This is a genomic window from Streptomyces sp. SX-6 (assembly GCF_059089585.1).
Genome location: NZ_JBTHHU010000029.1, coordinates 57,672 through 101,584 on the forward strand (window position 1 = coordinate 57,672; position 43,913 = coordinate 101,584).

The following is a 43,913-nucleotide window of genomic DNA, read 5'->3' on the forward strand; positions in this document are numbered from 1 at the left end:
TCGAGCCGGTGCCCGGGAGGTTCTTGTCGATGAAGGTGCCGATCGTGTACTGGACCTTGAACTTGCCGTCCTTGACGTCCTTCTCGATCGTCCCGCCGACGTTCTGCTCGAAGACGGAGCAGATCGGGCAGCGCATGTCCTGGTAGACGGTCAGCGTGTGCTTGGCGTCCTTGTTGCCGATGACGACGTCGGTGCCCTTGTCGCCCGTGGCGTTGGCGGGCTTGACGAGGGTCTTTTTCGCCGCGGCCTCCCAGGCGGAGTTGCCGCTGCTGCCGCCCATCTGCGAGACGGCCACGCCGATGCCCGCCGCGATGGCGAGGACGCCGACGACTCCGCCGCCGACCAGCAGCTGGCGCCGGGTCTTGTCCTTCTTCGCCTGGCGCTCGCGCTCCTCGCGGAGGCGATCGCGGGCCGACTGCTTGTTCTCCCAGTTGTTGCGCTTGCTCATGGTGATGCCTGTCTCTCCGTGGTCCGGTGGTTTTCTGCTCAGCCGAAGGCGGAGAGAACCGGTGGTCCGCGTCGTACGACGGAGTGGAGGAGCAGGGGGTGCCGCGGGGCCGTGCGCGTACGGCGCGCGGGGCGTACCCGCGCGCTCCGGTCCCGGCCGGCCGGGGACAGGGCCGCGACGGCGAGGAGCAGCGGGCGGAAGGCGGCCGCGGCGGCCGCGCGCAGCAGGCGGCCGAGGGCGGCCTCGCCGCCGCTCAGCCACGCGGCGGCGAGCAGGCCGGTGGCGATGTGCCCGGCGAGCAGCAGCCAGGGGTGCGGGGCGAGGATGTGCGCGAGGGGGGATCCCACGCTGCCGCCGCCGCAGATCAGGGTGAGGGCGCCCGGGATGGGGCGTCCGGTGCCGTCGTAGCAGGTGTCCTGGCCGGTGGTGAGGGCCGCGCTCACGGCCAGCTCGAGCGGGACCAGGAGGGCGGCGATGGAGCGGTACGAGCGCTCCTCGCGGCCCGCCAGCGCGTAGGCGAGGGCGAAGACCGCGGCGGTGGTGGCGACGACGGTCGGCAGCGGCAGGGCCCTGCCGGACAGCAGCACGTGGGAGGCCGTGGACAGCAGCACGCACAGCGCCGTGAACAGCGCCGCGCGCAGTGCCCGCAACCGTGCCGCTGGTATGTCCATAGGTGTCGAGTCTGGCATGTGCCGGCATAAGGCGCGACTAAAGTGGGGGACCGTATCGAACGTACGTTCGTCACCGTCGCCCCACGGGGCCCGGGCGCGGCCGGTAATCTTCAATGTCCGCCCCGCCCCGCCAGCCGTCCGCCCGGAGGTCTTCCACCGTGAGCAAGCCGCCCTTCACGCACCTGCACGTCCACACGCAGTACTCGCTGCTGGACGGTGCTGCGCGGCTCAAGGACATGTTCAGCGCCTGCAAGGACATGGGCATGACGCACATCGCCATGTCCGACCACGGCAACCTGCACGGCGCCTACGACTTCTTCCACCAGGCCAAGAAGGCGGAGATCACGCCGATCATCGGCATCGAGGCGTATGTGGCGCCCGAGTCGCGGCGCAACAAGCGGCGCATCCAGTGGGGCCAGCCGCACCAGAAGCGCGATGACGTCTCCGGTTCCGGCGGTTACACCCACAAGACGATCTGGGCGGCGAACAGCACCGGTCTGCACAACCTCTTCCGGCTGTCCTCGGACGCGTACGCCGAGGGCTGGCTGACCAAGTGGCCGCGGATGGACAAGGAGACCATCGCCAAGTGGTCCGAGGGCCTGATCGCCTCCACCGGCTGCCCGTCCGGCGAGGTGCAGACCCGGCTGCGGCTCGGCCAGTTCGACGAGGCCGTGCAGGCGGCCAGCGACTACAAGGACATCTTCGGTGAGGGGCGCTACTTCCTGGAGCTGATGGACCACGGCATCGAGATCGAGCGCCGGGTCCGCGAAGGCCTGCTCGAGATCGGCAAGAAGCTCGGCATCCCGCCGCTGGTCACCAACGACTCCCACTACACGTACGCGCACGAGGCCTCCGCCCACGACGCGCTGCTGTGCATCCAGACCGGCAAGAACCTCTCGGACCCCGACCGCTTCAAGTTCGACGGCACCGGCTACTACCTGAAGTCCACGGACGAGATGTACGCCATCGACTCCTCGGACGCCTGGCAGGAGGGCTGCCGCAACACGCTCCTCGTCGCCCAGCAGGTCGACACGGCCGGCATGTTCGAGGCGAAGAACCTGATGCCGAGGTTCGACATCCCCGACGGCTACACCGAGGTCACCTGGTTCCAGGAGGAGGTCCGCCTCGGCATGGCCCGCCGCTTCCCCGGCGGCGTCCCGGACGACCGGCAGAAGCAGGCCGAGTACGAGATGGACGTCATCATCCAGATGGGGTTCCCGGGCTACTTCCTCGTCGTCGCCGACTTCATCATGTGGGCGAAGAACAACGGCATCGCGGTCGGCCCCGGCCGAGGCTCCGCGGCCGGCTCGATCGTCGCGTACGCGATGGGCATCACCGACCTCGACCCCATCCCGCACGGCCTGATCTTCGAGCGCTTCCTCAACCCCGAGCGCGTCTCCATGCCCGATGTCGACATCGACTTCGACGAGCGCAGGCGCGCCGAGGTGATCCGGTACGTCACCGAGAAGTACGGCGCCGACAAGGTCGCCATGATCGGCACGTACGGCACCATCAAGGCCAAGAACGCGATCAAGGACTCGGCCCGTGTGCTGGGTTACCCGTACGCCATGGGCGACCGCATCACCAAGGCCATGCCCGCCGACGTCCTCGGCAAGGGCATCCCGCTGTCCGGCATCACCGACTCCGCCCACCCGCGCTACAGCGAGGCGGGCGAGGTGCGCGGGATGTACGAGAACGAGCCCGACGTGAAGAAGGTCATCGACACCGCGCGCGGCGTCGAGGGCCTGGTGCGGCAGATGGGCGTGCACGCGGCCGGCGTGATCATGTCCAGCGAGACGATCACCGACCATGTCCCGGTCTGGGTCCGCGCCTCCGACGGCGTCACCATCACACAGTGGGACTACCCGAGTTGTGAGTCGCTCGGCCTGCTGAAGATGGACTTCCTCGGCCTGCGCAACCTCACGATCATGGACGACGCCGTCAAGATGGTGAAGGCCAACAAGGGGATCGACATCGATCTGCTGGCCCTCCCGCTCGACGACCCCACGACCTTCGATCTGCTCCAGCGCGGTGACACGCTGGGTGTGTTCCAGTTCGACGGCGGACCCATGCGCTCGCTGCTGCGCCTGATGAAGCCCGACAACTTCGAAGACATTTCCGCTGTTTCGGCCCTGTACCGGCCGGGACCGATGGGCATGAACTCGCACACCAACTACGCGCTGCGCAAGAACAAGCAGCAGGAGATCACCCCGATCCACCCGGATCTGGAGAAGCCGCTCGAGGAGGTCCTGGCCGTCACCTACGGCCTGATCGTCTACCAGGAGCAGGTGCAGAAGGCCGCCCAGATCATCGCCGGCTACTCGCTCGGCGAGGCCGACATCCTCCGCCGTGTGATGGGCAAGAAGAAGCCCGACGAACTGGCGAAGAACTTCACCATCTTCCAGTCGGGCGCCCGGAAGAACGGCTACAACGACCAGGCCATCCAGGCGCTGTGGGACGTGCTGGTGCCCTTCGCCGGCTACGCCTTCAACAAGGCCCACTCGGCCGCGTACGGACTGGTCTCGTACTGGACCGCCTACCTCAAGGCCAACCACCCGGCCGAGTACATGGCCGCCCTGCTGACGTCGGTCAAGGACGACAAGGACAAGTCGGCGACCTACCTCAACGAGTGCCGCCGCATGGGCATCAAGGTGCTCCCGCCGAACGTCAACGAGTCCGTGTCCAACTTCGCCGCGCAGGGCGACGACGTGATCCTCTTCGGCCTCACGGCCGTGCGCAACGTCGGCCAGAACGTCGTCGACTCGATCATCAAGTGCCGCAAGAGCAAGGGGAAGTACACCTCCTTCCCCGACTTCCTCGACAAGGTCGAGGCGGTGGTCTGCAACAAGCGGACCGTCGAATCGCTCATCAAGGCCGGTGCGTTCGACGAGATGGGGCATACGCGCAAGGGCCTCACCGCGCACTACGAGCCGATGATCGACAACGTGGTGGCCGTCAAGCGCAAGGAGGCCGAGGGGCAGTTCGACCTCTTCGGCGGGATGGGCGAGGAGGACAGCGACGAGCCCGGCTTCGGGCTGGACGTGGAGTTCTCCGACGTCGAGTGGGAGAAGTCCTATCTGCTCGCGCAGGAGCGCGAGATGCTCGGCCTCTATGTCTCCGACCACCCGCTCTTCGGCATCGAGCACGTCCTCAACGACAAGGCCGACGCCGGGATCAACCAGCTCACCGGCGGTGAGCACTCCGACGGCGCGATCGTCACCATCGGCGGCATCATCTCGGGCCTCCAGCGCAAGATGACCAAGCAGGGCAACGCCTGGGCCATCGCCACCGTCGAGGACCTGGCCGGCTCCATCGACTGCATGTTCTTCCCGGCCACTTATCAGCTGGTCTCCACCCAGCTCGTCGAGGACGCCGTCGTCTTCGTCAAGGGGCGGCTCGACAAGCGCGAGGACATCCCGCGCCTGGTCGCGATGGAGCTGATGGTCCCCGACCTCTCCAACGCGGGCACCAACGCGCCCGTCATCATCACCATCCCGACGGTCAAGGTCACCCCGCCGATGGTGGAGCGGCTCGGCCAGGTGCTCACGCACCACAAGGGATCGAGCGAGGTGCGGATCAGGCTCCAGGGTCCGCGCAAGACGACCGTGCTCCGGCTCGACCGGCACCGCGTGACGCCCGACCCGGCGCTCTTCGGTGACCTGAAACAGCTCCTCGGTCCGTCCTGCCTGGCGGGCTGAGGCCCGGTACGCACATGAGGGGCGCGTCCGCATCGAGCGGACGCGCCCCTCATGTGCGTCGAAGCGCCGGTCAGTTGTGACCGAAGCGCTTCTGCTTGCTCTTGTGTGCGATGTCCCCCGGGGTGACCCGTTGCTGCACGTTCTCGGACTGTGCCTCCGTGGCGGACTTCTGCGCCTGCTGCTGGCCGCGCTCTGCCTGGCTCGCCTTGGGCTGCTTGCGGCTCTTGTTCTTGGCCATGCTGTGTTGCCTCCAGCTCGGGGTGACCCCCCGCGAGCAACACCCTTGCACGAGGCGACCAATCGCGCATTTCGGGCAATCGATCAGTGTGACAGGGATACTTCTCGGCCACAGGCCGTATCCGCCACGCCGATGATCCAGTTCGGACTGATAACCCCCGCGCGGTCGGGCAGACTCCAGGGAAAGCCACCACACGACCGGGGGCACTGACGTGCCGGGGGCGACCGCACACTTCAAGGACATGCTCGACATACGGAGAGAAGGTGCACCGTGGACCGCTGCGTCGTCCTGGTGGACGCCGGCTATCTGCTGGGCGCCGCCGCGAGCCTGCTGGCCGGGGATTCCGCCCGCTCCCGCATCACCGTCGACCACACCATCCTCATCCAGGGGCTCCGCGAGCGCGCCGAGAACGAGACACGGCAGCCGCTGCTGCGGATCTACTGGTTCGACGGCGCTCCCGACCGCGTCCCCCAGCCCGAGCACCGCAGGCTGCGCGTCATGCCCCGGGTCACCGTCCGGCTCGGCGCGCTGACCCGCAGCACCGACGGCCGCTGGGGGCAGAAGGGTGTCGACGCCGCCATGCACGCCGAGCTCACCGAGCTCGCCCGCAACCGCGCCTGTTCCGACATCGTCCTCGTCACCGGCGACGGCGACCTGCTGCCCGGTCTGATGTCCGCCAAGGAACACGGCGTCGCCGTCCACCTGTGGGCCGTCCAGGCCGCCGACGGCGACTACAACCAGTCCGAGGACCTCGTCGCCGAGGCCGACGAGCGGCGCGTCCTCGACCGGGCGTGGATCACCCGGGCCGTACGGGCCAAGGAACTCACCGCCGCCTGCTCCTCGCCGCCCGCGCCGGGCCCCGAGATCACCGCGATCCTCTCCGCCCCGCTGCCCGAGACGGCGACCGCCGCCGCCTCCGTGCCGGCCGCGGCACCGGCGGCCGAGAACGGCACGGCCTCGCGCAACGGAGTACGCCCCGCCGGCTCCGGCGCGTCCCTCACCGCCGAGCGCGGCGACACACCGGCCGGCAAGGCGGTGCCGACGCCGAAGGACCTCGCCGGCCTCGGCCGTCCCGGCGCCCAGCAGGGCCAGCCGCCCGCCGCGTCCCCCGGCACGGCGGCCGCCACGAACGCCACCCTGCGCTGGTCCTCCGACAAGGGCTGGGTCGACAGAGGAACCGGCAACGGCCTCGGCGAATCGCCCGAGATCGCCTCCCTCCCGATGCTCGCCCAGCTCACGAACGCCGAGCAGCGCTGGGCGGACCGCGAGGAGGACATCACCACGGTCGGAGGCGACCCCTTCGAGGTCGGGCAGGTCTTCGCCCGCCGCTGGACGGAGCGGATCAGCGACTCCGTCAACCTCCAGCACCTGTCCACCGAGTACCCGCGCATCCCGCACCGGATCGACGGCGAGCTGCTGCGGTACGCCGCCCGCTTCGGGCTGCTGGCGCACAAGGACGACCAGATCGACGAGCACGACCGGTACGCGATCCGCGCCGGGTTCTGGCGGGAGATCGACACGCGGACGGCGGCCGAGCACGCGCCGGCGGGGGACTGAGGGGAGAGGTACCCCCATGGCGGGCTGAATGGTGTGCCCCCGAGGCGAGTCGCGTGGGGCCGGGCGCGTACTCTCGTAGCTCGTGAGAACGAGCGCGGAACAAGCGGAAACGGCGGCAAGCCCCACCGTGTGCACCGTGCGTGGCCTCGTCAAGGCCTACCCCGCGACCCGCGGGCGCCGCGGCGCGCCCGCCGCCCCGGCCGTACGCGCCACCGACGGCATCGACCTCGACATCCGGCGCGGCGAGATCTTCGGGCTCCTCGGCCCCAACGGCGCGGGCAAGACCACGCTCGTCCGCCAGCTCACCGGCCTGCTGCGGCCCGACGAGGGCAGTGTCGCACTGCTCGGCCACGACCTGGTGCGCCACCCCGAGCGCGCCGCCCGCCTCGTCGGCTACCTCGGCCAGGAGTCCTCCGCCCTCGACGAACTGACCGTGGCCCTCGCCGCCGAGACCACCGGCCGGCTGCGCGGCCTCACCGCACGCGACGCGCGGGCCGCGCGCGACGCCGTCCTGGACGAGCTGGGGCTCGGCCCGATCGCCGGACGGCCGCTGAAGAAACTTTCCGGCGGGCAGCGCCGCCTCGCCTGCTTCGCCGCCGCGCTGGTCGGGGAGCGCCCCCTGCTCGTGCTGGACGAGCCGACCACCGGCATGGACCCCGTGGCCCGCCGCGCCGTCTGGGCCGCCGTCGACCGCCGGCGCGCCGAGCGCGGCACGACGGTGCTGCTCGTCACCCACAACGTCATCGAGGCCGAGACCGTCCTCGACCGGGTCGCGGTGCTGGAGCGCGGCCGGATCATCGCCTGCGACACCCCGGCCGGGCTCAAGGAACTCGTCGGCGACGAGGTGCGGGTCCAGCTCGTGTGGCGCGACGCGCCGCCGCTGGACGTGCCCGAGGTCGCGGCCCTGCGCGCGAGCGCGGACGAGACCGGCCGGCGCTGGTCGCTGCGGCTCGCCCCCGCCGAGGCGCGTGCCGCCGTCGCCGCCGTCACCGGCGGGCCCGCCTTCGCGGCGCTCGACGACTTCACCCTGGCCAAGCCGAGCCTGGAGGACGTCTACCTGGCGCTCGGCGGGCAGGCGAAGGGCCTGGTGAAGGGGTGACGGTGACCGTACGGAACAGGAGCTGTGCCGCGTGAGTGCCGTATCCGCAGAGGCGGTGGCCGAGCCCGCCGCGTCCGCCGCCACGAGCCGGGCCGCCGGGCCGGCGCCCGCCCCCCTGCCACCCGGGGCACGGCTGCTGCCCGCGCTGGCCGCCGTCTACCGGGCGCAGCTGTCGCGCGCCCGGGTCGCGCGGATCCCGCTGCTGTTCGTGGCGACCTTCCAGTCCGTCGGGATCATGATCCTGATGCGCGGGGTCGTGGACGGCGGGGACGACGCGCGTGCCGTCGTGTCCGGTTCCAGCGTGCTGGTGGTGGCGTTCGTCGCGCTGAACCTGCTCGCCCAGTACTTCGGCCAGCTGCGCGCGAGCGGCGGCCTCGACCACTACGCGACCCTGCCGGTGCCGCCCGCGGCCGTGGTGCTGGGCGCGGCGGGGGCGTACGCGTCCTTCACCGTGCCCGGCACGGTCGTCACGGCGGTCGTGGGCAGCGTGCTGTTCAAGCTGCCGCTGGCGCATCTGTGGGTGCTGGCCGCGGTGATCCCGCTGGCCGGTGCGGCCCTCTCCGGGCTCGGCGCGGCGCTGGGACTGCTCGCACCGCGGCCGGAACTGGCCACGCTGTGCGGCCAGTTGGGCATGTCGGCGGCGCTGCTGCTCGGGGTGCTGCCGGCCGCGCACATGCCGGCGGTCATCGTCTGGGCCCGTGATCTGCTGCCGTCCACGTACGGGGTGGAGGCGCTGGCCCGCAGCTTCGACGCGCGGCCCGACTGGCCGCTGGTCGCCGCGGACCTGGGGGTGTGCGCGGCGGTGGGCGTGGTCTCGCTGGCCGTGGCGGCCTGGGCCTACCGGCGGGCGGCCGTGCGATGACGGACCGCGGGCGCCGTGCCGGTGCCGGGGGTACGGATGCCACCTGGCACGATGGCGGGGTGACCGCACCACTGACTCCGTCCTCGCCCCTGCCCTCGGATGGGCCCTCGGATGAGACCTCGGATTCGTCCGGGCCCGGCCGGCTCGCCGAGGCGCGCCCGGCGATCGTCGTCGCGATGGCGGTCACGGTGTCCGGGGTGCTGCTGGGGCTGCTGTGGGTGTGGCTGGCACCGCGGGTGCCGTTGATCTCCGACGCCAAGGCGGTCTACCTCAAGAGCGGCGAGGGCGAGCAGGCGATCGGCGCGGACGGGACGTTCGCCTTCCTGGCGCTGGGCCTCGGCGTGCTGAGCGCGGCGCTCGTCTTCTGGTTCCGGCGCACCGGCGGCATCGCCGTGGTCGTCGGCCTCGCGGTGGGGGCCGTACTGGCCTCGGTGGTCGGCTGGCGGCTGGGCATGTGGCTCGGCCCGACGTCGGACGTGGCCGCGCACGCGCGTGCCGTGGGCAAGGGCGTCGTCTTCGACGCCCCGCTGAAGCTGGGGGCGAAGGGCATGCTGCTGGCCTGGCCGGTGGCGGCGATGCTGGTGCACTTGGTGCTGACCGCGTTGTTCGGGCCGCGCGACCCCGAGCCGGTGTCGTCTCCGCTGCCGTCGCTGGAGCCGCGCGGCTGATCTCTACGCGGGCTCTACGCGGGCCTGCGGCCGTGGTTGGCCCGGTTCTTACGGAGCCGCCACCGGCGCTTGCGGGTGCGCTTGGACATGCGATCCCTCCCCTGGGGCGTGGCGCGGGGTCGCGCCTCTACGGTCGTAGCGGAGGGGTGCGGGTACGTCCAGGGCGCGCGTGCGTTTCCGGCTGACCGCCGGTGGGTGGGCACGCCCCTGCGGGGCGTATTGCTCCCCGCCCACGCGCCACCCGTTACTCGGAACCGGGTCGGCTCGCTTTCCTGTGGGGGTTGCCCGCCGGCGGTCAGCCGACGCGCGCGACCCCCGCCACCACCGCACCCGTGAGCTCCGCGAGGTCGCCCGGGGCGAGCTCGACCTCCAGCCCCCGGCGCCCCGCCGAAACGCACACCGTCGCGAACCCCAGGGCGGAGCGGTCCAGCACCGTGGCGAGGCGGCGGCGCTGGCCGAGTGGTGAGATTCCGCCCCGTACGTAGCCCGTGGCGCGCTCCGCGGCCGCCGGGTCGGCCATCGATGCCCGCTTGCCGCCGACGGCCGTGGCCAGGGCCTTGAGATCGAGGGAGCCGGAGACGGGGACGACCGCCACGGTCAGGGTGCCGTCGACGTCGGTGACGAGGGTCTTGAAGACGCGGTCCGGCGCGACGCCCAGTGCCTGCGCGGCCTCCTCCCCGAAGGAGGCGGAGGCCGGATCGTGGTCGTAGGAGCGGACGGAGAAGGCGGTGCCCGCCTTCTCCAGGGCGACGATCGCCGGGGTCGCTCCGGACTTTTCGGACTTCCCGGACTTCTTCGCCAAGGTTCCGCTCCTCCGCGTCAGTTGGGGCTGGTCGGCCGCCGGGTCAGCTCCGAGGCCGGCAGCGACGGGAGCTTACCGATCAACGCCGTCTCGGTGCGCAGCAATTTCAGCTCGTCCGCCAGCCGGGACGCCGTGTCGGGTGCCTGGAGCAGCCGCTGCTTGGCGGGCACGTCGAGCATCATCGCCGCGGCGACCAGGTACGAGAGCACGGACGGCTCGTGCGGCAGGTCCGCCTCCCCGGCGATCGACCGCTCGCTCGCCCCGGCCAGCCGCTTCTGGTACGCGCGGAACGCCCGCAGCACGCCCGAGGCGAGCGCGCCCGCCTCGTCGCCCTGCTGCTCCTCGATGTCCTCGACCTCGCCGGTCAGGAAGGGGCCGGTCGTGTCGACGGACAGCAGCCTGAAGCGCGTGGTGCCGGTGGCCAGCACCTCGTAGGTGCCGTCCGTCCGCTCGCGGATCGTGGCGGCGTCGGCCACGCAGCCGACCGTGTGGAAGGCCTTGACCGGGTCGGGGCCGAAGCCGGTGGCCGGACCCGGTTCGGGGCGGGCCCCCTCCGGCAGGCCGGGGGCGCTGTGCGCCACCTCCAGGCCGTCGCGGATCGCGACGACGCCGAAGCGGCGCGGCTCGTCGTCGGGGAACTCCGACAGATGGCGCATGAGCGCGCGGTACCGCTGCTCGAAGACGTTCAGCGGGAGAACGAGGCCCGGGAACAGCACCGAGTTCAGTGGGAAAATCGGAAGACGCGCGGTGGACACAGCCCGTAAGCCTAATGGCCCCGCCGGGCCGTATGCCCGGGGACCACGGTCACTGGCGGCGCAACAGCCGCGAGACGCCCGCCGTGACGGTGGTGGCCAGGACCCAGCCGACCAGTACCAGGCCCGTGGCCAGCCACTGTCCGAGCCCGCTGGTCTTCCAGGCGTCCCGCTGGCCGAGATTGACCACCGGGAGGATCAGATCCAGGGTGTAGAGCTCGGGGTTCCAGGTCGGCGCCCCCTCGTCCGGCCGGACGGGCGGCATGGGGTGGCGGTCGTAGTAGACCGTGCCGAGTGCCCACAGCACGGCCATCCACAGGGCGGCGCGGCCGGGCCGGTAGCCGTAGGCGACCGTCCAGTCCTGGAGCAGGCCCCACGTCTTGGCGGCGAGCGGCAGCGTCTCGCGTCTGCGGCGCTGCTTGGCGAGCAGCACCGCGCGCGCGTCGGCGTCCTCGCCGCTCTCCCGCAGGGCGGTGGCGAGCTGCTCGTACGGCTCCGGGGCGTACTCCGGGGTGGCGGCGGCCACCCACTCGAGCCGCTGGGCGAGCGGGAAGTGGCCGAGGGGGATCAGGTGGTCGTAGGAGAACCCGGCCATCGACAGGCTGCCCGGCCCGGGCCAGCTGTCCCGCTTGTCGACCAGGTTGCCGACCCTGGCACCCGACAGCACGACCCGCCCGGCGGGCGGGCACTCGCCGAGGAAGCGCAGCTCGGGCGTCTGCACCCGGCGGAGCGACAGCTCCTGGTCGGGGCCCACCGCGAGCCGGGCCATGGTGAAGTCCACGGCGTCCCCGAACCGCCCGTCGTCCAGCCGGAGCCCGCCCTCGCAGGTGAAGCGCTGCATGCGCATGCCGCGCTCCGGCTGGGACGTGGGGATGCCGTACGGGGGAGTGGCGCCGCCGGAGAGGGAGGGGCCGACGGAGGCCGGGGTCAGGTAGAGGGTGCGCTCCACCGTGAGCTGCGGGGCGTTGAGCGCACGGAGCCCGTACGGATTGCTCAGCGTCGTGCCGCGCAGGCTCAGCGAGACCCCTATCTTCGCGCCCCGCATGCTCAACTCACCGTAGGATCTCGCCAGTTCGGCCTGGAGGTCCTGGCCGACGGTCAGGCCGTCGGCGCTGACGGACTGGCCGCGCCGGTCCCTGCGCACCACCAGCTGGTTGAGCAGCAGGTCGGTGCCGATGTGCGCGTCGGTCAGCCGGATGCCGCGCCGCACCGCGCAGCGGGTCAGGTGCAGATCGCCCTCGGTGCGCAGCCGGGCGGCCTCGATGCGGGGGATCGCGCAGCCGACCAGGCGCAGGGTGGCGAAGTGGCTCTCGGCCAGCAGCAGTTGCTGCTCGAAGCGGCAGCCGCGCAGCTCGACGTACGGCACGACCGTCCCGCCGGCCAGGTCGAGCGTGCCGGTGATCTGGGCGCCGGTGAGCTTGAGGGCGCTGACCCGCCCGGGCAGGGCGGGCGGCCCGTCCAGCAGCAGCAGGGCGACGACCCGGGCCCGCACGCTGCGCTCGGGGCCCCACGTGTGCGCGGCGCTCGGGTCGTTCTGCTCCGGGTAGGGGGTGCGCAGATCGTGGGTGGTGCCGGTGCGGAACGCCTGCCACATGCTCCGCTCGGACGCGGTGAGGTCGAGCCCGGCAGGGGGCTCGCCGTCGGGTGACCCGGACACGATTCCCTCCCCTCACTCGTACGTTCGTGCGTACGATTCCCTCTCGGTGACCGCTTGAACACGATGAGTGGGGGGCAGTTTCGCTCCCCGTACCACTGGGTGGTACAGGGAGCCGTGTGCCAGGGCGGGTCTGAGACAATTGGCCATGTGATCCACCGAATCGATCTGCGTGGTGCCGCTCTGTCGGAGCACGGCATCGACCGCGACCTGCTGCCCCGAGCCGAACTCGACGTCGAGGCCGCCCTGGAGAAGGTGCGGCCCATCTGCGAGGACGTGCATCATCGCGGCACGGCGGCATTGATCGACTACGCGGAACGCTTCGACGGCGTGAAGATCGACCGCGTGCGGGTCGCCCCCGAGGCGATCGACCAGGCCCTCGCCGATCTCGACCCGGCCGTGCGCGCGGCCCTCGAGGAGTCCATCCGGCGGGCCCGCAAGGTCCACGCCGAGCAGCGCCGCAGCGACAAGACCGTCATCGTCGTGCCCGGCGGCACGGTGACCGAGCGCTGGGTGCCCGTCGAGCGCGTCGGCCTCTATGTCCCGGGCGGCCGCTCGGTCTACCCCTCGTCCGTGATCATGAACGTGGTGCCGGCCCAGGAGGCGGGCGTCGGTTCCATGGCCGTCTCCTCCCCGCCCCAGAAGGACTTCGGCGGCCTGCCCCACCCCACGATCCTGGCCGCCTGCGCGCTGCTGGGCATCGACGAGGTGTACGCCGCAGGCGGCGCCCAGGCCGTCGCCATGTTCGCCTACGGCACCGACGAGTGCCGCCCCGTCAACATGGTCACCGGCCCCGGCAACATCTGGGTCGCCGCCGCCAAGCGGCTGCTCAAGGGCCGTATCGGCATCGACGCCGAGGCCGGCCCGACCGAGATCGCGATCCTCGCCGACAGCACCGCCGACCCGGTGCACATCGCCGCCGACCTGATCAGCCAGGCCGAGCACGACCCGCTGGCCGCCGCCGTCCTCGTCACCGACTCCGAGGAACTGGCCGAGGCCGTCGAGAGGGAACTCGAGACCCAGGTCGCCGCGAGCAAACACGTCGAGGACCGGATCGCCCCCGCGCTCTCCGGCCGCCAGTCCGGCATCGTGCTGGTCGAGGACATGGAGCAGGGCCTCGCCGTCGTCGACGCCTACGGCGCCGAGCACTTGGAGGTCCAGACCGCCGGGGCGGCGGCCCTCGCCGCCCGGGTGCGCAACGCCGGGGCGATCTTCGTCGGCCCGTACGCCCCCGTCTCGCTCGGCGATTACTGCGCCGGCTCCAACCACGTGCTGCCGACCGGCGGCTGCGCCTGCCACTCCTCCGGGCTGTCCGTGCAGAGCTTCCTGCGCGGCATCCACGTCGTGGACTACAGCCGCGAGGCCCTCGCCGACGTCGCCCACCACGTGGTGACGCTCGCCGAGGCCGAGGACCTGCCCGCGCACGGCGCGGCGGTCAAGGCACGGTTCGAGTGGAAGGTGCCGAAGGGCAAGTGATGACCGGCATTGACGATCTCCCCATCCGGGACGAGCTGCGCGGCAAGTCCCCCTACGGCGCCCCCCAGCTCGACGTGCCCGTACGCCTGAACACCAACGAGAACCCCTACCCGTTGCCCGAGCCCCTCGTCGCCCGTATCGCCGAGCGCGTCGCCGAGGCCGCCCGGCACCTCAACCGCTACCCCGACCGCGACGCGGTCGAGCTGCGCACCGAACTGGCGAAGTACCTCACCCGCACCGCCGGGCACCCGGTCGCCCGCGAGAACGTGTGGGCGGCCAACGGCTCCAACGAGGTCCTCCAGCAGCTCCTGCAGACCTTCGGCGGCCCCGGCCGCACGGCCCTCGGCTTCGAGCCCTCGTACTCGATGCACGCGCTGATCTCGCGCGGCACCGGCACCGGCTGGATCTCCGGGCCGCGCCGCGACGACTTCACCATCGACGTCGACGCGGCCGTGCGCACCATCGCCGAGCACAAGCCCGACGTGGTCTTCATCTGCTCGCCCAACAACCCCACCGGCACGGCCGTCGAGGCCGACACGGTGCTGCGGCTGTACGAGGCCGCGCAGGCGGCCAAACCGTCGATGGTCGTCGTCGACGAGGCGTACGGCGAGTTCAGCCACCGGCCCTCGCTGCTGCCGCTGCTCGAGGGCCGCCCGCACCTCGTCGTCTCCCGCACCATGTCCAAGGCGTTCGGCGCGGCCGGGCTGCGCCTCGGCTACCTCGCCGCGCACGCCGCGGTCGTCGACGCCGTCCAGCTGGTCCGGCTGCCGTACCACCTGTCGTCCGTCACCCAGGCCACGGCGCTCGCCGCGCTGGAGCACACCGACACCCTGCTCGGCTACGTCGAACAGCTCAAGACCGAACGCGACCGCCTCGTCACCGAACTGCGCGCGATGGGCTGTGAAGTGACCGAGTCCGACGCCAACTTCGTCCAGTTCGGACGCTTCCGCGACAGCCACACCGCCTGGCAGGCGATCCTCGACCGGGGTGTCCTGGTACGGGACAACGGCGTGCCGGGGTGGCTGCGGGTCACCGCCGGGACCCCGCAGGAGAACGACGCGTTCCTGGACGCGGTCCGTGCAGTACTGAAGGAGAACCCATGAACCGCGTGGGCCGCGTAGAGCGCACCACCAAGGAAACCTCCGTGCTCGTCGAGATAGACCTCGACGGCACCGGACAGGTCGACGTCTCCACCGGCGTCGGCTTCTACGACCACATGCTCGACCAGCTCGGCCGCCACGGTCTCTTCGACCTCACCGTCAAGACCGACGGCGACCTGCACATCGACACCCACCACACCATCGAGGACACCGCCCTCGCGCTCGGCGCCGCCTTCCGGCAGGCGCTCGGCGACAAGGTGGGCATCTACCGCTTCGGCAACTGCACGGTGCCGCTGGACGAGTCGCTCGCCCAGGTGACCGTGGACCTCTCCGGCCGCCCCTACCTGGTGCACACCGAGCCCGAGAACATGGCGCCGATGATCGGCACGTACGACACGACGATGACCCGGCACATCCTCGAGTCCTTCGTCGCACAGGCGCAGATCGCCCTGCACGTCCACGTCCCGTACGGGCGCAACGCCCACCACATCGTGGAGTGCCAGTTCAAGGCCCTCGCCCGCGCCCTGCGCTACGCCTGCGAGCGCGACTCGCGGGCCGCCGGGATCATTCCGTCCACGAAGGGTGCACTGTGAACGGGCTGTCCACCGCGCTGATCCTGGTCGGCCTGTTCCTCGTCGGCGGCATCATCTCCTTCGTCAAGCAGGGCATGCCCAAGGGCGTGATCGTGCTGCTCGGCTTCGGTGCCGCGATGGCCCTGGCCGCCGGCCTGCTGCGTATCGATGGGCTGTGGTCATGAACCGTAAGAAAGTGGTCGTCTTCGACTACGGCTTCGGCAACGTCCGTTCCGCCGAGCGCGCCCTCGCGCACGTCGGCGCGGACGTCGAGATCACCGGCGACTACGACCGGGCGATGAACGCCGACGGGCTCCTCGTCCCCGGCGTCGGCGCGTTCGCGGCCTGCATGCAGGGGCTGCGCGCCGCGCGCGGCGACTGGATCGTCGGCCGGCGGCTGTCCGGCGGCCGTCCGGTGATGGGCATCTGCGTCGGCATGCAGATCCTCTTCGAGCGCGGCATCGAGCACGGCATCGAGACCGAGGGCCTCGACGAGTGGCCCGGCACCGTCGAGCCGCTCAAGGCGCCCGTCATCCCGCACATGGGCTGGAACACCGTCACGCCCGCCGAGGACTCGCAGCTGTTCGCCGGTCTGGACGCGGACACCCGCTACTACTTCGTGCACTCCTACGCCGTGCGCGAGTGGAGCCTCCAGGTCGGCAACGACGCCATCCGCCCGCCCAAGGTCACCTGGGCCACGCATGGCGAGCCGTTCGTCGCCGCCGTCGAGAACGGTCCTCTGTGGGCCACGCAGTTCCACCCCGAGAAGTCCGGCGACGCCGGAGCGACCCTGCTCCGCAACTGGCTGGACACGCTGTGACCGGCACCCGTCCCCTGCTCTCCGGCCCGGCACGGCGCCCGGCCGGTCTGCTCCCCACCGTAAGGTCGCTCGTATGACTCACCGCCTTGAACTCCTTCCCGCCGTCGACGTCCGTGACGGACAGGCGGTGCGCCTGGTCCATGGTGAGTCCGGCTCCGAGACGTCGTACGGCGACCCGCTCTCCGCCGCGCAGGCCTGGCAGCGCGCCGGCGCCGAGTGGCTGCACCTGGTCGACCTCGACGCCGCCTTCGGCACGGGGGACAACCGGGCGCAGATCGCCGAGGTCGTCCGCGCCATGGACATCAAGGTCGAGCTGTCCGGCGGCATCCGCGACGACGCCTCGCTCGCCGCCGCCCTCGCCACCGGATGCACCCGCGTCAACCTCGGCACCGCCGCCCTGGAGACCCCTGAGTGGGTGGCCAGGGTCATCGCCGAGCACGGCGACCGCATCGCGGTCGGCCTGGACGTCCGCGGCACCACCCTGCGCGGCCGCGGCTGGACCCGCGACGGCGGCGACCTCTACGAGACGCTCGCCCGCCTGGACTCCGAGGGCTGCGCCCGCTACGTCGTCACCGACATCGCCAAGGACGGCACGCTCCAGGGCCCCAACCTGGAGCTGCTGAAGAACGTCTGCGCGGCCACCGACAAGCCGGTCGTCGCCTCCGGCGGGGTTTCCTCTCTTGACGATCTGCGAGCAATCGCGACCCTGGTATCCGAGGGGGTCGAAGGCGCTATCGTCGGCAAGGCCCTCTACGCCAAGGCGTTCACCTTGGAAGAGGCTCTGGAGGCAGTGTCCGTATGAGCGAATTCCCCGCCCCGCGACGAGTGCAGACGGATAGCTCCTGGGAGGAGTCGATCGGATTCGCACGAGCCGTGGCGGCCGGGGACCGGGTCCTCGTCGCCGGGACGATGCCCCTGGTGCACGGCGTCCTGCACGGCGAGGGCGACCCGTACGAGCAGGCGCGGGTCGCCTTCGGCAACGCGCTCGACGCGCTCAAGCGCTTCGGGCTGGGGCCCGAGTCGGTCGTCCGCACCCGCATGTACCTCACGCACGCGCGCGACGTGGACGCCGTCGGCCGTGCCCACAAGGAGCTGTTCGACACGGTGCGGCCCGCCGCGACCCTGGTCGTCGTCTCCGGTTTCGTCGACTCGCGCGTGCTGGTCGAAGTAGAAGTAGAAGCTTTCGGAGGAGAATCCGCGTGACCCTCGCGGTGCGAGTCATCCCCTGCCTGGACGTGGACAACGGCCGGGTCGTCAAGGGCGTCAATTTCCAGAACCTGCGCGACGCGGGCGACCCCGTCGAGATGGCCCGGGTCTACGGGCAGGAGGGCGCCGACGAGCTGACCTTCCTCGACATCACCGCCTCGTCCGGCAACCGCGAGACCACGTACGACGTCGTGCGCCGCACGGCGGAGCAGGTCTTCATCCCGCTGACCGTGGGCGGCGGCGTCCGCACCGCGGAGGACGTCGACAAGCTGCTGCGCGCGGGCGCGGACAAGGTCGGCGTCAACACCGCGGCGATCGCACGGCCCGAGCTGATCCGCGAGATCGCGGAGCGGTTCGGCAGCCAGGTGCTGGTGCTCTCGGTCGACGCCCGGCGTACGCCCGCCGGCACCTTCGAGGTCACCACGCACGGCGGCCGCCGGGGCACGGGCATGGACGCCGTCGAGTGGGCGCACCGTGCCGCGGAGCTGGGCGCGGGGGAGATCCTGCTCAACTCCATGGACGCGGACGGTACGAAGGACGGCTACGACACCGAGATGATCCGGGCCGTGCGGAAGCATGTCTCCGTCCCGGTGATCGCCAGTGGCGGCGCTGGCCGCGTCGAGGACTTCGCCCCCGCGGTGGAGGCCGGCGCGGACGCGGTCCTGGCCGCGTCGGTGTTCCACTTCGGCGATCTGCGGATCGCGGACGTCAAGTCCGCGCTGAAGGCGGCGGGGCACCCGGTGCGGTGACCCTGCCGGGGGTACCCCGCTTGTCGCGGCTTCGCCGCTCGTCCTCAATCGCCGGACGGGCTGGAGAGTGCCGGGCCGGGCTTGATGGTGCCGGGCCAGGCTGGATGGTGCCGGGCCAGGCTGGATTTTCAGCGCGGGCGCGAAAATCCAGCCCGGCCGGCGTTTGAGGCCGAGCGGCGAAGCCGCGATAGGGGGCCCAGGGGGCGAAGCCCCCGGACTACCGCGCGGAGCGCGGTTGCGGGGTCCGGGGCACAGCCCCGGGAAACGGCGAAAGGGCGGGTCCGGGGCACAACTCACCCCCTACCCCCGGAAGAGCAGCACCACCGCCGCCGCGACCGCCGCCAGAATGATCGCGGCCACCCCATACGCCGGCCGGTGATCCCGCAGCACCGGCAGAACGCGGTCAGCCGCGAACCGCCCGGGCCCGGCCACCGCGAGCGCCGCCGCCGCGACGGCGACCAGCAGCGAGAACTCCACCCCGTTCGGGAGGAAGAACCCCCCGGCCCAGGTGACATCCAGCGCATTGATCATCGTGCCGAGCACGGCCGCCGCGGCGAGCGGCGTGAGCAGCCCCAGGAACAGGCCCACCCCGCCCAGCCCTTCGCTGAGACCCGCCACGACGGCCATGGCCCTGGGCGCCGGATAGCCGTATTCGGCGAAGAACTTCGCCGTCCCGTCGATCCCGCCCCCGCCGAACCAGCCGAACAGCTTCTGCGCCCCGTGCGCGGCCATGATCAGGCCGAGCATCAGACGCAGCAGCAGAAGTCCGGCGGAGGCGGCATCGGCGGCGGGATCGGGGGCGGTGAGCGAGGAACTGCGGTGGAAAACCATGGGGAGCCCTCCTCGGGTCAGGTTCCGGTCGTCCGGTCGGCCCCCCTGCAAAGATCAGTACGCAAAGACAAAGATCAGATACCCAGCTTCGCCGCACGCAGCTTCGCGATCGCCTCCTCATCGCCCTCCAGCTCCACCCGGGCGGCCTCCTGACGGCCGAAGGCGAACAGGAGCAGCTCGGCCGGCTCGCCGGTGACCGTGACCACCGGTGCGCCGCCCCGCGCCACCGCCGTACGCCCGTCGGGCCGCCGCAGCACCAGCCCGACCGGCGACTTGCGCCCGGCCAGCCGCGCGGCCTTCTCCAGCCGGCTCCACAGCAGATCGGCGAAGACCGGGTCGAGCTCGCGCGGCGTCCACTCCGCCTGGGCACGCCGCACGTCCTCGGTGTGCACATAGAACTCGACCGTGTTGGCCGCCTCGTCCACCTGCTTGAGGGCGAACGGCGAGGTCCGCGGCGGGCCCGTACGGATGAGCTGGAGGAGCTCCTCGTACGGCTTCGCCGCGTACTCGGCCTGGACGCGGTCCAGCCGGGAGGCCAGCGGCTTGATCAGTACTCCGGCCGCCGCGTCGGGACGGCGCTCGCGCACCACGACGTGTGCGGCCAGGTCACGGGTGGTCCAGCCCTCGCAGAGCGTCGGGGCATGCGGGCCCGCCGTTTCCAACAGGTCGGCCAGGAGCAGGCGTTCACGCTGTGCATGAGTTGACATGCCGTCAACCCTACGGCCGTCCTCCCGCCCCTGCCATGCTGCCGCGCCCGGCCCTGATGCCCCGCTAGCTGCCCGCCAGCGGCTCGGTCAGCTTGTCGCCGCCCGGCTTGTCGCTGCGGGTGAGCGAGCAGGCGACCGTGCGCTCGCCGCGCAGGAGGTAGGCCATCTTGGTGGGGTACAGCGCGTAGTAGTAGTACCTCTTGCCGTCGCCTATGGCCTTGAGCCGCTTCTCGGCATCCGTCTTGCACAGGTCCAGGGCCTTGCCGCGGATGTCGGAGTCGGTACCCATCGTGCCGGTGAGGGTCTCGTTGGATATCACCTCGCCGTCGTGCGTGCCGGTGCAGGACCTCTTCTCCACCTTGGTCACCGAGGGGGTCATCGACGGGGAGTCGAAGCACTCGCCGGGCTTCAGGCTGATCAGCGGCACGGTGGGATCCGCCGACGGCTCCGCGCTCGTGTCGTGGCTCGGCACGCCACCGCCGCCCGGGGCGCCGATGGACGGCGAGTACTGCGGCGACGGCGAGATCCCGCTGGGCGAGGCGGAAGCCTCGGACGACGCGGACGGCTGTGCCACCACGGGCTTGTCGTTCTTCTTGCTGCCCGTGAAGAAGATGACGCCGCCCACGGCCAGCCCCACCACCAGCACCGCCGCGACGACGATCGCGGCGACCTTCGCCCCGCGATTGCCCGACGGCGCGGGCGGCATGGGCGGCGCGGGCTGCTGCCCGTACGGCCCGTACTGCCCGTACGCTCCGAAGCCCTGGCCCTGTCCCTGGCCCTGGTTGTACGGCGGCATCGGCCCGCCGTAACCGCCCTGCGGCGGGCCCTGCGGCGGAGGCTGCCGGCCGTACGGCGGCTGCTGCTCCGGGGGAGGCCCGAAGCCCTGCGGCGGACCGAACCCGCCACCGCCGCCCGGCGGTTGCGGCGGGTTCGACGGGGGCGGAGGAGGCGGAGTCGTCATGACGGAAGCATGCCGCATCCCTCTGACAATTGTGCGAGTGGGATACCGCGGGATGCCTCCGGCATCATGAACACATGAACGGCCGCATTCCCACGGGCTCCTCCGCCCTCGACCCCGCCGTCGCCGCCCGCCTCAAGCGCAGCGCCGACGGCCTGGTGCCCGCCATCGCCCAGCAGTACGACACCGGCGAGGTGCTGATGCTCGGATGGATGGACGACGAGGCACTGCACCGCACCCTCACCACGGGCCGCTGCACCTACTGGAGCCGCAGCCGGCAGGAGTACTGGGTCAAGGGCGACACCTCCGGGCACGTCCAGCACGTCAAGTCCGTGGCCCTGGACTGCGACGGGGACACCCTGCTGGTGAAGGTCGACCAGACCGGCCCTGCCTGCCACACCGGTGACCGCACCTGTTTCGACTCCGGTGACCTGCCCCTGGGCGAGTAGGGGCAAGTAGGCTCCGCTGCCATGGCTGCCACGACCGCGTCCGCAACCCACGGGGGCACAAGCCCCGACGCCGACACCTTCCGCAAGCTCGCCAAGGACCGCCGGGTCATTCCCGTCACCCGGCGCCTCCTCGCCGACGGCGACACCCCCGTCGCCCTCTACCGCAAGCTCGCCGCCGAACGGCCCGGCACGTTCCTCCTGGAATCGGCGGAGAACGGGCGCACGTGGTCCCGCTACTCCTTCGTCGGCGTGCGCAGCGCCGCCACCCTGACCGTCCGCGACGGCGAGGCCCACTGGCTGGGCACTCCGCCCGTCGGCGTGCCCACCGACGGCGATCCGCTGCAGGCCCTGCGCGCCACGGTTGAGGCCCTGCACACCCCCCGCGACCTCATCGAGGGCGCGGGGCTGCCGCCCTTCACCGGCGGCATGGTGGGCTACCTCGGCTACGACGTCGTCCGCCGCCTGGAGAAGATCGGCACCCACCCCGGCGAGCAGGACACCCTCGGCCTGCCCGAGCTGACCATGCTGCTCACCTCGGACCTCGCCGTCCTCGACCACCGCGACGGCACCGTCCTGCTGATCGCCAACGCGATCAACCACAACGACCTCGAGACCGGCGTCGACGAGGCGTACGACGACGCCGTCGCCCGTCTGGACGCGATGACCGCCGACCTGTGCAGGCCCGTGCCCGCCCACCCGGCCGTCCTGCCCTCGGCCGAGCTGCCCGAGTTCACCGCGCGCTGGGGTGGGGCCGACTTCCGGGACGCCGTCGACGACATCAAGGAGCGCATCCGCGCGGGCGAGGCCTTCCAGGTCGTGCCCTCCCAGCGGTTCGAGACGCCCTGCACGGCCTCCGCCCTCGACGTCTACCGGGTGCTGCGGGCCACCAACCCGAGCCCGTACATGTACCTGCTCCGGTTCGACGGGTTCGACGTCGTCGGCTCCAGCCCCGAGGCTCTCGTCAAGGTCGAGGACGGGCGTGCCCTGCTCCACCCCATCGCCGGCACCCGCCCGCGCGGCGCCACCCCGCAGGCCGACGCCGCGCTCGCCGACGAGCTGCTCGCCGACCCCAAGGAGCGCGCCGAGCACCTGATGCTCGTCGACCTCGGCCGCAACGACCTCGGACGGGTCTGCCGGCCCGGCAGCGTCGAGGTCGTCGACTTCATGTCGATCGAGCGCTACAGCCACGTGATGCACATCGTCTCCACCGTCACCGGCCGCCTCGCCCCGGGGCACACCGCCTTCGACGTGCTCACCGCCTGCTTCCCCGCGGGCACCCTCTCCGGCGCGCCCAAGCCGCGGGCCATGCAGATCATCGAGGAGCTCGAACCCGCCCGCCGCGGCCTGTACGGCGGCTGCGTCGGCTACCTCGACTTCGCCGGGGACTCCGACACCGCCATCGCGATCCGCACCGCGGTGCTGCGCGACGGCACCGCCTACGTCCAGGCCGGTGCGGGCGTCGTCGCCGACTCCGACCCGGTCGCCGAGGACACCGAGTGCCGCAACAAGGCCGCCGCCGTGCTGCGCGCCGTGCACGCCGCGGACCGTCTCACCCTCCCGGGGGCACCGGCGTGACCCCGGCTGCGCGGGGCGCGGGGGCGCGGGGGATAGTGGATGCCGTGAGCGCAGCCGTACCCCACCCCCGTACCCACGCCGAGCCCGCAGCGCGCGGCGGCAGCAGGCGCAGCGTCGGTATCGCGCTGCTGTCGACGGCCGCGGGCTCCGCGCTCGTCCTCCTCGCCGGCGGCCGCACCTGGGCCGAAGGCGCGGCGGCCGGCGTCCGCGACACCGCGCGCGAGAGCGCCACCGGGCAGGACATCACCTCCCTGCCCGGCGCCCTGGCCGTCGTCGCCCTCGCCGCGCTCGTCGCCGTCTTCGCCGTACGCGGCGTGTCCCGCGTCCTCGTCGCCGCGCTCCTCGCCCTGTGCGGGGCAGGCGTCGTGGCGGGCGTCCTCACCAGTGCCGACGACACCGCGGCGCTGGAGGAGAAGGCCTCCCGCACCACCGGACTCACCGGCACCGCCATCGAACACGTCACCCACACCGGCTGGCCGTGGGTCGCCCTCGCGGGCGGAATCCTGCTGCTCCTCGCCGGCCTGCTCGCCCTGGTGGGCGGCCGCCACTGGCCCGCCATGTCCGGCCGGTACGAGCGCGACGGCACCCCCCGCCCCCGCCGCGCCCGCACCGCACCCGACCCCGAGCGCCCCGAGGAGCTGTGGAAGGCCCTCGACCGGGGTGAGGACCCCACCGGCGACACGGCGCGCTGAGCGGACCCCAGGTCCCTGTGACGGCGGGCCGTCGGGAACAATGACCGCGAGCGTTCTCCGCGTCGGCGGGCGCGACACAGCGACACAGCAATGACACAGCAACGAGGAGTCAACTCATGTCGAACCACGGTCACGGTCACACCCCGGCCGCCTGGACCGGTGTCATCATCGCCTTCATCGGCTTCTGCGTCGCCAGTGCGTTCATCGTGATGGCCAAGCCGGTCGGCTTCTGGGCCGGAATCGTCATCACCCTCCTCGGCGCCGTCGTCGGCGGGATCATGCGCCTCATGGGCCTCGGCCAGGCCAAGCGCAGCGCGCAGGTCCAGCAGGGCTGAGCCAGGTGCCCGGCGCAGCTCAGAGGCCCGTACGCACGCCCTGAGCTGCGCCTTCGCGTATCCCGGCGGAGACTTTGCAGTGTGCCGCACCCCGCACTCCCGCCGCTCGCGCACCGGCTCGCCGCGCCGCTCGGCGTCGCCGCGGGCCTGGGCGCCGCCGCCGCGTACGTCGGGGCCGTGGACCCGAATACGCCCGGCCACTACCCCGTGTGCCCGCTGCGGAGCCACACCGGCCTCTACTGCCCCGGCTGCGGCGGCCTGCGCGGCCTGCACGCGCTCGTGCACGGCGACATCGCCGCCGCCGTCGGGGCCAATGCGCTGGCCGTGGCCGGGTACGCGGCGTTCGCCGTCTTCTGGGCCGTCTGGCTGGTCCGGGCCGTACGGACCGGCGGCGGGATGACGCTCCCGCTGCGGGCGGGCCACTGGTGGGCGCTCGGCGCGCTGGTCCTGGCCTTCACGGTGATGCGGAACCTGCCGTTCGGCACCGTGCTCACACCCTGATCGCTCTTGACAGCCAACCGGATGCGAAACCTCTGCCCCGCGGCAAGTACCATCACAGTGTGCTGGTGAGGTGAGTACGAACCGCATCAGCCCAGATCATCCGAGTTCGGAAGGGGGCCGCTCGCGTGAGTGTGCTCGACGAGATCATCGACGGAGTCCGTGCCGACCTCGCGGAACGGCAGGCGCGCGTCAGCCTCGACGAGCTCAAGGCGCGGGCCGCCAGGGCGCCGCAGGTCAGGGACGGCGCCGCCGCCCTCCGCGGCGAGAACGTCGGCGTCATCTGCGAGGTCAAGCGCTCCAGCCCGTCCAAGGGCGCGCTCGCCGCGATCGCCGACCCCGCGGGGCTCGCCGCGGACTACGAGGCGGGCGGTGCGTCCGTCATCAGCGTGCTGACCGAGGAGCGCCGTTTCGGCGGCTCGCTCGCCGACCTCGAGGCCGTGCGCGCCCGGGTCGACATCCCCGTCCTGCGCAAGGACTTCATCGTCACCGCCTACCAGCTGTGGGAGGCGCGGGCCTACGGGGCCGACCTCGTCCTGCTGATCGTCGCCGCCCTCGAGCAGGAGGCGCTCGTCTCCCTCATCGAGCGGGCCGAGTCCATCGGGCTCACCCCGCTGGTCGAGGTGCACGACGAGGACGAGGCCGAGCGCGCGGTGGCCGCGGGAGCCCGGATCATCGGCGTCAACGCCCGCGACCTCAAGACTCTCGAGGTGGACCGGGGCACCTTCGCCCGGGTCGCACCGGAGATCCCGGACGGGATCGTCAAGATCGCCGAGTCCGGCGTGCGCGGGCCGCACGACCTGATCGCCTACGCGAACGACGGCGCGGACGCGGTGCTGGTGGGGGAGTCGCTCGTCACCGGGCGCGACCCCAGGGGCGCCGTCGCCGACCTGGTAGCCGCGGGGGCGCACCCCGCGCTGCGGCACGGCAGGAGCTGAGCCGCGTGGCCGCGTACGCACGGCTGGCCCGGGGGTGCCGCCCCCGGGGCTGCCGCGCGCCCGCGCGGCGCGTGCGGGGCCGCAGGGTGCGGTACCACATCGGCTGTGAGCCGGGGCAGATCAACGGGCGCCGATGGCGTGGTGGGATGCGTTGTCGCTTTCCCCACCCGTCCGTCCATCACCCGGAGCACACAAGTGACTCAAGAGAGTTTCTTCCTGCCTGACCCCGAAGGCCAAGTCCCCACCACCACCGGCTACTTCGGCGCGTTCGGCGGCAAGTTCATCCCCGAGGCGCTCGTCGCCGCCGTCGACGAGGTCGCCGCGGAGTACGAGAAGGCGAAGGCCGATCCCGCCTTCGCGGCCGAGCTCAACGACCTGCTGGTCAACTACACCGGGCGCCCCAGTGCCCTGACCGAGGTGCCCCGCTTCGCCGAACACGCGGGCGGCGTCCGGATGTTCCTCAAGCGCGAGGACCTCAACCACACCGGCTCCCACAAGATCAACAATGTGCTGGGCCAGGCCCTGCTCACCAAGCGCATGGGCAAGACCCGGGTCATCGCCGAGACCGGCGCCGGCCAGCACGGCGTCGCCACCGCCACCGCCTGTGCGCTCTTCGGCCTCGAATGCACCATCTACATGGGCGAGGTGGACACCGAGCGCCAGGCGCTCAACGTCGCCCGGATGCGCATGCTCGGCGCCGAGGTCATCGCCGTGAAGTCCGGCAGCCGCACCCTCAAGGACGCCATCAACGAGGCGTTCCGCGACTGGGTCGCCAACGTGGACCGTACGCACTACCTCTTCGGCACGGTCGCCGGCCCCCACCCCTTCCCCGCGCTGGTGCGCGACTTCCACCGGGTCATCGGCGTCGAGGCCCGCCGCCAGCTCCTGGAGCGCGCCGGGCGCCTGCCCGACGCGGCCGTCGCCTGCGTCGGCGGCGGCTCCAACGCCATCGGCCTGTTCCACGCCTTCCTCCCCGACGCCGGCGTGAGGCTCATCGGCTGCGAACCCGGCGGGCACGGCGTCGAGACCGGCGAGCACGCGGCCACCCTCACCCAGGGCACCCCGGGCATCCTGCACGGCTCGCGCTCGTACGTCCTGCAGGACGAGGACGGCCAGATCACCGAGCCCTACTCCATCTCGGCCGGGCTCGACTACCCCGGCATCGGCCCCGAGCACTCCTACCTCAAGGACATCGGCCGCGCCGAGTACCGGTCCGTCACCGACGACGAGGCCATGCAGGCCCTGCGCCTGCTCTCGCGGACCGAGGGCATCATCCCGGCCATCGAGAGCGCACACGCCCTGGCCGGCGCGCTCGACGTGGGCAAGGAACTGGGCCCCGACGGGCTGATCGTGGTCAACCTCTCCGGACGCGGCGACAAGGACATGGACACGGCCGCCCGCTACTTCGGGCTGTACGAGAAGAACGAGGGGGCCAAGTGATGGCAGGGAACCTGGAGTTGCTGAGCTCCGTCATCGCCGCGGCCCGCGCCGAGAACCGTGCCGCGCTCGTCGGCTACCTCCCGGCCGGCTTCCCCACCGTGGACGACGGCGTGCAGGCCGTCACCGCCATGCTCGACGGCGGCTGCGACATCGTCGAGGTCGGACTGCCGCACAGCGACCCCGTCCTCGACGGCCCGGTCATCCAGACCGCCGACGACATCGCCCTGCGCGGCGGCGTACGCATCGCCGACGTGATCGACACCGTCCGCCGGGCGCACGAGACGACCGGCGCGCCCATCCTGTGCATGACGTACTGGAACCCCGTCGACCACTACGGCCCCGAGCGGTTCGCGGCCGACCTCGCCGCCGCCGGGGGAGCGGGCTGCATCCTGCCCGACCTGCCGGTCGAGGAGTCCGAGGCCTGGCGCAAGGCCGCCGAACAGCACGGCCTGGCCACGGTGTTCGTGGTCGCGCCGAGCAGCCGCGACGAACGGCTCGCCAGGATCACCGCGGCGGGCAGCGGCTTCGTCTACGCCGCCTCGCTCATGGGCGTCACCGGAACCCGCGAGTCCGTCGGACAGGAGGCGCGGCAGCTGGTGCAGCGCACCAAGGCTGTCACCGAACTGCCGGTCTGCGTCGGCCTCGGCGTCTCCAACGCCGAACAGGCCGCGGAAGTCGCCCAGTTCGCGGACGGTGTCATCGTGGGCTCGGCGTTCGTCAAGCGGCTCCTCGACGCCCCGGACCGCGAGGCCGGCCTCGCCGCCGTGCGCACCCTCGCGGGTGAACTCGCGGAAGGTGTGCGCAAGCGCGCATAACTCGATGGAAGGAACCTGACGCCGGGGGTGCGCATGAGCGCACCCCCGGTTCGTTGTACGGGGACGTGAGTCAGAAGAACAGCGAGGGAAAGCGCAGCGCCCGCGAGCGGCTGCACGAACAGCGCCGCAGAGAAGCGGCCCGCGGGAATTTCCGGCGGCAGGCGAAGGTGGCCGGTGCGGTGGTGGCGGTGCTCGCCGTCGGCGGCGGGATCGCCGTCTGGGCCGCCACCTCCCACCACGGCGGCGGTACGGAGCATGCCTCCGGCGCCCTGGCCCCGCCCCAGGGCGCGCTCGGCAAGGACCGCAGCGCGATCCCGGTCGGCAGGACCGCGGCCAAGGAGACCCTCGTGGTCTACGAGGACTTCCGCTGCCCCGCCTGCGCCCAGTTCGAGAACGCCTTCCGGGACACGATCCACACGCTCGAGAACAAGGGCAAACTCAGGGCCGAGTACCACATCGTCACACTCATCGACAAGAACCTCGGCGGCAAGGGCTCGCTCAACGCGGCCAACGCGGCGGCCTGCGCACAGGACGAGGGCCGGTTCGCCGACTACCACGACGTGCTCTACAAGAACCAGCCGCTCGAGACGAACGACACCTACGCCAAGAAGTCCCGGCTGATCGAACTGGCCGGCAAGGTCGAGGAGCTGAACACCCCCGGCTTCCAGAAGTGCGTGGACGACGGCACCCACAACTCCTGGGTGCAGCACAACCAGGAGACCTTCAACAAGTCCGCGTACCGTGCCACCCCCACCGTGCTGCTCGACGGCAAGAGCCTCTACGGCGACCCGGCCAACCCCCTGACGCCGGCCAAGCTGACCGAGCTGGTCACCGCGGCGGGGAAGAGGAGCTGAGGCGCCCGGACCACGTTACGCAGCTGTTGTGGCAGGTGGGTTGCCGGTTGTGTGCCCCGGCAAGGTAGCGTCGGTGCTGCCATGAATCTCGCATACATTCCCAGCCCGTCGACCGGCGTGGTCCACCTCGGGCCGATCCCGCTGCGCGGCTACGCCTTCTGCATCATCATCGGCGTCTTCGTCGCCGTCTGGCTCGGCAACCGGCGCTGGGTCGAGCGCGGCGGCCGGGCCGGGACGGTCGCGGACATCGCCGTCTGGGCGGTGCCCTTCGGCCTCGTGGGCGGCCGGCTCTACCACGTGATCACCGACTACGAGCTGTACTTCGGCGAGGGCCGGAACTGGGTCGACGCCTTCAAGATCTGGGAGGGCGGGCTCGGCATCTGGGGCGCCGTCGCCCTCGGCGCGGTGGGCGCGTGGATCGGCTGCCGCCGGCGCGGCATCCCGCTGCCCGCCTGGGCCGACGCCGTCGCCCCCGGCCTCGCGGTGGCCCAGGCCATCGGCCGCTGGGGCAACTGGTTCAACCAGGAGCTCTACGGCAAGCCGACGGACCTGCCGTGGGCGCTGAAGATCGACGCTGACCCGGCGATCGGCCGGGTCGCCGGCACGTACCACCCGACGTTCCTGTACGAGTCCCTGTGGTGCCTGGGCGTCGCCGCCCTGGTGATCTGGGCGGACCGCCGGTTCAAGCTCGGCCACGGCCGGGCCTTCGCCCTCTACGTCGCCGCGTACACGGTGGGCCGGTTCTGGACCGAGTACCTGCGCGTCGACACGGCGCACCACGTCCTGGGCATGCGGCTGAACAACTGGACGGCGATCCTGGTCTTCCTCATGGCCGTCGCCTACATCGTGATCTCGCAGAAGCGGGTGCCCGGCCGCGAGGCGGTCGTCGAGCCCGCGGCGGTGGCGGAGGCGGCACCGGCCGAGGGCGAGAAGACGGACGACGAGTCGACTGCCGAGACGACGGAGAAGGTCGAGAAGACCGAGAAGGATCCCAAGCTCCGGTAAAGCCGCAGGTCAGAGCGGTAAGTTCGGCCTTCCTTGCTAGCGGATCACCCCCATTCGTGCGTACCTTCGACTCGGATGGGGGTGGAGCGATGTGCTCCTCCCCCGGCGAAGGGAGTACCCGCAGCATGTCTGTCCTCGACTCGGTGGCACCGGCGCACATCGCCCACCGTGACAACCACACGCACCGCGACGTCAACGGCGGCTGGCTGCGCCCGGCGGTCTTCGGCGCGATGGACGGGCTGGTCTCCAACCTGGCCCTGATGACGGGCGTCGCCGGTGGTTCCGCCACCTCCCAGACGATCGTGATCACCGGACTGGCCGGGCTCGCGGCCGGCGCGTTCTCCATGGCGGTCGGCGAGTACACCTCGGTCGCCTCCCAGCGCGAGCTGGTCCTCGCCGAGCTCGACGTCGAGCGGCGCGAGCTGCGCAAGCACCCGGCCGACGAGCTGGAGGAGCTGGCCGCGCTCTACGAGTCCCGGGGCGTCGAGCCCGACCTCGCGCGCGAGGTCGCCAGGCAGCTGTCCAACGACCCGGAGCAGGCGCTCGAGATCCACGCCCGCGAGGAGCTGGGCATAGACCCCTCCGACCTGCCGTCCCCGATGACCGCCGCCGTGGCCTCCTTCGGCTCCTTCGCCCTCGGCGCGCTGCTGCCCGTGCTGCCCTACCTGCTCGGGATGAGCCAGTTGTGGCCCGCCGTGCTGCTGGCCCTGATCGGACTGTTCGCCTGCGGCGCCGTCGTCGCCCGGGTCACGGCCCGCTCGTGGTGGTTCAGCGGACTGCGCCAGCTGCTGCTCGGCGGGGCGGCCGCGGGTGTGACTTACCTCCTCGGTATTGCATTCGGCACCGCTGTCGGGTGATGCTCTATGCGAGCCACCGCATAACAAACAGGTTTCACTGCGGTTTCAAGGCTCCGCGTGCAGGGCACACATCCACAAGCGCCGCGCTTCCTTGAGCGTCCCGCCATCCGATGGTGTCCACATGGTGGACGTTCCGTATCCGCTTTGCGAGAAGCGCCCCATCATGTAGCCTGCACCAAATTTCGCGGAGGGCCAACGTCGTCCCTCGGCACATGCACACGCCATGACTGCCAAGACGACGACGGGAGCGCCGATGCGTTCTGCATCCCACCCCGCCCAGCAGGGACTGTACGACCCGCGCAATGAGCACGACGCCTGCGGCGTGGGCTTTGTCGCGACCCTCACCGGCGAGGCGAGCCACATGCTGGTGGAAGAGGCGCTGACCGTCCTGCGCAATCTCGAGCACCGCGGCGCCACCGGCTCCGAGCCCGACTCGGGCGACGGTGCGGGCATCCTCGTCCAGATTCCGGACACCTTCCTGCGGGCGAGCGTCACGTTCGAGCTCCCCGCCCCGGGTGCGTACGCGGTGGGCATCGCCTTCCTGCCGGAGGACGCGGACGCGGAGGCCGTCTCGCGGATCGAGACGATCGCGGCCGAGGAGGGCCTCACCGTCCTCGGCTGGCGCGATGTCCCCGTCGTGCCCGAACTGCTCGGCAGCACCGCGCGCGCCACGATGCCCGTCTTCCGGCAGCTGTTCGTAGCGGACGGTACGAGCACCGGAATCGCCCTGGACCGCAAGGCGTTCGTGCTGCGCAAGCGTGCCGAGCGCGAGGCCGGCGTCTACCTCCCCTCGCTCTCCGCCCGCACCATCGTCTACAAGGGCATGCTCACCACCGGGCAGTTGGAGCCGTTCTTCCCTGACCTGTCCGACCGCCGGTTCGCCACGGCCATCGCGCTGGTGCACTCCCGGTTCTCCACCAACACCTTCCCGAGCTGGCCGCTCGCCCACCCGTACCGGTTCGTCGCGCACAACGGTGAGATCAACACCGTGGCGGGCAACCGCAATTGGATGCGCGCCCGCGAATCCCAGCTGGGCAGCGAGCTGTTCGGAGCGGGGGAGGGCCTGGAGCGGACCTTCCCCGTGTGCACCCCGAGTGCCTCGGACTCCGCCTCCTTCGACGAGGTGCTGGAACTCCTCCACCTGGGCGGGCGTTCGCTGCCGCACAGCGTGCTGATGATGATCCCCGAGGCGTGGGAGAACCACACCTCGATGGATCCGGCGCGACGCGCCTTCTACCAGTACCACTCCACCCTGATGGAGCCCTGGGACGGACCGGCCTGTGTGGCCTTCACCGACGGTACGGTCGTCGGCGCCGTTCTCGACCGCAACGGCCTGCGTCCGGGCCGGTACTGGGTGACCGACGAGGGGATGGTCGTCCTCTCCTCGGAGGTCGGTGTCCTGGACATCGACCCTGCCAGGGTCGTCCGCAAGGGCCGCCTCCAGCCGGGCCGGATGTTCCTGGTCGACACGGTCGAACACCGCATCATCGAGGACGACGAGATCAAGGCCGGTCTCGCCGCCGAACAGCCCTACCAGGAGTGGCTCGAGGCCGGCCTGATCGACCTCGCCGAGCTCCCCGAGCGCGAGCACATCGTGCACACGCACGCCTCCGTCACCCGCCGCCAGCAGACCTTCGGCTACACCGAGGAGGAGCTGCGTGTCCTCCTCGCCCCGATGGCCAAGTCCGGTGCGGAACCGATCGGTTCCATGGGCACGGACTCGCCGATCGCCGCGCTCTCCGAGCGTCCGCGCCTGCTCTTCGACTACTTCACCCAGCTCTTCGCCCAGGTCACCAACCCGCCCCTGGACGCCATCCGGGAGGAACTGGTCACCTCGCTGGTCTCCTCCCTCGGCCCGCAGGGCAACCTCCTGGAGCCGACCGCGGCCTCCTGCCGCAGCGTCACCCTGCCGTTCCCGGTGATCGACAACGACGAGCTGGCCAAGCTCATCCACATCAACGCCGACGGCGACCTGCCCGGCCTCAAGGCCGTCACCCTCTGCGGCCTCTACCGCGTCAGCGGTGGCGGCGAGGCGCTGGCCGCCCGGCTCGAGGCGATGTGCGCCGAGGCCGACGCGGCGATCGAGGACGGCGCCCGGCTGATCGTCCTCTCCGACCGGCACTCCGACGCCGAACACGCGCCGATTCCCTCGCTGTTGCTCACCTCCGCCATCCACCACCACCTCATCCGCACCAAGCAGCGCACCCAGGTGGGCCTGCTGATCGAGGCCGGTGACGTGCGCGAGGTGCACCATGTCGCGCTGCTGATCGGCTACGGGGCCGCGGCCGTCAACCCGTACCTGGCCATGGAGTCCGTCGAGGACCTCGTCCGCGCGGGCACCTACCTGCCGGACGTCGCCCCCGAGGACGCCATCCGCAACCTCATCCGGGCGCTCGGCAAGGGCGTGCTGAAGGTGATGTCCAAGATGGGCATCTCCACCGTGGCCTCCTACCGGGGTGCCCAGGTCTTCGAAGGCGTGGGCCTGGAGGCCGAGTTCGCCGACACCTACTTCCACGGCACCGCCACCAAGATCGGCGGCATCGGCCTGGACGTCATAGCGCGGGAGGTCGCGGCCCGGCACGCCAAGGCCTACCCGGCCACCGGCATCCCCGCGAGCCACCGCCGGCTGGAGATCGGCGGCGAGTACCAGTGGCGCCGCGAGGGCGAGCCGCACCTCTTCGACCCCGACACGGTCTTCCGCCTCCAGCACTCCACGCGCACCCGGCGCTACGACATCTTCCAGCAGTACACGCGGCGCGTGAACGAGCAGTCCGAGCGGCTGATGACCCTGCGCGGCCTGTTCTCGTTCAAGGGCGACCGCACCCCCGTCCCCCTCGACGAGGTCGAGCCGGTCAGCGAGATCGTCCGGCGTTTCTCCACCGGCGCCATGTCCTACGGCTCCATCTCGCAGGAGGCCCACGAGACCCTCGCCATTGCCATGAACCGGCTGGGCGCCAAGTCCAACACCGGCGAGGGCGGCGAGGACCCGGAGCGCCTGCACGACCCGGAGCGCCGCTCGAGCATCAAGCAGGTCGCCTCCGGCCGCTTCGGCGTCACCAGCGAATACCTGGTCAATGCCGACGACATCCAGATCAAGATGGCGCAGGGCGCCAAGCCCGGCGAGGGCGGCCAGCTGCCCGGCCACAAGGTCTACCCGTGGGTCGCGAAGACCCGGCACTCGACGCCCGGCGTCGGGCTGATCTCCCCGCCGCCGCACCACGACATCTACTCCATCGAGGACCTCGCCCAGCTCATCCACGACCTCAAGAACGCCAACCCGGCCGCCCGCATCCATGTGAAGCTGGTCTCCGAGGTCGGCGTCGGCACGGTCGCGGCCGGAGTCTCCAAGGCCCACGCCGACGTGGTGCTGATCTCCGGACACGACGGCGGCACCGGCGCCTCGCCCCTGACGAGCCTCAAGCACGCGGGCGGCCCCTGGGAGCTGGGCCTGGCCGAGACCCAGCAGACCCTGCTGCTCAACGGCCTGCGCGACCGCATCGTCGTGCAGACCGACGGCCAGCTCAAGACCGGCCGCGACGTGGTGATCGCCGCCCTGCTCGGCGCCGAGGAGTTCGGCTTCGCCACCGCGCCCCTGGTCGTCTCCGGCTGCGTCATGATGCGCGTCTGCCACCTGGACACCTGTCCGGTCGGTATCGCCACCCAGAACCCCGTCCTGCGCGAACGCTTCAGCGGCAAGGCCGAGTTCGTCGTCAACTTCTTCGAGTTCATCGCCGAGGAGGTCCGTGAGCTCCTCGCCGAACTGGGCTTCCGCACCCTCGAGGAGGCCGTCGGCCACGCCGAACTCCTCGACACCGCCCGGGCCGTCGACCACTGGAAGGCCCAGGGCCTCGAGCTGGCACCGCTGTTCCATGTGCCGGACCTGCCCGCGGGGGCCGTCCGCCACCGCGTCGCCGCACAGGACCACGGCCTGGAGAAGGCCCTCGACAACCAGCTGATCAAGCTGGCCGCCGACGCCCTCAACGCGGTGGGTGCCGAGGAGATCCACCCCGTACGGGCCCAGGTCCCCATCCGCAACATCAACCGCACCGTCGGCACCATGCTCGGCCACGAGGTGACCAAGCGGTTCGGCGGCGACGGGCTGCCGGACGGCACCATCGACATCGTCTTCACCGGCTCCGCGGGCCAGTCCTTCGGCGCGTTCCTGCCGCGCGGCATCACCCTGCGGCTGGAGGGCGACGCCAACGACTACGTCGGCAAGGGCCTGTCCGGCGGCCGGGTCGTCGTCCGCCCCGACCGGGGCGCCGACCACCTCGCCGAGTACTCCACCATCGCGGGCAACACCCTTGCCTACGGCGCCACCGGCGGCGAGATGTTCCTGCGCGGCAGCACCGGCGAGCGGTTCTGTGTCCGCAACTCCGGGGCCACCGTGGTCTCCGAGGGCGTCGGTGACCACGGCTGCGAGTACATGACCGGCGGCCGGGCGGTCGTCCTCGGACCGACCGGACGCAACTTCGCGGCCGGCATGTCCGGAGGCATTGCCTACGTCATCGACCTCGCCCCCGACAACGTCAACAAGGAGCTGGCCGCCGCCGTCACCACCCTCGACGCCGACGACCGGCGGTGGCTGCACGACGTGGTGCGCCGCCACCAGGAGGAGACCGGCTCGACCGTCGCCGCCGCCCTCCTCGCCGGCTGGGACACGGCCGTCACCCGCTTCAGCAAGGTCGTGCCCCCCACCTACCAGGCAGTGCTCGCCGCCAAGGACGCCGCCGAGCGAGCCGGTCTCTCCGAGGCCGAGACCCACGAGAAGATGATGGAGGCGGCGACCCATGGCTGACCCGAAGGGCTTTCTGACCACCGACCGTGAAGTCGCCGCGACGCGGCCGGCCGGCGAGCGCGTCCGCGACTGGAACGAGGTCTACGTCCCCGGCTCGCTGCTGCCCGTCATCAGCAAGCAGGCCGGCCGCTGCATGGACTGCGGCATCCCGTTCTGCCACAACGGCTGTCCGCTCGGAAACCTCATCCCCGAGTGGAACGACTACGCCTACCGCGACGACTGGCGGGCCGCCAGCGAGCGGCTGCACGCGACCAACAACTTCCCCGAGTTCACCGGGCGGTTGTGCCCCGCCCCGTGCGAGGCCGCGTGCGTGCTCGGCATCAACCAGCCGCCCGTGACCATCAAGAACGTCGAGGTCACCATCATCGACAAGGCGTGGGCGACCGGTGACGTCACCCCCCAGCCGCCCGAGCGGCTCTCGGGCAAGACCGTCGCCGTCATCGGCTCCGGCCCGGCCGGCCTCGCCGCCGCCCAGCAGCTGACCCGGGCCGGCCACACCGTGGCCGTGTACGAACGCGCCGACCGCATCGGCGGGCTGCTGCGCTACGGCATCCCCGAGTTCAAGATGGAGAAGCGCCACATCAACCGGCGCATCGAGCAGATGCGGGCTGAGGGCACGAAGTTCCGTACGGAGGTGGAGATCGGACGGGACATCTCGGGTGCGCAGCTGCGCGGCCGCTACGACGCGGTCGTCATCGCCGCCGGGGCCACCATGTCCCGTGACCTGCCCGTTCCCGGGCGGGAGTTGAAGGGCATCCACTTCGCGATGGAGTACCTGCCCTTCGCCAACAAGGTGCAGGAGGGCGACTTCGTCGCCCCGCCGATCACCGCCGAGGGCAAGCACGTCGTCGTCATCGGCGGCGGCGACACCGGCGCCGACTGCGTCGGCACGGCCCACCGCCAGGGCGCGGCGTCCGTCACCCAGCTGGAGATCATGCCACGGCCGGGGGAGGAGCGGACGGCTTCGCAGCCGTGGCCGACGTTCCCCATGCTCTACAAGGTCACCTCGGCGCACGAGGAGGGCGGCGAGCGGATCTATTCCGTGTCCACGACCCGCTTCGAGGGCGACGAGGACGGCCATGTGCAGTGGCTGCATCTCGTCGAGGTCGAGTTCAAGGACGGCAAGCTCGAGCAGAAGCCGGGCACGGAGCGAAGGATTCCGGCCCAACTGGTCACGCTGGCCATGGGGTTCACGGGCACGGACCGCGGTAACGGTCTGGTGGAGCAGCTGGGGCTGGAGCTGGACGCCCGCGGCAACATCGCCCGCGACGAGGACTTCGCAACGAACGTGCCGGGTGTGTACGTCGCCGGTGACGCGGGCCGCGGCCAGTCCCTGATCGTCTGGGCGATCGCGGAGGGCCGCTCCGCGGCGCGGGCGGTGGACCGCCACCTCACCGGTGCGAGCACGCTGCCGGCTCCGATCCGTCCGACGGACCGGGCGCTCACGGCCTGAGCAGCTGGTCTTCGACCTCGGCAGCACGACCGACAAGCGGACGTATGCGGGCAAGGCCGGCCAGTCGCTGCCGGGTGTGGACCTCACCGGCTACCGGACCTTCAAGGACACCAAGTTCGGGGCGAGCTTCGAGGGACAGACCCAGATCGGTCTGGGCGTACGGGCCAAGCTGCCGTTCCGCGTGCTCCAGTCCGGCGACAAGCTGATCGTGGACGTGGCGCACAGCTGGTAGGGGTGGGGGAGTTGTGCCCCGGTCCCGCCCTTTCGCCGTTTCCTGGGGCTGTGCCCCAGACCCCGCTTGTCGCGGCTTCGCCGCTCGTCCTCAATCGCCGGACGGGCTGGAGAGTGCCGGGCCGGGCTGGATTTTCAGCGCGGGCGCGAAAATTCAGCCCGTCCGGCGATTGAGGACAACCGCGCGGGGCGCGGTTTCGGGGTCCGGGGGCTTGCCCCCGGAGGAAACGGTGAAAGGGCGGGACCGGGGCAAGCATCCCTACGTCCCCGGCGACGACGACTCGGCCGTCACCTGCTGGAACACCACCCTCGCATCCTCTGTGTACACCCCCACCGCACCCTTCAGATAAGGCCGCTCCTGATCCTGGTAGGCGACCAACCCCCGCCCTCCCACACTCACTTCCATCCGCGCGTCCCGCTGCGCGATCCGCACGTCCGACCACTTCCCGACCGGAAAGCTCTCCGCCCCCGTGGCGAGGAACCGCTGACCCCCCGGGTACGCCGGATCCCGCTTGCCCAGCTCCCAGCCGTTCGGCTTGAGGGTGATGTAGTAGAAGTGCTCGGGATCGCTGTACGCCCACAGCAGCCACGGCACCTCCCAGGGATTCGGCTTCGGCGTCCGCAACTGCTTGACGGTCCGCATGCGCGCCTCGTAGGAGACGTTGTCGTACGTCGCCGTGGAGACGACCAGCCCGGCGTGGGTCTCGTCGGGGCGCCGGGCCGGCTCCGGGGACAGGGCCAGCTCGTCGTCCCGGCCGATGTTCGTGCCCTTGCCGTCGTACACGGACCGCCACGGGCCGTGGACCGAACCGTCGGCCCACGGCCGGCCCGAGCCGTCGCCCGCCCACAGGGCGTCGAGCGCGAACGCGAGACCCACCAGCGCGGCCACTGCGATCAGGCCGAGACAGAGCAGCCGTTGAACTCTCGTCATGCTGTCGAGTATGACCCGGGTCACTCCGACAGACGGACGATCAGCGGATCCTCCGGAGCGACCGGCTCCGCGTCCGCCCCGAAGTCCTCGGCGAGCTGCGCGACAATCCGTTCGGTGGCGCGGCCGTCACCGAACGGATTGCCCGCGGTCGCCATCCGCTCGTACGCCGCCGGATCGTCCAGCAGCCGTATCGCCGCGTCCAGGATCACCTCCGGCACGGTACCGACCAGCGCGGCCGCACCCGCCTCCACCGCCTCGGGCCGCTCCGTGGTCGTCCGCAGGACCAGGGCCGGCTTGCCGAGGCTCGGCGCCTCCTCCTGCACACCGCCCGAGTCGGTCAGCACGATGTCGCACGCGGCGAGCGTGGCGGAGAAGTCGAGGTAGCCCAGCGGCTCCACCACCCGGATGTTCGGGTGACCGGTCAGCTCGGGGAGCAGAGCCTCCCGCACCGCCGGGCTCTTGTGCAGCGGCAGCAGAAGCTCCACGTCGCCCCGGTCGGCGAGACGCCGCAGCGCCCGGCCCATGCCCCGCATCGTGTCGCCCTGGTTCTCCCGGCGGTGCAGGGTGAGCAGGACACGCCGCAGACCGGTGGTGAAGTGGCTGCGCCCCGCACCCCGGTCCAGGACCCACAGCAGATTGTCGATGACGGTGTTGCCGGTCGTGAACACCTCCGATTCCGGCACGCCTTCGGCCGTGAGATGCCCGGCCGCACGGGGCGTGGGCGCGAAGTGCCAGCGCGCCACGCGCCCGATGAGCCGCCGGTTGAGCTCCTCGGGGAAGGGGTTGTCGGGCACCCCGGTGCGCAGGCCCGCCTCGACGTGGGCGACGGGCACGTGCTCGTAGAACGCCGCGAGGGCGCCGGTGAGGGCGGTCGTCGTGTCGCCCTGCACGATCACGAGGTCGGGGCGCTGGTCACGGATCACCTCGCCCAGGCCGTCGATCAGCCGGGCGGTGAGGGTGGACAGCTGCTGGCGCTCGCGCATCACGTCGAGCTCGGTGCGTTCGTGGATCTGGAGGAGGTCCAGCATCTGGTGCAGCATCTCGCGGTGCTGGCCGGTGGTCACGACGAGGGGCTCGAAGAGCGGGGACGCGGCCATGCCGCGCACCACCGGCGCGAGCTTGATCGCCTCCGGGCGGGTTCCCAGCACGAGCATGGCCCGCACCGGCGCGTTGAGCATGTTCGGGGCATCAGTCATGTTCGAAGACATGGTTCTCCCTCGGGGAAGAGTCGGGGAAGAGTCTGCGGTGAGGTCGCCGGCGTTACGTACGCGCGGTCTTGAGCCAGGTCTGCTTGCCGGTCAGCATCCGCCACAGCCCCCACCATCCGGCGGCGAACCATATGTAGCCGTAGAAGATGAAGACATGGGACAGCAGGACCGCGCGCATCAGCCCGAGGCCCTGTTCGCGCCGGGAGTACACCCAGCCGTAGATGTACGCCGCCGTGAACGACAGCACGTAGGGGCCGAGCAGCCACATCGGGCCGATCAGCGAGTGCCCGGCCTCGAACGAGCCGATGACCGTGCCGCCCACGGCGACGAGGAAGGACAGCGGCAGCAGTGAGGTGAGCAGGATCAGCACCGGGCTGGAGAGGTGGTAGAGCAGGTCCACCGCGGCCCGGACAGGGACTTCGCGGACGATCAGCGGGACGAGGCTCGCCGACTGCAGGTGCCCCTGGAACCAGCGCGAGCGCTGGCGCACCAGGCGCCGTACGTCGAGCACGGCCTGCTGGGAGACCGCGGCCGAGGTGCAGTGCTGGTTGGTCCAGCCGCCGGCGATCAGCCGTACGCCGAGGTCGAGGTCCTCGGTGAGCGAGTCGCTCCACGGGCCGGAGCCGTCCTCGCCCATGAGGGTGTCGAGCGCGGCGAGCCGCATGAACTGGCCGTTGCCGCCCATCCCGACGCTGCCGATGTAGCGCCGGGCGCTCTGGAAGATGTCGCCGTAGACGACGAACTCCATGTCCTGGAGCCGGGCGAGCATGCCCTGATGGCGGTTGTACATCCGCACACCGATCTGGGTTCCGCCGGTGCGCGGGTTGTCGAAGTACGGGTCGACCGCCTGGACCACGTGCTGGTCGAGCCGCCCGTCCGCGTCCACGACGCAGACGATGACATCGTGCGGGTCGCGCCCGTCGAGCAGGCCCGCCTCCCGCAGATGACGGATCCCGGCGTTGAGCGCGGCTCCTTTTCCCTTGCGGGCATTGGGCAGTTGGCGCTGGAGCAGCCGGACCCGGTGGGGCTCGGCTGCACGGGCGAGGTGCGCGATCTCGCCCGTACGGTCGTCGGAGGCGTCGTCGATGACCAGGGCCAGGACGTTCCCGGCGGGCAGGGCGGTGATCCGGGCCAGGCTCTCCGCGAGGACCTTCTCCTCGTTCAGACAGGCGAGAAGGAAGATGTACAGGCGCTCCTCGCGCGGGCCGCGACCGCGCCGGAAGTGGCGCCGCGAGAGAAGAAAGAGAGAAGTGTTGTAGCACCCGGCCATCACGATGATGGCGATGCTGGACCAGATCAGGATTTCGGTGTTCACCGGCGACCGCCGGCATGACGGCCGGCGGGACGACCGCCGGAATTCCGTATGCCGAACCAGAATTTCGCCGCAAGAAGCGCCGCGGCGATCGTGCAGTAGAGCAGAAAGCCCGCCCCGGCGGCTTCCTGGAGGTCTTTTGCGAACGGCAGTCCCGGCAGTACATGCGGGGCCGCCGTCAGCCCGGCCATGGGCACCACCGTGCCCAGAGCGGGTTTTCCGTACATGAGTTCCCCCCGGAATTCGACCCCGACCGAGGCTCGATCGAAGCTTGTGGGGACCGTAGCAGACCAGGGAAGACGTGCCGCCGTCCTGATGCAATCCACTCAATCGGAATTGACGCCTCTGGTGACCGGTCGGTAATTTCGCCTGCTCGGAACGGGGCTGTGATGAATGAGGCGTGTGGTCTACGCCAATGCGTTTGTCGATAAGTGACGATGTCGGCTCGGAATTGCCCATTAACGGCGTGTTGACAGGGGTGCCGGTCGCCACAAGAATCGGCCAACTATCGGGCCTGTTCCCGGTGTCCGGGGGGACGGCGGGGGACGGCAAAGATATCTCAATCAGGGGGGAAGGGAAATGAAAAAATCCCGGAGGAGAACACACAAGTTCCGTATCCCGCTCGCTGCCGCGATAGCCGCGGTCCTGCTGGGCGGCGTCGCGCTTTCCACCGGCTACGGGGCCGAACCGGCCGCGAAGCCCGCACCGAAGCCGTCGCAGCATCAGCACGGGTCCGCGTTGGCCGCGGGGCTGTCGCAGGCGTCGGCCAAGGACCTCAAGGCCCGGGTGGCGGCGGAGCTGGCGAACGACAAGCTGCGCAAGGCGAAGAAGCTCGTCATCCGCCCGGCCGCCGCACACGCCACGGCCGCCAAGGCCGCTCCGGTCAAGGCCGCTCCGGCGGTGGCGAAGACAACACCCGCTGTTCGTGCGGGAGTTGCCACCGCCACTCCCGCCGCCACGGGCGGCGCCTCCGCGCTCGTCCTCTACGACAACACCGGCCCCTACGGGTCGCTGGGCGAGCTCTACGCGATGGCGACCGCCAACCTCGGCGGCCACTTCGGCACCGTGACCTCCAAGCCCGTCTCGTCCTACACGGCGGGCATGGTCAACCAGTACACGGCCACGGTCTACATCGGCTCGACCTACTACGGCGGTTCCCTGCCCGACGCCGTTCCGGCCGCGTTCTACCAGGACGCCCTGGCGACCAGCCACCCCGTGACCTGGATCGGCGACAACATCTGGGGCATGGCCAACGCCGTCGGCGTCACCAAGTTCGAGCAGCAGTACGGCTGGGACCCCACCAACTCCTACTTCGCGCCCAACGGCAGCGTCGGGAACCTCAACCAAGTCGCCTACAAGGGACAGCAGTTGACCCGCATCATCCCGGCCGGCCAGGACGGGGGAGTGCTGCACCCGGCGCTGCTGACCGGCCCCGGTTATCCGCAGGTCACCCAGCTCGCCCAGGCCAAGGACGGCACCACGGGCGCGACCAGCCCCTGGGCGATCCGCTCGGGCAACCTGACCTACGTCGGGGAGATCCCCTTCGAGTACGTCTCCGAACAGGACCGGGTCATCGCCTTCGAGGACCTGCTCTTCGACGGCCTCGCCCCGCAGACCGCCGAACGGCACCGGGCGTACGTACGGCTCGAGGACATCAGCCCCATGTCCAGTCCGGGGGACCTGCGGCGGATGGCGGACTATCTGTTCTCGCAGAAGATCCCGTACGGGATCAACGTCATCCCCGTCTACACCGACCCCAACGGCTACTACAACAACGGCACCCCCCAGACCGTCACCCTGGCCCAGGAGCCTCAGGTCGTCTCCGCGATCCAGTACATGCTGGCGCACGGGGCGACGCTGATGAACCACGGCTTCACCCACCAGTACAGCAACGTGAACAACCCCTACACCGGCGTCACCGGCGACGACTTCGAGTTCTTCCGCGCCCACATCGACTCCGCGAACAACGTGGTCCTCGACGGGCCGCCGGCCGAGGACTCCGCGGTGTGGGCCCAGACGCGCGTCACCTCCGCCCTCGCCGCCTTCCAGGCGGCCGGGCTGCCGAAGCCCGCGTACTGGACCACCCCCCACTACGCGGCCTCCGCGGCCGACTACGGTGTCTTCGGTCAGAACTACACTGCGAGACTGGAGCGTTCGTTGTACTTCGCAGGCACGCTCAGCGGCGGAACGGTGGATTCCAGCCGCTACATCGGTCAGTTCTTCCCGTACGCGGTCAAGGACGTCTACGGCACGACGGTCCTGCCGGAGGATCTCGGCAACTACGAGCCCCTGCCGTACAACAACCACCCGGCGAGGCTGCCCGCCGACCTGATCGCCGCGGCCAAGGCCAACCTGGCCGTCCGTGACGGCGTGGCCAGCTTCTTCTACCACCCGTACTACGACACGGCCCCGCTCCAGCAGACGATCGACGGCATCCGCGCCCTCGGTTACACCTTCGTCTCCCAAGCGGACCTGGCGCAGTGAGAGCGACGAAGAGGGCGGCCGCGGCGCTGGCGGCCCTGGCCGCCCTCTTCCTCGCAGGGTGCTCAGCCGGTGACGACGATCCCCCCGAGGAGAGGAAGGCGAGCGAGATGAAGGGGTTCACGCTCCCCGCGTGGAACAAGGACGACTACAGCAGTCCCAAAGCCGAAACGTATCTCCGGCAGATCGCCGCCACCGGTGCGCGGTGGGTGACCTTCACCCCGACCTGGTACCAGGACCGTGTCACCGACTCCGCCCTGCACACGACGGAGGAGACCGCCGGTGACGACAGCCTGCGCCACATCATCGCCCTGGCGCACTCCGCCGGGCTCAAGACCATGGTCAAGCCCCATGTCGACCTGGTGAAGGGCGGCGACCGGGCCGAGATCCGGCCGGGCGACCCGGACGCGTGGTTCGCGGCGTACGAACGCTTCATCACGCACTACGCCGCTCTCGCCGCCGACACCGGCGTCGACCAGTTCGCCGTCGGCACCGAGCTCGCGGGCACGTCGCGCGACGGCGCGCGCTGGGGCGGCGTCATCGCCGCCGTCCGCGCCCGCTACAAGGGGCCGCTCACGTACGCCGCGAACTACGACGAGTACCGGAAGATCCCCTTCTGGAAGGACCTCGATGTCATAGGCATCGACGCCTACTGGCCGCTGGGCGACAAGGCGACGGCGGACGTCGCCCGGCTGCGCGAGGCGTGGCGGCCGATCGCGAAGAAGCTGGAGGCCTTCTCCGCCGAGCAGCAGCGCAAGATCCTCTTCACCGAGGCGGGTTACGTCAGCCAGCGGGGCTCCACCACCGCCCCGTACTCCTGGACCGTCAGCAAGCGCAACGGCGACGAGGAACAGGCCGCGGCCTACGAGGCGTTGCTCGCCTCCTTCGACGGCAAGCCGTGGTGGGCGGGGGTCTGCTGGTGGATGTGGGACGACTGGCCGGATGCGGGGGAGACGCCGAAGCGGCTCGCGTACACGCCGCACGGGAAGCCGGCGGAGGGGGTCGTACGGAAGTGGTGGGGGGCGGGGAGGTAGGCCGCCCCGGTCCCACCCTCTCGCCGTCTCCCGGGGCTCCGCCCCCGGACCCCGCTTCGGGGGCTCCGCCCCCGGGCCCCCTTGTCGCGGCTTCGCCGCTCGTCCTCAAGCGCCGGACGGGCTGGACATCCGCCCGTCC

42 protein-coding genes and 1 pseudogene (1 of these 43 only partly in view) are annotated in these 43,913 nt (G+C 71.2%); 30 read left to right on the forward strand and 13 right to left on the reverse strand.

Annotated features, from left to right (window positions below):
* Positions 1–448: the 5' portion of a thioredoxin domain-containing protein gene (locus ACV530_RS27950; protein ID WP_494335404.1), read on the reverse strand. 383 nt of this gene lie to the left of the window's left edge; 448 of the gene's 831 nt are visible here — the first part of the coding sequence; it begins with the start codon at positions 446–448; its stop codon lies beyond the left edge, outside the window.
* 38 nt (positions 449–486) lie between these two features.
* Positions 487–1,119: a hypothetical protein gene (locus ACV530_RS27955; RefSeq protein ID WP_494335405.1), complete on the reverse strand. Its 633-nt coding sequence runs from the start codon at positions 1,117–1,119 to the stop codon at positions 487–489.
* A 158-nt stretch (positions 1,120–1,277) separates the two neighbouring features.
* Here ACV530_RS27955 and dnaE point away from each other — a divergent pair, with 158 nt between their 5' ends.
* Positions 1,278–4,817 (forward strand): DNA polymerase III subunit alpha, encoded by a 3,540-nt coding sequence (dnaE, locus tag ACV530_RS27960; protein ID WP_494335406.1) that lies wholly within the window; start codon positions 1,278–1,280, stop codon positions 4,815–4,817.
* A 70-nt stretch (positions 4,818–4,887) separates the two neighbouring features.
* Here the strand turns inward: dnaE and ACV530_RS27965 are convergent, their stop codons facing one another.
* Positions 4,888–5,055, reverse strand: coding sequence for a hypothetical protein (locus tag ACV530_RS27965; protein ID WP_494335407.1), 168 nt, complete (start codon positions 5,053–5,055; stop codon positions 4,888–4,890).
* Positions 5,056–5,325: 270 nt separating this feature from the next.
* Here ACV530_RS27965 and ACV530_RS27970 point away from each other — a divergent pair, with 270 nt between their 5' ends.
* From ACV530_RS27970 to ACV530_RS27985, 4 genes are all read left to right on the forward strand, one after another.
* Positions 5,326–6,612 carry an NYN domain-containing protein gene (locus tag ACV530_RS27970; protein WP_494335408.1) on the forward strand — a complete coding sequence of 429 codons (1,287 nt, stop codon included), beginning with the start codon at positions 5,326–5,328 and terminating at the stop codon, positions 6,610–6,612.
* 82 nt (positions 6,613–6,694) lie between these two features.
* Entirely contained in the window at positions 6,695–7,711 is a 1,017-nt protein-coding gene (locus ACV530_RS27975) for an ABC transporter ATP-binding protein (protein WP_494335409.1), read from the forward strand.
* Positions 7,712–7,742: 31 nt separating this feature from the next.
* Complete coding sequence (locus ACV530_RS27980; RefSeq protein WP_494335410.1) at positions 7,743–8,573, forward strand: ABC transporter permease; 831 nt, start codon at positions 7,743–7,745, stop codon at positions 8,571–8,573.
* A gap of 59 nt (positions 8,574–8,632) precedes the next feature.
* The gene (locus tag ACV530_RS27985; protein WP_494335411.1) at positions 8,633–9,241 is read left to right on the forward strand and encodes a hypothetical protein; all 609 of its coding nucleotides are present in this window, start codon (positions 8,633–8,635) and stop codon (positions 9,239–9,241) included.
* A 295-nt stretch (positions 9,242–9,536) separates the two neighbouring features.
* Here the strand turns inward: ACV530_RS27985 and ybaK are convergent, their stop codons facing one another.
* Genes ybaK through ACV530_RS28000 form a run of 3 tightly spaced genes read right to left on the reverse strand, consistent with a single transcriptional unit; the run spans position 9,537 to position 12,452 of the window.
* The gene (gene ybaK / locus ACV530_RS27990) at positions 9,537–10,043 is read right to left on the reverse strand and encodes a Cys-tRNA(Pro) deacylase (RefSeq protein WP_494335412.1); all 507 of its coding nucleotides are present in this window, start codon (positions 10,041–10,043) and stop codon (positions 9,537–9,539) included.
* 17 nt (positions 10,044–10,060) lie between these two features.
* Positions 10,061–10,798 carry an LON peptidase substrate-binding domain-containing protein gene (locus tag ACV530_RS27995; RefSeq protein ID WP_494335413.1) on the reverse strand — a complete coding sequence of 246 codons (738 nt, stop codon included), beginning with the start codon at positions 10,796–10,798 and terminating at the stop codon, positions 10,061–10,063.
* Between the two features lie 49 nt (positions 10,799–10,847).
* On the reverse strand, positions 10,848–12,452 hold the full coding sequence (locus ACV530_RS28000; protein ID WP_494335414.1) for an oxidoreductase: 1,605 nt from the start codon (positions 12,450–12,452) through the stop codon (positions 10,848–10,850).
* Positions 12,453–12,599: 147 nt separating this feature from the next.
* On the opposite strand from ACV530_RS28000, the gene hisD reads away from it, so the two are divergent.
* The 8 genes from hisD (at position 12,600) to hisF (ending at position 18,372) form a co-directional block, all read left to right on the forward strand.
* Positions 12,600–13,925: a histidinol dehydrogenase gene (hisD, locus tag ACV530_RS28005; RefSeq protein WP_494335415.1), complete on the forward strand. Its 1,326-nt coding sequence runs from the start codon at positions 12,600–12,602 to the stop codon at positions 13,923–13,925.
* Positions 13,925–15,028: a histidinol-phosphate transaminase gene (locus ACV530_RS28010; RefSeq protein ID WP_494335416.1), complete on the forward strand. Its 1,104-nt coding sequence runs from the start codon at positions 13,925–13,927 to the stop codon at positions 15,026–15,028. The genes hisD and ACV530_RS28010 overlap by 1 nt, the downstream gene beginning before the upstream one ends.
* The gene (gene hisB, locus ACV530_RS28015) at positions 15,025–15,618 is read left to right on the forward strand and encodes an imidazoleglycerol-phosphate dehydratase HisB (RefSeq protein WP_494335417.1); all 594 of its coding nucleotides are present in this window, start codon (positions 15,025–15,027) and stop codon (positions 15,616–15,618) included. The genes ACV530_RS28010 and hisB overlap by 4 nt, the downstream gene beginning before the upstream one ends.
* Positions 15,615–15,782, forward strand: a complete 168-nt coding sequence (locus ACV530_RS28020; protein ID WP_494335418.1) for a hypothetical protein — start codon at positions 15,615–15,617, stop codon at positions 15,780–15,782. Before hisB ends, ACV530_RS28020 begins: the two co-directional genes overlap by 4 nt.
* Complete coding sequence (gene hisH, locus ACV530_RS28025; protein ID WP_494335419.1) at positions 15,779–16,417, forward strand: imidazole glycerol phosphate synthase subunit HisH; 639 nt, start codon at positions 15,779–15,781, stop codon at positions 16,415–16,417. The genes ACV530_RS28020 and hisH overlap by 4 nt, the downstream gene beginning before the upstream one ends.
* 73 nt (positions 16,418–16,490) lie before the next feature.
* Complete coding sequence (gene priA / locus ACV530_RS28030) at positions 16,491–17,219, forward strand: bifunctional 1-(5-phosphoribosyl)-5-((5-phosphoribosylamino)methylideneamino)imidazole-4-carboxamide isomerase/phosphoribosylanthranilate isomerase PriA (RefSeq protein WP_494335420.1); 729 nt, start codon at positions 16,491–16,493, stop codon at positions 17,217–17,219.
* Positions 17,216–17,620 carry a RidA family protein gene (locus ACV530_RS28035; protein WP_494335421.1) on the forward strand — a complete coding sequence of 135 codons (405 nt, stop codon included), beginning with the start codon at positions 17,216–17,218 and terminating at the stop codon, positions 17,618–17,620. Before priA ends, ACV530_RS28035 begins: the two co-directional genes overlap by 4 nt.
* Entirely contained in the window at positions 17,617–18,372 is a 756-nt protein-coding gene (gene hisF, locus ACV530_RS28040; RefSeq protein WP_494335422.1) for an imidazole glycerol phosphate synthase subunit HisF, read from the forward strand. The genes ACV530_RS28035 and hisF overlap by 4 nt, the downstream gene beginning before the upstream one ends.
* A 300-nt stretch (positions 18,373–18,672) precedes the next feature.
* On the opposite strand, the gene ACV530_RS28045 is transcribed toward hisF, so the two are convergent.
* The 3 genes from ACV530_RS28045 to ACV530_RS28055 form a co-directional block, all read right to left on the reverse strand.
* On the reverse strand, positions 18,673–19,203 hold the full coding sequence (locus ACV530_RS28045; protein WP_494335423.1) for a DoxX family protein: 531 nt from the start codon (positions 19,201–19,203) through the stop codon (positions 18,673–18,675).
* Between the two features lie 74 nt (positions 19,204–19,277).
* Complete coding sequence (locus ACV530_RS28050) at positions 19,278–19,910, reverse strand: TIGR03085 family metal-binding protein (protein ID WP_494335424.1); 633 nt, start codon at positions 19,908–19,910, stop codon at positions 19,278–19,280.
* A 64-nt stretch (positions 19,911–19,974) separates the two neighbouring features.
* Complete coding sequence (locus tag ACV530_RS28055) at positions 19,975–20,871, reverse strand: hypothetical protein (protein ID WP_494335425.1); 897 nt, start codon at positions 20,869–20,871, stop codon at positions 19,975–19,977.
* 74 nt (positions 20,872–20,945) lie between these two features.
* On the opposite strand from ACV530_RS28055, the gene hisI reads away from it, so the two are divergent.
* From hisI to ACV530_RS28130, 15 genes and pseudogenes are all read left to right on the forward strand, one after another.
* Positions 20,946–21,317: a phosphoribosyl-AMP cyclohydrolase gene (gene hisI, locus ACV530_RS28060; RefSeq protein ID WP_494335426.1), complete on the forward strand. Its 372-nt coding sequence runs from the start codon at positions 20,946–20,948 to the stop codon at positions 21,315–21,317.
* A 21-nt stretch (positions 21,318–21,338) separates the two neighbouring features.
* Positions 21,339–22,892 carry an anthranilate synthase component I gene (locus ACV530_RS28065; RefSeq protein WP_494335427.1) on the forward strand — a complete coding sequence of 518 codons (1,554 nt, stop codon included), beginning with the start codon at positions 21,339–21,341 and terminating at the stop codon, positions 22,890–22,892.
* A gap of 44 nt (positions 22,893–22,936) precedes the next feature.
* Positions 22,937–23,584 carry a TIGR02234 family membrane protein gene (locus ACV530_RS28070; RefSeq protein ID WP_494335428.1) on the forward strand — a complete coding sequence of 216 codons (648 nt, stop codon included), beginning with the start codon at positions 22,937–22,939 and terminating at the stop codon, positions 23,582–23,584.
* Positions 23,585–23,700: 116 nt separating this feature from the next.
* A complete protein-coding gene (locus ACV530_RS28075; protein WP_494335429.1) occupies positions 23,701–23,919 on the forward strand; it encodes an HGxxPAAW family protein in 219 nt (72 codons plus the stop codon).
* A gap of 81 nt (positions 23,920–24,000) precedes the next feature.
* Entirely contained in the window at positions 24,001–24,420 is a 420-nt protein-coding gene (locus ACV530_RS28080; RefSeq protein ID WP_494335430.1) for a DUF2752 domain-containing protein, read from the forward strand.
* 125 nt (positions 24,421–24,545) lie between these two features.
* The gene (gene trpC, locus ACV530_RS28085; protein ID WP_494335431.1) at positions 24,546–25,355 is read left to right on the forward strand and encodes an indole-3-glycerol phosphate synthase TrpC; all 810 of its coding nucleotides are present in this window, start codon (positions 24,546–24,548) and stop codon (positions 25,353–25,355) included.
* Positions 25,352–25,579 (forward strand): tryptophan biosynthesis modulator TrpM, encoded by a 228-nt coding sequence (gene trpM, locus ACV530_RS28090; RefSeq protein ID WP_494335446.1) that lies wholly within the window; start codon positions 25,352–25,354, stop codon positions 25,577–25,579. The genes trpC and trpM overlap by 4 nt, the downstream gene beginning before the upstream one ends.
* Positions 25,551–26,795, forward strand: coding sequence for a tryptophan synthase subunit beta (trpB, locus tag ACV530_RS28095; protein WP_494335432.1), 1,245 nt, complete (start codon positions 25,551–25,553; stop codon positions 26,793–26,795). The genes trpM and trpB overlap by 29 nt, the downstream gene beginning before the upstream one ends.
* Positions 26,795–27,610 carry a tryptophan synthase subunit alpha gene (gene trpA, locus ACV530_RS28100; RefSeq protein WP_494335433.1) on the forward strand — a complete coding sequence of 272 codons (816 nt, stop codon included), beginning with the start codon at positions 26,795–26,797 and terminating at the stop codon, positions 27,608–27,610. The genes trpB and trpA overlap by 1 nt, the downstream gene beginning before the upstream one ends.
* Before the next feature lie 65 nt (positions 27,611–27,675).
* Positions 27,676–28,464 (forward strand): DsbA family protein, encoded by a 789-nt coding sequence (locus tag ACV530_RS28105; protein ID WP_494335434.1) that lies wholly within the window; start codon positions 27,676–27,678, stop codon positions 28,462–28,464.
* An 81-nt stretch (positions 28,465–28,545) separates the two neighbouring features.
* Complete coding sequence (lgt, locus tag ACV530_RS28110) at positions 28,546–29,469, forward strand: prolipoprotein diacylglyceryl transferase (RefSeq protein ID WP_494335435.1); 924 nt, start codon at positions 28,546–28,548, stop codon at positions 29,467–29,469.
* A 125-nt stretch (positions 29,470–29,594) separates the two neighbouring features.
* Positions 29,595–30,326: a VIT1/CCC1 transporter family protein gene (locus ACV530_RS28115; protein ID WP_494335436.1), complete on the forward strand. Its 732-nt coding sequence runs from the start codon at positions 29,595–29,597 to the stop codon at positions 30,324–30,326.
* 253 nt (positions 30,327–30,579) lie between these two features.
* Positions 30,580–35,124, forward strand: coding sequence for a glutamate synthase large subunit (gene gltB, locus ACV530_RS28120; RefSeq protein WP_494335437.1), 4,545 nt, complete (start codon positions 30,580–30,582; stop codon positions 35,122–35,124).
* Positions 35,117–36,577: a glutamate synthase subunit beta gene (locus ACV530_RS28125; protein ID WP_494335438.1), complete on the forward strand. Its 1,461-nt coding sequence runs from the start codon at positions 35,117–35,119 to the stop codon at positions 36,575–36,577. Before gltB ends, ACV530_RS28125 begins: the two co-directional genes overlap by 8 nt.
* A 28-nt stretch (positions 36,578–36,605) precedes the next feature.
* Positions 36,606–36,809 (forward strand): annotated as a pseudogene (locus ACV530_RS28130) (AMIN-like domain-containing (lipo)protein); the annotation flags it as partial.
* Positions 36,810–37,067: 258 nt separating this feature from the next.
* Here the strand turns inward: ACV530_RS28130 and ACV530_RS28135 are convergent.
* Genes ACV530_RS28135 through ACV530_RS28150 form a run of 4 tightly spaced genes read right to left on the reverse strand, consistent with a single transcriptional unit; the run spans position 37,068 to position 40,450 of the window.
* The gene (locus tag ACV530_RS28135) at positions 37,068–37,739 is read right to left on the reverse strand and encodes a calcium-binding protein (RefSeq protein ID WP_494335439.1); all 672 of its coding nucleotides are present in this window, start codon (positions 37,737–37,739) and stop codon (positions 37,068–37,070) included.
* 20 nt (positions 37,740–37,759) lie between these two features.
* Positions 37,760–38,947: a non-hydrolyzing UDP-N-acetylglucosamine 2-epimerase gene (gene wecB / locus ACV530_RS28140; protein ID WP_494335440.1), complete on the reverse strand. Its 1,188-nt coding sequence runs from the start codon at positions 38,945–38,947 to the stop codon at positions 37,760–37,762.
* 52 nt (positions 38,948–38,999) lie between these two features.
* The gene (locus ACV530_RS28145) at positions 39,000–40,262 is read right to left on the reverse strand and encodes a glycosyltransferase (RefSeq protein ID WP_494335441.1); all 1,263 of its coding nucleotides are present in this window, start codon (positions 40,260–40,262) and stop codon (positions 39,000–39,002) included.
* Complete coding sequence (locus ACV530_RS28150) at positions 40,259–40,450, reverse strand: hypothetical protein (protein ID WP_494335442.1); 192 nt, start codon at positions 40,448–40,450, stop codon at positions 40,259–40,261. Before ACV530_RS28150 ends, ACV530_RS28145 begins: the two co-directional genes overlap by 4 nt.
* A gap of 388 nt (positions 40,451–40,838) precedes the next feature.
* Between ACV530_RS28150 and ACV530_RS28155 the strand changes: the two genes are divergently transcribed.
* Both ACV530_RS28155 and ACV530_RS28160 read left to right on the forward strand, forming a co-directional pair.
* On the forward strand, positions 40,839–42,743 hold the full coding sequence (locus ACV530_RS28155) for a DUF2334 domain-containing protein (protein ID WP_494335443.1): 1,905 nt from the start codon (positions 40,839–40,841) through the stop codon (positions 42,741–42,743).
* Positions 42,740–43,774: a glycoside hydrolase family 113 gene (locus ACV530_RS28160; RefSeq protein ID WP_494335444.1), complete on the forward strand. Its 1,035-nt coding sequence runs from the start codon at positions 42,740–42,742 to the stop codon at positions 43,772–43,774. The genes ACV530_RS28155 and ACV530_RS28160 overlap by 4 nt, the downstream gene beginning before the upstream one ends.
* The last annotated feature ends 139 nt before the right edge of the window (positions 43,775–43,913 follow it).

Coding starts and splice junctions, on each gene's coding strand:
- ACV530_RS27955 (WP_494335405.1), bottom strand. CDS start 1,119: ATGGACATACCAGCGGCACGGTTGCGGGCACTGCGCGCGGCGCTGTTC.
- ACV530_RS27965 (WP_494335407.1), bottom strand. CDS start 5,055: ATGGCCAAGAACAAGAGCCGCAAGCAGCCCAAGGCGAGCCAGGCAGAG.
- ACV530_RS28010 (WP_494335416.1), top strand. CDS start 13,925: ATGACCGGCATTGACGATCTCCCCATCCGGGACGAGCTGCGCGGCAAG.
- hisB (WP_494335417.1), top strand. CDS start 15,025: ATGAACCGCGTGGGCCGCGTAGAGCGCACCACCAAGGAAACCTCCGTG.
- hisH (WP_494335419.1), top strand. CDS start 15,779: ATGAACCGTAAGAAAGTGGTCGTCTTCGACTACGGCTTCGGCAACGTC.
- priA (WP_494335420.1), top strand. CDS start 16,491: ATGACTCACCGCCTTGAACTCCTTCCCGCCGTCGACGTCCGTGACGGA.
- ACV530_RS28035 (WP_494335421.1), top strand. CDS start 17,216: ATGAGCGAATTCCCCGCCCCGCGACGAGTGCAGACGGATAGCTCCTGG.
- ACV530_RS28045 (WP_494335423.1), bottom strand. CDS start 19,203: ATGGTTTTCCACCGCAGTTCCTCGCTCACCGCCCCCGATCCCGCCGCC.
- ACV530_RS28050 (WP_494335424.1), bottom strand. CDS start 19,910: ATGTCAACTCATGCACAGCGTGAACGCCTGCTCCTGGCCGACCTGTTG.
- ACV530_RS28055 (WP_494335425.1), bottom strand. CDS start 20,871: ATGACGACTCCGCCTCCTCCGCCCCCGTCGAACCCGCCGCAACCGCCG.
- hisI (WP_494335426.1), top strand. CDS start 20,946: ATGAACGGCCGCATTCCCACGGGCTCCTCCGCCCTCGACCCCGCCGTC.
- ACV530_RS28065 (WP_494335427.1), top strand. CDS start 21,339: ATGGCTGCCACGACCGCGTCCGCAACCCACGGGGGCACAAGCCCCGAC.
- ACV530_RS28075 (WP_494335429.1), top strand. CDS start 23,701: ATGTCGAACCACGGTCACGGTCACACCCCGGCCGCCTGGACCGGTGTC.
- trpA (WP_494335433.1), top strand. CDS start 26,795: ATGGCAGGGAACCTGGAGTTGCTGAGCTCCGTCATCGCCGCGGCCCGC.
- lgt (WP_494335435.1), top strand. CDS start 28,546: ATGAATCTCGCATACATTCCCAGCCCGTCGACCGGCGTGGTCCACCTC.
- ACV530_RS28115 (WP_494335436.1), top strand. CDS start 29,595: ATGTCTGTCCTCGACTCGGTGGCACCGGCGCACATCGCCCACCGTGAC.
- gltB (WP_494335437.1), top strand. CDS start 30,580: ATGCGTTCTGCATCCCACCCCGCCCAGCAGGGACTGTACGACCCGCGC.
- ACV530_RS28125 (WP_494335438.1), top strand. CDS start 35,117: ATGGCTGACCCGAAGGGCTTTCTGACCACCGACCGTGAAGTCGCCGCG.
- ACV530_RS28135 (WP_494335439.1), bottom strand. CDS start 37,739: ATGACGAGAGTTCAACGGCTGCTCTGTCTCGGCCTGATCGCAGTGGCC.
- wecB (WP_494335440.1), bottom strand. CDS start 38,947: ATGTCTTCGAACATGACTGATGCCCCGAACATGCTCAACGCGCCGGTG.
- ACV530_RS28150 (WP_494335442.1), bottom strand. CDS start 40,450: ATGGCCGGGCTGACGGCGGCCCCGCATGTACTGCCGGGACTGCCGTTC.
- ACV530_RS28155 (WP_494335443.1), top strand. CDS start 40,839: ATGAAAAAATCCCGGAGGAGAACACACAAGTTCCGTATCCCGCTCGCT.